This is a genomic window from Virgibacillus sp. (assembly GCF_013393565.1).
Taxonomy (GTDB): domain Bacteria; phylum Bacillota; class Bacilli; order Bacillales; family Amphibacillaceae; genus Virgibacillus; species Virgibacillus dokdonensis.
In genome coordinates this window covers 1-57,671 of record NZ_JABXHF010000008.1, presented here as the reverse complement: position 1 = coordinate 57,671, position 57,671 = coordinate 1, and the positions used below count along the sequence as shown (strand labels likewise).

General features: G+C 35.6%; 50 protein-coding genes and 1 riboswitch (1 of these 51 running past the window's edge). Of the genes, 8 read left to right on the top strand and 42 right to left on the bottom strand.

Annotated features, from left to right (window positions below; translation table 11 throughout):
- On the top strand, positions 1 to 650 hold the 3' portion of the coding sequence (locus HLX49_RS03145; protein ID WP_296360787.1) for an ABC transporter ATP-binding protein. 286 nt of this gene lie to the left of the window's left edge; 650 of the gene's 936 nt are visible here — the last part of the coding sequence; its start codon lies off the left edge, out of view; its stop codon occupies positions 648 to 650.
- Positions 643 to 1,425, top strand: coding sequence for an ABC transporter permease (locus HLX49_RS03140; RefSeq protein ID WP_296360786.1), 783 nt, complete (start codon positions 643 to 645; stop codon positions 1,423 to 1,425). Before HLX49_RS03145 ends, HLX49_RS03140 begins: the two co-directional genes overlap by 8 nt.
- Positions 1,426 to 1,884: 459 nt before the next feature.
- On the opposite strand, the gene HLX49_RS03135 is transcribed toward HLX49_RS03140, so the two are convergent.
- The 9 genes from HLX49_RS03135 to HLX49_RS03095 all read right to left on the bottom strand — a co-directional run bounded on the left by HLX49_RS03135 (position 1,885) and on the right by HLX49_RS03095 (position 16,292).
- Positions 1,885 to 2,604: a class C sortase gene (locus tag HLX49_RS03135; RefSeq protein WP_296360785.1), complete on the bottom strand. Its 720-nt coding sequence runs from the start codon at positions 2,602 to 2,604 to the stop codon at positions 1,885 to 1,887.
- Positions 2,601 to 3,443: a class C sortase gene (locus tag HLX49_RS03130; RefSeq protein ID WP_296360784.1), complete on the bottom strand. Its 843-nt coding sequence runs from the start codon at positions 3,441 to 3,443 to the stop codon at positions 2,601 to 2,603. The genes HLX49_RS03135 and HLX49_RS03130 overlap by 4 nt, the downstream gene beginning before the upstream one ends.
- 176 nt (positions 3,444 to 3,619) lie before the next feature.
- Positions 3,620 to 5,476: a SpaH/EbpB family LPXTG-anchored major pilin gene (locus HLX49_RS03125; protein WP_077705850.1), complete on the bottom strand. Its 1,857-nt coding sequence runs from the start codon at positions 5,474 to 5,476 to the stop codon at positions 3,620 to 3,622.
- 84 nt (positions 5,477 to 5,560) lie between these two features.
- Positions 5,561 to 8,272 carry a SpaA isopeptide-forming pilin-related protein gene (locus tag HLX49_RS03120; RefSeq protein WP_296360783.1) on the bottom strand — a complete coding sequence of 904 codons (2,712 nt, stop codon included), beginning with the start codon at positions 8,270 to 8,272 and terminating at the stop codon, positions 5,561 to 5,563.
- 322 nt (positions 8,273 to 8,594) lie between these two features.
- Entirely contained in the window at positions 8,595 to 9,854 is a 1,260-nt protein-coding gene (locus HLX49_RS03115; protein ID WP_296360782.1) for an MFS transporter, read from the bottom strand.
- A gap of 205 nt (positions 9,855 to 10,059) precedes the next feature.
- Entirely contained in the window at positions 10,060 to 10,947 is an 888-nt protein-coding gene (locus HLX49_RS03110; protein WP_164085279.1) for an LpxL/LpxP family acyltransferase, read from the bottom strand.
- A gap of 337 nt (positions 10,948 to 11,284) precedes the next feature.
- Complete coding sequence (locus HLX49_RS03105) at positions 11,285 to 12,373, bottom strand: ThiF family adenylyltransferase (protein ID WP_101932488.1); 1,089 nt, start codon at positions 12,371 to 12,373, stop codon at positions 11,285 to 11,287.
- A gap of 548 nt (positions 12,374 to 12,921) precedes the next feature.
- On the bottom strand, positions 12,922 to 14,055 hold the full coding sequence (locus HLX49_RS03100; RefSeq protein ID WP_164085280.1) for a response regulator: 1,134 nt from the start codon (positions 14,053 to 14,055) through the stop codon (positions 12,922 to 12,924).
- Positions 14,056 to 14,939: 884 nt separating this feature from the next.
- Positions 14,940 to 16,292 carry an acetaldehyde dehydrogenase (acetylating) gene (locus HLX49_RS03095; RefSeq protein WP_296360781.1) on the bottom strand — a complete coding sequence of 451 codons (1,353 nt, stop codon included), beginning with the start codon at positions 16,290 to 16,292 and terminating at the stop codon, positions 14,940 to 14,942.
- A 300-nt stretch (positions 16,293 to 16,592) separates the two neighbouring features.
- On the opposite strand from HLX49_RS03095, the gene HLX49_RS03090 reads away from it, so the two are divergent.
- The gene (locus HLX49_RS03090) at positions 16,593 to 17,375 is read left to right on the top strand and encodes a helix-turn-helix domain-containing protein (RefSeq protein ID WP_077705870.1); all 783 of its coding nucleotides are present in this window, start codon (positions 16,593 to 16,595) and stop codon (positions 17,373 to 17,375) included.
- 667 nt (positions 17,376 to 18,042) lie between these two features.
- On the opposite strand, the gene HLX49_RS03085 is transcribed toward HLX49_RS03090, so the two are convergent.
- The 4 genes from HLX49_RS03085 to panD form a co-directional block, all read right to left on the bottom strand.
- Positions 18,043 to 18,552 (bottom strand): hypothetical protein, encoded by a 510-nt coding sequence (locus tag HLX49_RS03085; RefSeq protein ID WP_296360780.1) that lies wholly within the window; start codon positions 18,550 to 18,552, stop codon positions 18,043 to 18,045.
- Positions 18,553 to 19,239: 687 nt separating this feature from the next.
- Entirely contained in the window at positions 19,240 to 19,854 is a 615-nt protein-coding gene (locus HLX49_RS03080; RefSeq protein WP_077705875.1) for a PH domain-containing protein, read from the bottom strand.
- 166 nt (positions 19,855 to 20,020) lie between these two features.
- Positions 20,021 to 21,235 (bottom strand): threonine synthase, encoded by a 1,215-nt coding sequence (locus HLX49_RS03075; RefSeq protein ID WP_077705878.1) that lies wholly within the window; start codon positions 21,233 to 21,235, stop codon positions 20,021 to 20,023.
- A gap of 151 nt (positions 21,236 to 21,386) precedes the next feature.
- Positions 21,387 to 21,779, bottom strand: coding sequence for an aspartate 1-decarboxylase (panD, locus tag HLX49_RS03070; protein ID WP_077705881.1), 393 nt, complete (start codon positions 21,777 to 21,779; stop codon positions 21,387 to 21,389).
- A gap of 503 nt (positions 21,780 to 22,282) precedes the next feature.
- On the opposite strand from panD, the gene HLX49_RS03065 reads away from it, so the two are divergent.
- On the top strand, positions 22,283 to 22,798 hold the full coding sequence (locus HLX49_RS03065; protein WP_296360779.1) for a gamma carbonic anhydrase family protein: 516 nt from the start codon (positions 22,283 to 22,285) through the stop codon (positions 22,796 to 22,798).
- A 72-nt stretch (positions 22,799 to 22,870) separates the two neighbouring features.
- Here the strand turns inward: HLX49_RS03065 and HLX49_RS03060 are convergent, their stop codons facing one another.
- From HLX49_RS03060 to HLX49_RS02990, 15 genes are all read right to left on the bottom strand, one after another.
- Positions 22,871 to 23,824 carry an NAD(P)H-dependent flavin oxidoreductase gene (locus HLX49_RS03060; protein WP_296360778.1) on the bottom strand — a complete coding sequence of 318 codons (954 nt, stop codon included), beginning with the start codon at positions 23,822 to 23,824 and terminating at the stop codon, positions 22,871 to 22,873.
- A gap of 1 nt (position 23,825) precedes the next feature.
- Positions 23,826 to 24,707 (bottom strand): phenylacetic acid degradation operon negative regulatory protein PaaX, encoded by an 882-nt coding sequence (gene paaX / locus HLX49_RS03055; RefSeq protein ID WP_296360777.1) that lies wholly within the window; start codon positions 24,705 to 24,707, stop codon positions 23,826 to 23,828.
- 68 nt (positions 24,708 to 24,775) lie between these two features.
- Positions 24,776 to 25,552, bottom strand: a complete 777-nt coding sequence (locus HLX49_RS03050) for an enoyl-CoA hydratase-related protein (protein WP_296360776.1) — start codon at positions 25,550 to 25,552, stop codon at positions 24,776 to 24,778.
- Positions 25,553 to 25,568: 16 nt separating this feature from the next.
- The gene (locus tag HLX49_RS03045) at positions 25,569 to 26,765 is read right to left on the bottom strand and encodes a thiolase family protein (protein ID WP_101932494.1); all 1,197 of its coding nucleotides are present in this window, start codon (positions 26,763 to 26,765) and stop codon (positions 25,569 to 25,571) included.
- On the bottom strand, positions 26,762 to 27,625 hold the full coding sequence (locus HLX49_RS03040) for a 3-hydroxyacyl-CoA dehydrogenase (RefSeq protein ID WP_296360775.1): 864 nt from the start codon (positions 27,623 to 27,625) through the stop codon (positions 26,762 to 26,764). The genes HLX49_RS03045 and HLX49_RS03040 overlap by 4 nt, the downstream gene beginning before the upstream one ends.
- A complete protein-coding gene (locus HLX49_RS03035; protein ID WP_296360774.1) occupies positions 27,540 to 27,971 on the bottom strand; it encodes a class II aldolase/adducin family protein in 432 nt (143 codons plus the stop codon). Before HLX49_RS03035 ends, HLX49_RS03040 begins: the two co-directional genes overlap by 86 nt.
- Positions 27,972 to 28,201: 230 nt before the next feature.
- A complete protein-coding gene (locus HLX49_RS03030) occupies positions 28,202 to 28,849 on the bottom strand; it encodes a class II aldolase/adducin family protein (RefSeq protein ID WP_077705928.1) in 648 nt (215 codons plus the stop codon).
- A gap of 104 nt (positions 28,850 to 28,953) precedes the next feature.
- Positions 28,954 to 30,300: a PTS galactitol transporter subunit IIC gene (locus HLX49_RS03025; protein ID WP_077705930.1), complete on the bottom strand. Its 1,347-nt coding sequence runs from the start codon at positions 30,298 to 30,300 to the stop codon at positions 28,954 to 28,956.
- A 79-nt stretch (positions 30,301 to 30,379) separates the two neighbouring features.
- Entirely contained in the window at positions 30,380 to 30,655 is a 276-nt protein-coding gene (locus tag HLX49_RS03020; RefSeq protein ID WP_077705933.1) for a PTS sugar transporter subunit IIB, read from the bottom strand.
- Positions 30,652 to 31,128: a PTS sugar transporter subunit IIA gene (locus HLX49_RS03015; RefSeq protein ID WP_077705936.1), complete on the bottom strand. Its 477-nt coding sequence runs from the start codon at positions 31,126 to 31,128 to the stop codon at positions 30,652 to 30,654. Before HLX49_RS03015 ends, HLX49_RS03020 begins: the two co-directional genes overlap by 4 nt.
- Entirely contained in the window at positions 31,091 to 33,145 is a 2,055-nt protein-coding gene (locus HLX49_RS03010) for a BglG family transcription antiterminator (protein ID WP_296360773.1), read from the bottom strand. The genes HLX49_RS03015 and HLX49_RS03010 overlap by 38 nt, the downstream gene beginning before the upstream one ends.
- A gap of 298 nt (positions 33,146 to 33,443) precedes the next feature.
- Positions 33,444 to 33,701, bottom strand: a complete 258-nt coding sequence (locus HLX49_RS03005; RefSeq protein ID WP_296360772.1) for a GNAT family N-acetyltransferase — start codon at positions 33,699 to 33,701, stop codon at positions 33,444 to 33,446.
- 33 nt (positions 33,702 to 33,734) lie between these two features.
- A complete protein-coding gene (locus HLX49_RS03000; RefSeq protein ID WP_296360771.1) occupies positions 33,735 to 33,890 on the bottom strand; it encodes a hypothetical protein in 156 nt (51 codons plus the stop codon).
- A 32-nt stretch (positions 33,891 to 33,922) separates the two neighbouring features.
- Positions 33,923 to 34,567 (bottom strand): HAD family hydrolase, encoded by a 645-nt coding sequence (locus HLX49_RS02995; protein ID WP_296360770.1) that lies wholly within the window; start codon positions 34,565 to 34,567, stop codon positions 33,923 to 33,925.
- A 34-nt stretch (positions 34,568 to 34,601) separates the two neighbouring features.
- On the bottom strand, positions 34,602 to 35,171 hold the full coding sequence (locus HLX49_RS02990; protein ID WP_296360769.1) for a DUF6434 domain-containing protein: 570 nt from the start codon (positions 35,169 to 35,171) through the stop codon (positions 34,602 to 34,604).
- A 342-nt stretch (positions 35,172 to 35,513) separates the two neighbouring features.
- A riboswitch (TPP riboswitch) is annotated at positions 35,514 to 35,608 on the top strand.
- A gap of 129 nt (positions 35,609 to 35,737) precedes the next feature.
- Between HLX49_RS02990 and tenA the strand changes: the two genes are divergently transcribed.
- Positions 35,738 to 36,430 (top strand): thiaminase II, encoded by a 693-nt coding sequence (tenA, locus tag HLX49_RS02985; protein ID WP_296360768.1) that lies wholly within the window; start codon positions 35,738 to 35,740, stop codon positions 36,428 to 36,430.
- A 450-nt stretch (positions 36,431 to 36,880) separates the two neighbouring features.
- Positions 36,881 to 37,540, top strand: coding sequence for a hypothetical protein (locus tag HLX49_RS02980; RefSeq protein WP_141130747.1), 660 nt, complete (start codon positions 36,881 to 36,883; stop codon positions 37,538 to 37,540).
- A 299-nt stretch (positions 37,541 to 37,839) separates the two neighbouring features.
- Here the strand turns inward: HLX49_RS02980 and HLX49_RS02975 are convergent, their stop codons facing one another.
- From HLX49_RS02975 to HLX49_RS02945, 7 genes are all read right to left on the bottom strand, one after another.
- The gene (locus tag HLX49_RS02975; RefSeq protein WP_077705953.1) at positions 37,840 to 38,394 is read right to left on the bottom strand and encodes a cysteine hydrolase family protein; all 555 of its coding nucleotides are present in this window, start codon (positions 38,392 to 38,394) and stop codon (positions 37,840 to 37,842) included.
- Positions 38,395 to 38,849: 455 nt separating this feature from the next.
- On the bottom strand, positions 38,850 to 39,332 hold the full coding sequence (locus tag HLX49_RS02970; RefSeq protein ID WP_077705955.1) for a hypothetical protein: 483 nt from the start codon (positions 39,330 to 39,332) through the stop codon (positions 38,850 to 38,852).
- Positions 39,333 to 39,738: 406 nt separating this feature from the next.
- Complete coding sequence (gene fba / locus HLX49_RS02965; RefSeq protein WP_077705958.1) at positions 39,739 to 40,608, bottom strand: class II fructose-1,6-bisphosphate aldolase; 870 nt, start codon at positions 40,606 to 40,608, stop codon at positions 39,739 to 39,741.
- Positions 40,609 to 40,662: 54 nt separating this feature from the next.
- A complete protein-coding gene (iolD, locus tag HLX49_RS02960) occupies positions 40,663 to 42,579 on the bottom strand; it encodes a 3D-(3,5/4)-trihydroxycyclohexane-1,2-dione acylhydrolase (decyclizing) (RefSeq protein WP_077705961.1) in 1,917 nt (638 codons plus the stop codon).
- An 18-nt stretch (positions 42,580 to 42,597) separates the two neighbouring features.
- A complete protein-coding gene (gene iolC / locus HLX49_RS02955) occupies positions 42,598 to 43,575 on the bottom strand; it encodes a 5-dehydro-2-deoxygluconokinase (RefSeq protein ID WP_101932506.1) in 978 nt (325 codons plus the stop codon).
- A gap of 255 nt (positions 43,576 to 43,830) precedes the next feature.
- Positions 43,831 to 44,646, bottom strand: a complete 816-nt coding sequence (gene iolB, locus HLX49_RS02950; RefSeq protein ID WP_101932507.1) for a 5-deoxy-glucuronate isomerase — start codon at positions 44,644 to 44,646, stop codon at positions 43,831 to 43,833.
- A 12-nt stretch (positions 44,647 to 44,658) separates the two neighbouring features.
- Positions 44,659 to 46,122, bottom strand: a complete 1,464-nt coding sequence (locus tag HLX49_RS02945; protein ID WP_296360767.1) for a CoA-acylating methylmalonate-semialdehyde dehydrogenase — start codon at positions 46,120 to 46,122, stop codon at positions 44,659 to 44,661.
- Positions 46,123 to 46,333: 211 nt separating this feature from the next.
- Between HLX49_RS02945 and HLX49_RS02940 the strand changes: the two genes are divergently transcribed.
- On the top strand, positions 46,334 to 47,104 hold the full coding sequence (locus HLX49_RS02940; RefSeq protein ID WP_296360766.1) for a DeoR/GlpR family DNA-binding transcription regulator: 771 nt from the start codon (positions 46,334 to 46,336) through the stop codon (positions 47,102 to 47,104).
- A gap of 488 nt (positions 47,105 to 47,592) precedes the next feature.
- On the opposite strand, the gene HLX49_RS02935 is transcribed toward HLX49_RS02940, so the two are convergent.
- From HLX49_RS02935 to metG, 7 genes are all read right to left on the bottom strand, one after another.
- Complete coding sequence (locus HLX49_RS02935) at positions 47,593 to 47,982, bottom strand: tautomerase family protein (protein WP_077705974.1); 390 nt, start codon at positions 47,980 to 47,982, stop codon at positions 47,593 to 47,595.
- 86 nt (positions 47,983 to 48,068) lie between these two features.
- Positions 48,069 to 49,121 carry an inositol 2-dehydrogenase gene (iolG, locus tag HLX49_RS02930; RefSeq protein ID WP_237342781.1) on the bottom strand — a complete coding sequence of 351 codons (1,053 nt, stop codon included), beginning with the start codon at positions 49,119 to 49,121 and terminating at the stop codon, positions 48,069 to 48,071.
- A gap of 15 nt (positions 49,122 to 49,136) precedes the next feature.
- The gene (locus HLX49_RS02925; RefSeq protein ID WP_077705977.1) at positions 49,137 to 50,732 is read right to left on the bottom strand and encodes a solute:sodium symporter family transporter; all 1,596 of its coding nucleotides are present in this window, start codon (positions 50,730 to 50,732) and stop codon (positions 49,137 to 49,139) included.
- A 35-nt stretch (positions 50,733 to 50,767) separates the two neighbouring features.
- Positions 50,768 to 51,793, bottom strand: coding sequence for an inositol 2-dehydrogenase (gene iolG, locus HLX49_RS02920; RefSeq protein ID WP_077705980.1), 1,026 nt, complete (start codon positions 51,791 to 51,793; stop codon positions 50,768 to 50,770).
- A 75-nt stretch (positions 51,794 to 51,868) separates the two neighbouring features.
- Positions 51,869 to 52,777 carry a myo-inosose-2 dehydratase gene (gene iolE / locus HLX49_RS02915; protein WP_483372442.1) on the bottom strand — a complete coding sequence of 303 codons (909 nt, stop codon included), beginning with the start codon at positions 52,775 to 52,777 and terminating at the stop codon, positions 51,869 to 51,871.
- 853 nt (positions 52,778 to 53,630) lie between these two features.
- Positions 53,631 to 54,866 carry an MFS transporter gene (locus HLX49_RS02910; RefSeq protein ID WP_296360765.1) on the bottom strand — a complete coding sequence of 412 codons (1,236 nt, stop codon included), beginning with the start codon at positions 54,864 to 54,866 and terminating at the stop codon, positions 53,631 to 53,633.
- A gap of 123 nt (positions 54,867 to 54,989) precedes the next feature.
- Entirely contained in the window at positions 54,990 to 56,630 is a 1,641-nt protein-coding gene (gene metG / locus HLX49_RS02905; RefSeq protein ID WP_296360764.1) for a methionine--tRNA ligase, read from the bottom strand.
- A gap of 178 nt (positions 56,631 to 56,808) precedes the next feature.
- On the opposite strand from metG, the gene HLX49_RS02900 reads away from it, so the two are divergent.
- A partial coding sequence (locus tag HLX49_RS02900; RefSeq protein WP_296360763.1) for an IS30 family transposase occupies positions 56,809 to 57,671 on the top strand: 863 nt, incomplete at its 3' end.

Sequence of the window (57,671 nt, the reverse complement as noted above, 5' to 3'; positions counted from 1 at the left end):
AAAACCTTGACGTTATCTGCAAACTAAGAGGGATTAGAGACAAAAGTTGTGTCGATTGGATCATTAAAAACTTAAAATTAGAAGCCTACACTGCTAAAAAAACAAAACAACTATCTATGGGAAATAACCAAAGACTTGGAATAGCAAAAGCGCTACTTCACCATCCTCCTATTTTAATATTAGATGAGCCGACGAACGGATTAGACCCTGCTGGCATCGTTGAAGTTCGTCAACTTCTGAAGGAATTAGCCCAAAACAGAGGCGTAACCATTCTCATATCTAGCCATAAGTTGGATGAAATTTCAAAAATAGCTACAAATATAGCCATTATACATCAAGGGATGCTAATCAAAAAAATATCTGGTGAACAACTGGAAAAACAGTTGCACAAAACTTTGCTACTAGATGGAAAAAATAGGTTAGCAATCAAACACACTCTATTGACAGCAGGTTATAAGGTTTCTACGGATAATGAAGAAAACTCACCACTTCAAATGAAGGAAGCAAATGCAGTACATGACCCTGGGCAAATTGCTACATTACTTGTAAATGCTGGGCACCCACCAACATTACTACAAGTAGTAGAAGAGGATTTAGAAATGTATTTTCTAAGAACCATTCAAGAATTTGGAGGCGATCAACATGAATAAACTTTTCGTCAGCATTTCCGTTGAATTTAAAAAGTTATTTCACTCAAAAATCCCTTTAATAACTTTGCTTACATTTATGCTCATACCTTTTATTGGTGGTTTTTTCATGTTCGTGTTAAAGCATCCGGATTTTGCTGAAAGCCTTGGTTTTATTTCTACCAAAGCACAAATAATGGGGTCAGCGGATTGGTCCTCTTATCTTAGCTTACTTGCACAAGCAATTTCCATTGGCGGATTAATTATTTTTGGTTTTATTATAAGTTGGATCTTTGGCAGAGAATACTCCGATCGAACGATAAAAGATTTATTAGCACTACCACTATCTAGAAGTACCATTGTATTGGCAAAGTTTTTAACAGCCTTTATTTGGTGTCTTATCTTATCTTTATTTGTTTTATTGGTTGGACTACTTGTAGGAATGATGCTTGATTTACCGCAAGGATCAAAGGAAATAGTAACTCAAGGCATCATCGTCTTTGGTCTTTGTGCCACATTGACCGTACTTCTTTCTACACCAGTCGCTTTTGTTGCAAGTATTGGTCGCGGATACTTATCCCCCCTTGGATTTATGATTTTCACACTCATCTTAGCACAAATAGTTGCAGTAGCAGGATACGGTGCGTATTTCCCTTGGTCTATCCCAGCCCTTGCTAGTGGAGCAGCTGGCAACAAAGCATATATCGTTGAAGAAATCAGTTTAATTATTTTACTTTTCACTAGTGCGTTTGGATTGCTAAGTACGATGCTTTGGTGGCGATTAGCAGATCAATGCTGATAAAAACGCTTCTTTGACAACTGGGCTTATGTAAATACGTAGAAAAACTTAACTTATCGCTAAATCTTATGAGATAAAGAAATCACGGTAAGGAGACGAACAGTGATGATTTATCTTAGGAAAATGAAGTTAAGTCACCTAAGGGGTGGGTGGGGAGCAGACATGGCTATTAAATTAATTCCTTATCCCAAGGACCTTATTTTATACTTTGTATAAGATAAACTCTATTTACACTTATTTAACCATTGATTTTAGACATTTTTTAAGAATCTAAAAGTTATAAAGAAAAAGTTTTTTATGATAGTTAGTGGTCTAAATGGGAACCATTGTAATTTCTTGTTTCTAAACAGTCGCTCAAAACCAATTTAAGGTACTGTTTTATCTCTTATTTAAAGTTTTCAATTACGTTAACTCTCTAATAGGAAATCTTACAGTACCAAATATTAACGTTAAAAAACCTTATTGCTTAGATTCTGATTTTTTCTTTTTTTCGTCCTCTTTCACTCTTTCCGCCTGTATTAATAACCTTTCTCTGTCTGTTGGATACGGGTGACAGGTGAATAAAGTAGCTAAATCCCGATTTTTTTGAATTTCAAGTGGGTCCGTTTCATCAGGAGCAACCACTTGTTGACTGTACACACGATAAGTTAACGTATCGGTCATAGTATGGATATAGAAAATGTCACCATCGTTTAATTCATCGACATTACGAAACATGGCTTTCGTTCCCATACCTCGGTGCCCCGCTAAGACGGTATGATTGCTCTCACCACCAACTGGCAATGATGAGCCTTCAATTTGCCCAATCCCTTTATCAAGGGTTTCTTCTGTAGCTCCTAAAAAAATTGGAATCATCTCTCCAAGTTTTGGAATTTCGATAGCCGCAAACACTTCATCGTCGTCTATTCCAAGACAATTTTTAAATTCAGCCAGCTTTTCTTCATTATCAAGAAATGGATCACGAAAACCTGAACTATCATAAAAGATTTCTTTATTACATGCAGAAGCTTTTTCCATAAGCTTGTTTATTTCCTCTTCGGGTTTTTCTTCTAAGTCAGCCTGAAATTGATCAACTTGTTGTTTTTGTAAGTAACTGTTGACGAGTTTGGCTGCATGCGGATATAAAAAAATCAGAATACCTGCTACAAATAATAAGATGATTGCTTTTTTTCCCTTCATGAGCTTTCCACCTTATTCTTTTTTTTACGACGTTTCAACCACCAAACAAGAATTAAAATTACTAATAGGCCTGCACCACCTGCAATATACCAATAGTTAAACGTATCGGTTACTTCTTCTGTTTCTTTCGCCTTTGATTCATCATAGGGTACTCGCTTTCCTTTCACTAGCATCCGGTGAGTATTCAACATATAAGGTTCACATGTTAATAATGTCATGTATTCTTCATTATCTTCTGTCTGTAGCCACTGCGTTTCATGTGGAAGAACAATTTCTACATCATACACTTCATAAGCATATTTTTCGTTCAACACATTAACATAGAATTGATCTCCGTTGCCAAGCTCATCTAAATTACGAAATAATTTCGCACTAGGCAGACCTCGATGAGCGGTGAGTACGCTGTGAGTCCCTTTTTCTCCTGTAGGTAAGGAAGAATTCTCCATATGCCCCACACCACGTGATAATACATCTTCCCCAGTGCCATGATAAATAGGCAGGTTTGAACCTATTTTAGGAATCTCGATACTTCCAATTGCTGGGTCAATATTTAGTGCATCGTAATAACTTTTATTTCCAGCTGCCTTATTTCCCTCCGCCCCTTCTTCTGAGAAAGGATCAACAAAATCGACTTCGGAATTCTCCAATTTTTTATTATGTTCAGCTGCTTTCTTTTTTTCTTGTTTAATTTCCTCTTCATCCATGTTTTCAACTGTCTCAGCATATTCTTTTACTACAGATTGATGTACTTGTGTCGATAAAATGTTACTTATTATAGGATAGGAAAAGACACCCAATCCAACTAAAAATATGATAATAATTATTACTCGCTTCATCATTTTCCCTTCCTATCGTAAATAAATTTTATACTATTGAATGTATTTCACTACAATGGAAATTATGTTTAGCTTATAGATCAAAAAAAATTAAAAAAAATGATTATTCCTTAGAAAAATATGTAACATGGAAAATAGGAGAAAGAATAATTCTCTCTCCTATTCAACCATTCTTCTAACTAAGCAATAGCTTCTAGCTTTCTACGACGGAAATATAGTGCAAGCGCCATTCCCATTAACGTTAAACCAATAAGTGTGAAAATAATCGTTCCAATACCACCTGTTGTTGGTAGTTCCCAAAGTGACTTCGAGTTTTCAACTTCATAACTCAACTCTTTATTATTTTCTACTTTTACTTCTACAGGTTTTGATAGTAAACGATATGGCTTTTCTTCACCATTTTCTGTAGTATACGTGGGTGCTTTTGTTTCATGAAGCTGATACGTTCCTGGTGTGAGACCAGTAATAGAGAATGTACCATCTTCTCCAGTTACTAAGTTTTCTAATTTGCCATTGAATGCTTCTCCGTTTACTTTAACGACTTCTCCAGCATTAGATGTGTCAATGACATTACCATCCATATCTGTTAATTTAAACTCTGCACCTTTTAGTTTTACATTGTTATCAGAAGCATCCACTTTAATAACGTCTATACCACCTTCTGTAGGTACTACTACTGGTGGTTCTTCTGGATTTGGTGGTTCTATTGGTTCTCCTGGTTCATTTGGTTCATCTGGATCTTCTGGATCGTATGGCTCGTATGGGTCAGGATTGTCTGGATCAGCTGGTCTTGTGTAAGATCCTTTATTGTTATTGAAATGAAGATCAGCCGTATTTTCAATGCCGATTTCGCCTTCTTTTAATTCGGCATCCGGTTTAATTTTTGCTGTAAACGTAATTTTAACGTCCTCACCAGGGGTTAATTGACTCGGATCTTTAATTTCCCAAATTAATGTTTGGCCTTTTTGCTTAAAATCAACATTGGATTTATTTGTACCTTCAATCTTCCATCCACCATCAATACTACCTTCAGAAACAAACTCTAGACGTTCATCTAAAGTATCTGTCACACCAAGTGCTTTATATTTGTTAATATCTTTTGGTGTTTTAATTGTAAGGTTGTACTTATATTCTTTATTACGATCAAAATCCAATTTCTTTTCGCCATTAGCATCCTTGTCAATTTCAGGAGTATTATAGTTTGTTACTACTCCATTTTCATCGACAATTCCATCGACTGTCGTCCACTCTACTACTATATCTTGTAAATTTTCTCCAGCTTTTTTAACTTCAAATGGAATTCTGGTTGTATTTAATGCATATCCTTCTGGAGCTTTCGTCTCTTGGAAATAATACTTTCCTTGTGCTAAACCATCCACTTTAATTTTTCCAGCTTCATTTGTTGTTAGTTCCCCAATCTCATTTCCTTCTTTATCTACAGCAAGGGTACCGTCTTCGTTATATAAGATAAAACTTACACCTGGTAGTGGATTTCCATCTTCATCCTTTTTCACTATTTCCACAGCAGAACGAACGGTTTCATTTTTTGGATATACATGGACATCGTAATTTAATGTAGTGCGATCTTTGTTCGTCATTGGGATATCAACAAAAAATGGATCTGGATTTAAAATAACATTTGCAGGTCCATCTGTTTCAGTAACTTCATAACGACCTAGCTCTAATTCATCTGCTTTGGTGAAAACGACTATTCCATCTTCGCCAGTTTGTTTTTCAATCGTTTTTCCATCAGCTACCTCTGTCCACTTATCTGTTTCCGAATTATATTGATGTGTTTGTTTTAACGTAAATGTTACCCCTTCAACTGGATCTCCTTCTGCATTTTGGCCAGGTAAACCTGTTCCATCTTCACCAGGTGCTGTTCCAGGTTCTTGTTCGAACTTATGAATTGTTAATGACGGATTGTCCTCATCCCCTTTTATTTCCTTGGCAAATGCTGCCTGTGGAAGTAACAAGGATACAATTAAAGTAAAGATTAATGCGATGTTTATTTTCTTTTTTTTCGTTACGTTCATTTAACTTCTCCTCTCATTAATCACACATGAATAATCTTATTTTGATGTTTATAAACATATATAGCTTTAAAATACATCATTACCTTAAAGCGTATTTTCCGTAGATGTTATTTGTTCTTTGGATGTTTGATCTCTTCTTTTTTTTCGTATAAACAGGAGAATGGCTACTAACATTAGCCCAACACCCGATCCATAAAATAGTAACGTTCCAATCCCACCAGTGTCTGGCAAAATCCAACCGTTTTTACTATTTTCTACTTCAATCTCTTCATGAAGGTTTTCGGCAGAAATTTCTACATGGATAGGATTATTTAGCAAACGGTAACCTTCTGGAGCCTTTGTTTCTGTTAGTTCATACTCCCCCCACGACAATTCTTTAAATTCTGCTATACCCGCTTCATTCGTTTCTTGAGATTCTACTATTTCTCCATTAGCATTTTTTAATTCAAAAGTCGCTCCTTGTAAAGTTTCACCGTTTTCATCCACTTTTTGAACCGTTAATGTTCCGAGTTCTTGCTTGTATATATAACGGACAGTCTGCGGATCTTTTTGGAACTTTCCAGTTGCCGGAGCACCTTCCTCGTCTACTTTTACAAATGTATATCCTGAAATATCCTTTTGCTTCGTCGTGTATGTGTCACCAAGTTTACCAGTGAAAATTTCATTGGAGGCTATCTTATTGCCTTCTTCATCCACATATTCTGCAGTGACATCACCAGCAATCAGATCCGTTTCTTTCACGTAACCAAACCAAACCTTTTCTATTGGATTATCTGCTTTTAAACTTACACGTGTTGGGTTTTCACCTACATGCAATGTATAATCAGTCACATCATTTGCTGTTACTTGATACGTTTCATTAAACTTTAATTCTTGCTGATCATTTTCTTGATGGGCTTCTTCATAAAATTGCTCTGCTAAGGATGGATCAGAAACGACATTACCATTCTGGTCAATCGGATCTCCGTCCACATTTACACGATAACCCTTTTTAATAATTTTTCCTTTATCAATTCCTGCTTCTGGAATTGGAAATGGTTTTGTTTGCGGGTCGCCATTTGGATCCGTATAATTTAGCGGTGTATCTTTGTTCGTTGGATATCGTTCATTTCCTTTTGGGTTTTTATCCCAATCAATAGTCACCTTGTACTTTAACGTGTACGTTTCATTCTCCTTAATATCACCTATATCCCAAGTAAACGTTTCTTTTGCTTCATTCCAATTTACTTCTCCATGACTTGCTGAAAAGTTTTTGCCACTGTAACTGCCATCTTTTACGAGGTTGAACATATCTCCCATTGGGTCAGTTACAACACTATTACTTGCTGCATAGTGCGACAAATCTGCACTAATTTCAGTAAAAATCTGTTGTAATTCATCTTCCGTTCCTTCATAGTAACCTCTGTTTTGGCTATTTTTTAATACATATATTGCTTCTTCGTAATCGCCCACATCTATGCCGATGGAATATATATCGTTGCCAGAAGTCATAATCTGAACTGCTTCAGAAAGAGTTGCAATTCCATTTGTTCTGACTCTGAACCCGTCAAGCCAATATGATTCCCATCCTAAGTAGTAAGATGCTCCAGAACCAATTATTTCATTATAATTAAAATCAGAGAGCATAAAGTTATATCTATTATTCGGCCATGTATACCCCTCTGCCTTCCCCGCTCTAAAACTAAATGTCGGTTCACCATCACTTAAAAGGACAATCGTTTTTCTGTCTGCATTACTTCTATTCAGTAATTGTTTTGCTTTATGGAGACCTGCCTGGATATTCGTTGCTCCATCTGGTCCTCCAGTTACACGGATTCGTTCAATCGCCCTTTTCAATACTTGTTTTTCGCTATGGCCTTTAAAATCCACATGTCTGTCTGCTTCTGTACCAAACGGCACTAACGCTATTCTAGTCGTTGCATCTTCTGTTAAAAGATTTTCAACAAACTGTTGTGCAGCCTGTTTAGCTTTATGAACACGACTCCCATACATCGTATTAGAACGATCAAATAATAAAACAACATCTGATTTTTGTTTTAAATTTTTTCCTTGAGCCGTTAATTCTATCTCCCATTCTCCATACTCATCAGTTGATTTTGCCTCTTTTAATAACTTTAATGAGCCTGGATTTGGCCAGTTTGTATTTATTTTTGCCATATATTTTGCAGGTGTAGTATACGATGGATACTGCTGTTGCTGCCCCTGTTGTTTTATAGAATCTTTATTTTCAGCTTCTGGTTTTACTGCTTCTTTTTTATTTTTTTCTTTTTCTTCATTCTTTTCTTTTTCTACTTTATTTTGCGAGGTTTCTTTGTTCTCTTTTTTCTCAGGTTTCGAACTATCCGGTACTTCCTTTACTTGAAATGAATAATCCTCTTCGAATACTACATTTCCATCTAACTTTCCAGTAATAGCTAAAGCGTTATGAGATTGTTCCAGATTACTTAAAACAAACGCTATTTGTTGCTCGGGTACACCTTTTTCCCCTTTAAGCGTTAACACGTGTTTTTTAGCATTGTAATCTAAAGTAGCTCCTTGTTGTATAGAACTCGTCTTTTCCTCATCATACGTAGCCCCTTTTGGCAGTTTGATTTCAAGCATACTAAATGTGGAAAATTCCGCCTGAACTTGCACAACTACACTCTCTGTAGTTGCCTCCTGATTTGTAAGAATATCTAAGTACGGATCTTTATCGTCTACCTCACCTCCAACTATTGTAGATGTAAACCCTTGTAGCACGAGTACCATAACAATAAAAAACAAAACTACTTTTTTACGAAGAGTTTTTAGTATCAATCTGTTCCCTTCCCTCCTTTCCATTCCTGAAATATTCTAAAGACTCGTTCTAAACAAATATTAAACATTTCGAAATATTAAATCCTCTACACTTTCATCTCCATTTAAAAAATAAGCGTTAAAAAGCCCTACCTAATGATAGGTAAGGCTTTTTAACGCTTATGATTAATCCTTAATTTGAAAAATATGTTTCCGTATTGTAAAAAAAACTTAACTTATCGCCAAATCTTTATAACGAAAACCGTAGTTTTGCTTATACTATAAACCCCAAAATTTTATGCTTTCCTATAATGTAAAGAAAAAAATGTTTTTCAGGTAAAAGTTAATTAATTGATCTTTTAAGGCCATATGTTTCTGGGGTAATATCATTAACTTTTGGGATTCGACGTAATTCTGATAAGATCAACCACACAAATGAAATGGAGAGCATACCGATACCTCCGATAGCAAATATAATTTGCCCACCGAAAACGGATCCTAGTGTACCACCAATTAAAAAACCTAGAGGCATCGTTATAGAAGACAAGCTTGTAATAACTGAAAAAACCCTTGCTAGTAGTGAACTTGGAATAATACGTTGCCCTGTTGCTGATAGTAGTACTTGTGTAGCACCAAGTGGTATCAGTGATATTCCATACACAATGACAGCGGGTATATCCCATGGAAGAAATGCAGAACTTATCCAAAGTAAGGCACTAAACAAATAAGTTACAATCATCGTCTTGCCTAGTGGAAAAGCACCGACAACGGAGCTTAATAGTGCTCCAATTAAGAATCCAGCAGAAAATGCACCCATAAGAAATCCATAGGTAGTAGATCCTCCACGAAAATCTGCGTAGACAGGCATTACCGCCAAAGCGATACCGAAAGAAAAGTTAGCAATAATGGTAGCAATAAAAAACTTACTTATAATGGATTGAAAAACATACTGGAATCCTTCCTTTAGGTCTTTTCCATACTTTTGAAACGCCTCCGTCAGTTTTTGTTTTTCTTGTTTTTCTTTTTCATACGTTTTTAAGACCGGCAATGTCCAAAATAAAAGCAGCGCCACCATAAAAACAATAGCATCTAACAAATAAATGCTAACAGCACCAACTATACTTATAAGTACTCCAGCAATGCCATTAAATGTCATATCAATACCCTGATTAGCAAAAGAAAAAAGAGAATTACCTTTCACCAACTCATTCTGCTTCAATAACTTTGGCAATGCAACCATTTGAGCTGGATACGAGAATTGTTGAATGCAAGATATAACTGGCATAATGATAAGTACCATCCAGACATTTAAATCTCCGGTGTAGTGAGCGATTGGTATAATAAGCACAAGTATAATTTGACATACTTGTGTGATTATTAAAGTTTTTCGCAAAGACCAGCGATCGATAAATGGTCCAGCCAGAAATTGAAAAACATCCGGAATTCTTGTCAAAAACCCAGCTAATCCAGTATAAAACGCTGAATGACTTAACTCATACACCAACCACATTGCTGCAATAGCATACATACTATCACCAATATTTGAAACGATCTTCCCTAAGAAAAGCTTGGTAAACGATTTGTTTTTTAAAAGTATCCACATCGAAAAAACCCATTTCTACTAATAAAATGAACCTTCGATCAGTGGTATTTCCCCCCCACTAACTGAAGTAAAACCATTACTAAAATTATAGTCTCCCTTAAAAAGAAATAATATTTTTTAAGGACGATGAATTACTCCCCACTACCCATGTTTTTTATAGATAGAATATTTCATAGAGAATATCTTTTTATAAATCCAAGGTTGTCTACTCTATTAAATGATCCCAAAGCCATTGCTCAGGATTTTTAGCGATCCATTCTTCTCCTTGTGCAAATAAGTGTTGTAGAAAGGTGGACTGAGATAATGCGTTGGGATCAAGACTATCTCCAACCATGAAACGAACTTTGTTTTCCTCTTCATTCCAAATAGAACCCAGAGGATATACTTTTGCTGACAGACGCTTGGCAAGCACATAAACACCAATTGGTGCTTTAAATGTCCCACCTAAGAAGGGCACTTCCTCTTCTTCTTGATTAATACCATATGAAAACTCTGGGAAAATAATACCCGTTGCTCCCCTCATAATAGCTTTAGTAAATTTTAAAGGGCTTGTATGTGAAGGTACAGGAACCATATCTATGGAATCACTGTATGATGCTTCAAGATATGTAGACATCCATTGCTGAATGATATCTATTTCATCACTATTTACGAGTATTGTTGTTTTATCGAAATAACGTGTAACTAACGGCATGGACATCGTATGCATACCCATATGAAATGGAGCAATGATAATACGATTTTTAGAATGAGCGGGTTCTATCGATTTTAATAATCGATCACTCTCCGGTTCAATGATCTGATCATATTGTTTGTTGTATAGGGACAAGGACAAGTAGGTCCAAGCAGATTTTCTTTTTTCTGCAAATAAACTATAAGCATGACTAATTTCCTGAGCGCTTTGGTTCAAAGCGGGAAATGACTTGATCACAGGTACATATTTCAATGGATTTAGTGTATTCGAATTCATGTCTGTTTCAACAATGGTTTTCAAAAAAAGATCTGCTAATTGTTGCTCTTCTTTTTTTTGAAAGGGGATATTCTTTAAAATAGAGTGAAATTGCAACAAATTATTAAAGTTTAAGATTGACATGTTATGACCTCCTTCTTTTTTTAAGAGATAAGAAAGTATAAAAGATGCTATGGGATAACCAAATAACCCAATGAGCCACGTCCAGCTCCATCGCCCTGCAACTAGGCAACTTCACGAATCGCCCTACGCTAAGTCATCATCGGTTCGTGCTAAATAGGAAGGAAGACTAAAAACGGGCTTGCCTTAGTGCGTCGACATACCTCTGTTTTAGTGGCATGATTCCTAAAACTTTAGTTGATTCGTTCCACTCGCTACGTTGCTAAACGGGCGCCCTGAGCCTTTGTTCACTAAAAGAAATTACATACACTTTACTATACACAGTCAAGCATACTTAAACTTATTTCATAAAACTAGGATAGGACTTTGGTATATTCGCACACCAATCACAATTTTCATTACGTGAACCTGGTCTCCATTTGAATTTTCCAGTTTCTAAATCAAAATCACCCATTCCATTCACAAGTAAAGGCCTTGTTAAATTAGTAATAACAGCTACTGTATCCGAGATGATAAAACTTACAAGAATTTGTATCAGCGGATTAAAAGAACCAGAAATGCCACGGATATGTTGATAAACACTATGCATATCTTTTCTCTCCACCAGCGAATCGTAACATTTCCAACATCCAGTTACTCCCGGAATTACAGTTGTACCTGTACTAGTAGAATGACCATGATAGCCACCTCCAACAATATGCGCAATATTGTTCTTTGTAAGATGGGGCGTGATCCAATCAGCTAATGTATCTACAGAAGGCTCATCCGCACATAATATAACAACCGAGCATGTTTTAAGTTTTTCTAAAATGTTTGCAGAAATATCTTGGGTGATAGGGTCATGCACAGTTTCTATTAACGTTCCATATCGATGATGTAATATATTTTTTAAAACGTTTACTTTCAATTCACCAACAGTGTTTTTAGGATACAATGATTGATGAGTTAAATTGTGAGTGCTTACATTATCATGATCAATTAGAATTAGGGAGGGAATTCCCATTGCCGCTAACTCATGAGCAACTCTGCTTCCAACGCCTCCCACACCAATGATTCCTACTCGGCTTGAACACCATGCTCGTTCACTGTCTAATAGCTGATCAAGCGAGGATGTTTGTGCAGCAAGATAACTCCACAATCTACTTTCTCCTGTTAAATTCCAAGGTTGATTACCAGTTAACAAGATTTTATCATTTACTAGAGTTTGTAATGTTTCTACTAGCATTTCTTTTGTAATTTCATTTTGTTCTCCCCAAACGAGAAGTTCTTCAAAATTTCGCGGCTGTTGTAAATAGGTTAAAAAATTTATAAATACACTCATACTTTCATATACAATGGTTTCTGAACGGTTTAACAATGTACAGATAATTTGTCCCTGTTCCGTTTCTTCTACCTGAACATCAGGCTGTTTTAACCAATATGTCGACACTACAATCCCCCCGTAAAAAGAAGCCAATTCATTTGTAGAATTGGCTTCTTCACTTTAACTAGCATTTTTTTGTCCCAGAAGTATAGCGATCCACGCACTTAATCATTTCTACCACCACCTTGTTATTATTCATAGAAATTATAATATATTAGAAAAAAATAGTCAAATTTGATTTTTTTGTTAATTTATCTTTAATTTTTAGATTTTTAACTTTACAATTATGAAAAAGATATTGTTTCAAATTGCTATACCGTTTAGCTGAATAACCACTTATTTACACCTATTAAACATTTTTCATATAGTAAAGACGGGTCCATAAGATAGTTTTAACCACCAATAAAACGATTCTTCACAGATTACATATCATTTTATTTTATGTTATACTCCTTTGCATTTTCTAAACATTTATTTAAAATGCCGTAGAACAGCTTGACTATCGACAAGTTTTTATGGCGGTGGCTATTATTTTGTTTATACTATAAAACCTGAAAACAGTGTAAAAAAATAGAGAATTTGTGCTTCCTTTTCATACTATTCCCCTCTGAACATTAATGAGAAAATACTTTTCTGCCTGACTTCCATGAGTTGTACCATCCAACAATATCATTGTTTGGGAGCACTCCTACTTCAGTTTTTAAGTAGCTTTTCAAATATTCATACTGTTGATGCACATGCGCAGGATTGTTTTCAAGTGCATAAATTTTCATTAAAGCAAAATGAGCACTTTCTGTTTCTGGGATAATTTTACATATATAACTATACCATAGTTTTGCTTCAGCCATATTTTGATTCTTTTGATAAAATGCCGCAATCTCCAAAGCTTTCGTCAACCAAATCTGCTCCCAATAATATCGTTCTGACTCTGCCCACCAAAAGTCATATCCCTGTAGATATGCACCTCTGTATAAGAACAATACTTGAATATAATTATTAACGGATGTTTCATTCAAAGGTGGTAGCGTTTTAATTTGTTCTTTCCATTCTTCAAAATCTAAAATAATATTCTCTGTTTCTAAAACGTAGCCATCAGAAACATTTTGTAATCTCAAATGTCTATGATACTTTCTCAGTGTTTTTCTTACGTAATAAATTGTTGTATACAACAATGAATTGGCTCTTTCTAATGCTAGGTCAGGCCAAAGTAGCTCAATTAAAAATGATTTTCTGACCATTTTCCCTCTATGATGTAATAAATATAAAAATAATTCCGCTGCTTTTTTCGTTCTCCAGGCAACAAATTCACGTTTCCCTTTAACCGATTCAACCGAGAATTGACCGAGCACATTTACATAAAGTGGTGAATTTTTTTCAATTGTAGATGACTGTAAATTATTATCTATTCGTTCAACTGTTTTTTTCAAACGTTCAGGTGGAATTGGCTTAACTAGATAATCGATTGCATTAAGCTCAAATGCCTTTACAGCATATTTATCATAAGCAGTCACAAAAACAATAAGTAAGTTTGGCTTATCTTTTAAAACTTTTTCAGCCAAACGAATACCATTCATTTCCGGCAACCCTATATCTAAAAATATTACGTCCACGTCCTCTTTAAGAATAGTTTTATGTGCATGGATAGGATTAGTTATTTTACCAATAACATACATTTTACTAATCTTTTTGAGCTGTTGTTCCAAATAGTCTAAAGCCGATTGTTCATCATCCACAATAATAGCCTTCATAATAATTCCTCCATCCATTCAAATTATTTTCACCATTTCCATACTTTATCAACGATTTCTAAACAAAAACTAAAATGTAAGCGTTCAACCAGTTATATAGTCCTAGTTAAATAGCATTATTTACTAATTATATATACAAAAAATAGTTAATAAGGACCATATCGGTTTTAACAGCAAAACTTGTTCTAACAGCATTAAACTTTTTAAAAACATCCTGAACGAAGTAAGCAACTGTTGAAAAACATTTATAAAACTTGTCAACACTGAAGTAGTGGATGCGTTTTAAAAACTTCACTTGATAAATTACCTGTCATGAAAATAATATGCGAGAATGGATAAAGAATATTATAATTTTTTAGATTTAAATTTGGTGAGATGAGATAGATTTTTAAAAAAATGAAGAATCCTGAGGGTAGAAATATATATAAAGGTTTTGTACAATTTTTAAATAATGATAGAATTTTACTAGCAACATATATAAGGCGAATATGCCGTATGAAACTGAAGCTTTATTATGGATACAGTTTCTAAAAACAACCTCGCTCATCTGTTAATTTGGATGAATTGCCAAGGATGTCCACTAGAGGTTTTTCTTTTTATTACATTATTTTGAGCTTTCGACGTCATTATCTTTCCTCCTAGGCACATTTATAATCCTTTACCCTAATAGGTGTTTATGGAAACTTTTAGTAAACTTAAATAAACGAAACATACAGTAAGAGTTTTCATCTAACTCCTACTGTATGTTTCGTTAAACCCATTGAGCAACATTCGTACCATGAATATTACCATTTATATAGGCTTGTTTATGCTTTCTTATAGTAGAAACAAAAAAACATCCAAACTTCGCTTATTACAAGTCTGGATGCTTTTCTACCATTTTATTATTTATTATACGCAACTCGATTAATATTCATTAACTGACGAACACTTACGTTATCCGTAATACTGCTTCCACCAATTGCACCACAGCCCAGTGTTAGGGAAGGAGCTAGATTTGTAGAAAAACCAATTCCCCCAAATGTTCCCGGTGTATTAATCAAAATACGAGAGGCTTTCATACGTAAACCAAAATCTTCTACTAACTCATCATTTGTTGTGTGCAACATAGCTGTATGTCCTGCACCTTCATTTTCTAAAATGGTATTACATGTTGTAACACCTTCATCCCAATCATTTACCGTGTACATTGCTAGAATTGGGGTTAACTTTTCACGTGAGTACGGATTATCAGGTCCTATTGTCGTTTCCTCTGAAATAAGCACACTTGTATCTGCAGGAATGATAATCCCACATAGATTAGCAACTTCTGTAACGGCTTTACCTACAATTTGTGGGTTCATGGTGCCATTTTCTCGCATGATAAAGTGAGATACTTTTTCTGATTCTTCCTGGTTCATAAAATAAGCTTTACGCTTTTTCAATTCCTTTACAACTTCTTCTTTTATACCTTTCTCAACAATAATGGATTGTTCTGAAGCGCAAATCGTACCATTATCAAATGTCTTACTCGTAATAATCCGATCGATTGCTTCTTCGATATGAGCTGATTTTTCAATGAAAGCTGGACCGTTACCAGGCCCCACCCCAATTGCTGGGTTACCTGAAGAATAAGCAGCTTTTACCATTGGTCCACCACCAGTTGCCAAAATTAATGCTGTATCATCGTGTTGCATTAATGCTTGTGTTCCTTCTAAGCTTGGCGACTCAATTACTTGAACTAAACCTTTTGGTGCTCCAGCGTTCACTGCTGCTTCTTCCACAACGCGTGCAGCTTCAACAATACAGTTGACAGCTTTTGGATGTGGTGATAATACAATGGCATTTCTTGTTTTTAATGCCACTAGTGTTTTAAAAATAACCGTAGATGTTGGATTGGTAACCGGTACAAGTGCTGCAATTACTCCCATTGGCACGCCTATTTCAATCACTTTATTCATTTCATCTCGATCAATAACGCCTACGGTTGGTTCATCTTTAATGCTCTCGTATACTTGCTCACTAGCGAATAAGTTTTTCGTCGTTTTATCTTTCACATTACCGAATCCTGTTTCAGTATGTGCTTTATATGCTAAGTCCTCTGCAGCCTCTGTTAGTCGGACAGATATAGCCTTTACTATTTCATTGACTTGTTCTTGGGTGAAACTGGCATATATATGCTGGGCGTGTTTCGCTTTTTGAATTAGCGTCTCTACCTCATATGTTTGTACAGTTTCTTGCACTAAATTTATTGCCATGTTTGACATCCCCTTTTCAATTAATTTCTATACCTCTATGATAAAGCGTTTACAAAAAAACTGTTAGGACTATTTATATTTATTTTTGGACAATTTTGATATTAGTTCATTAATTCACAAATAGATGCATGTATAAACCTAAAATCACCTCCATTATCATGTTATACTTATAATAGAAGAGATATTTCATATTTACACCCCTTCACATTGTTCCCAAAAACATGTATTCTGTATGAATTAGCATGTAGAAGTAGAGTGTTTTGTTCTAAAGATCAGGAGAACCTATAGAGAGGTGATAGCATGTGTCGTGTATTATTAGCTAGTCCCGAACACGCAGACCGTAAATTTCTAAAACAAATTTTTGCAGAACATTTTTTTAATGTCCTATTTCTTGACGATGCCTTATCTGCTGAAAAAGCATATGAACGTTCATTAGAACAACGACCTGATATGCTTATATTAGATGTCAGTGGATCGAGTGAAGAAATTTTTCAATATAAGATAAATATCGTTAAACGCCACCCAAACGTGAAAGTTATTTTAATAGACAATGAGGAAAACTTTAAACATATTCAAACAGCAATTCGTTGTGGAGCAGTTGACTACTTGGTGAAGCCATTAAAAGTCGAAGAATGTAAATCTGCCATTCATCGGGCAATTTTGGCACTAAATCAAGTATCTTTATTAGACTATGAACGTAAATCTGTTACCGATACCATTAAAGAAAGCGCCGCTCAAATGATGCAATACGTCCATGAACATTATTATGAAGAGATTAACTTGGATTCATTAGCAGCATTCATGCATTTAAATAAAAGTTATGTAAGCCGTTTTTTCAAAGAAACCGTCGGCATGTCTTTCGTAAGTTATTTACGACATTATCGGTTAGAACAAGCAAAAAAATTATTGCGCACATCCGATTTAACAGTCACAGAAGTTGCCGAACAAGTTGGCTATCTTGACTTAACCTATTTCAGTAGGATTTTTAAAAAAGAAAACAACCATACACCCAATGAATATAAGCAAATTTTTCAAGGAGAACATGTGCCAGCTGATATTGCTTTTGCAGAGGGACATCATTGAATGATGGATGCCAGTTACACAGAAGAGACACAGCTATAGGACGTGTCTCTTGCTTTATTTAAATAGCCAACCATCCTCGTGTAAAAGGATAAATAAATCTGCATCCAGAAAAGTTCGACCAATACGCTAAGTAATGATTTCTAGTTGATGATCAATTCGATGATATAGCACTTTAAAAGCTAACTTCAAGGAGAAGTATGAAGCATTTTCTAAAGTCTATGAAAAGCTTAAAAGAAGAAAACAGTATCCATTGCTATAATAATATTATAGTTGGGTGAGTGGCCAAAAACCTCCGAGATAGAGAGGAGGCTCGTGATTACTGCAGATATAGCAAATGTTATTATAGATTTTGCATCATTAGCCTTAACATTTCTAATGGTTGTAATTATGATCATGCAAAAAGAGTAATCACCCCTAGCTATCCGGCTGAGTGGGTGATTACCCTTTAAATTCACTATTATAAAACGCTGAACGCTCTTCAAAGCGGACAACTATTTATTGACGTAGGGGTACAAGCACCTGCGACTTTCTTTATATACCCAAGTTATAATATAGTTATGCTTACTTATCAAAAACGGATAAAACACAGTATACTGTGCTTGAAGCATTGCCTTTTCAACAACATAGTCAACATTTAGTTCAGAAATAGCCCTTTCGCCACTCTGAACTATTTTTCTTCCATCACATCCGCCGTATCTTCTTCGTCAGCAAATAGATCAATTATTTTCCCAAAAACGTATAGTAGAAAAACAAATACCAAGCCTATGATTGTAGCTCCAATAAAATTCGTATCTAGTCGTTCAGAATAGAGGTTAAACGCATTCATATACACACTAAAAACCGTTAAGAAAATAATCCATTCCTTCAAACTGCTAGGGCCAATGTCATCCAAAGAACGAAACTTTTTATCTTTTCGATCAATGAATATCGCAGTTTCAATGATTGCTACCATGAATAAGCTTAACAGTGTGAAGCCTGTAAAAAACCAGAAGTTCCCCCAGAAGTCTTCATAAAAATGAAAATCAATGAACGGTATTACTTGAGCAAGGTAAATGACAGCAAAGGAAATAACAAATGGTATGGCTATAAACAAAGTTGCTAAAATAATCACCATGACTAGTAATAGCATATTCGCCAAAATCAACCCGATATCTACTTTCTTTTTATTGTTTCCCATATTCATGCCCCTTTCATGAGAAAACTTTGAATATCGTAAAGTCTTTTTGGCGATAGCTTACGTAGTTTTGCTTCCACTATAGGAAAGTTAAGATATATCACAAAGCCCCTTGTTAGCTTAAAAATAACGGCGAAATCTTTTCTGCATTTGAACTTATATACTGATACGTATTTACTAACTACTTTGTTTCGTGAAGTTTCATGTTCTCTTATATTCTTCCGCCGTTTAACTGGTTTGGACGCACTGACTTTATTCCAATTAAAAAACAGTTCTGTACAATGAGAAGAAACTTCTTCAACCTATCTCTGTATTAGGAAAACTTTGCTTGTCTCCAAGTTTTATAGTGAATGCTGTAGTTTTTCTTATACTATAAACCTATAAACTTCTATACTTTCCTAAAGTATAAAAAAGCTTCTCCTTTGCTTAGAATACCAATTTTATAAAAGGTGGTGGGGCTACTTGCGACAATCCATTAAGAATCAACCAGATAAAATAAAGATATTGAGGTTGTAGCAACGATTATTAATGGTGAAAAAGTTTTTGATATCACTTTATCCTAGAAGTGAATTTTCCATCAGTGTGAGTTCTCTTTGATCCACACGGATAATTAAACAAAGAAGCCACCATCGTAGGCAGGCTTCTATGATGCTACTTCTAAACGAAATCTACATTTCATATAAAACAAAGCTAATTCTGAATGTACGTATCAAATACTTCGCCAAAATCCTTTTGCGTATTTTCATCATATGTTGATGTATACCATTCAAATGCAAATTTAGTAGCTTCTTCAAATTCTTTGGATATCATTCCCTCTTGAAAACGGTTATCGTTAAATAAAGATTGAGAGACTTGTAAACTATCTTTAGCAAATTTTTTCTTCCGCTCATTCGAATCTTGTATTTGCGAAATGGTTACCAATGATTTGTATAAATCTGCAATTGCTTCGCCTTCTTTTTTACTAATATCAACAGAAATTGGCATCTTGCCAATGGAGAATTTAATTTCTAAATCCAAATCCACAGTACCTGCTGTTTCTACAGATACATCGCTAATGGGATGTTGATAGTAATCATAACGATAAATGTTACGTTTACTACTTGATGCTTTTTCGCCATCAAGGTGAATTAACGCAAAGTTTGTAAAGCAATACTCATCTGATTTTGACTTAATGAGAAAGTGAATCTTCTCTCCTTTCTCATGTAAAATATAGTCATCTGACTCTGTCTTATCAAAATCCTCTGGAGAAATGATTTTTCCGATATCGCTTAAACCTAAAGCATCGCTTGCAATTTTCTTAAACATCGTTGTTGGCCTCCTCAAAATTTGTCAAAGCACTATCTCTTTCATCATAACTTATCCACACAGAAACAGAAACCTTTTTGGCAATATAGGAACGCATAAAATTATTATGGCTAAACAAAACAACGGCTTTCTAAGGGAGTTTGTCAAAATCTACTTCTATAGAACACTAAGATGCCACAAAGTAAGCTTTCAACCAGTCTGTATACGTTTTAATATTAGGAATATTAATTTGTTCCCACGGCAAATACTTCATGGCATGGGAAGTATTAAATAACACAACCTCATCATTGGAAGTAACCCATCCTCTCTCAACTAAACGTTGAAAGCCAGCCCATGTTGCTGCTCCTTCAGGCGATGAGGATATACCTTGCTTTCCAAATGATTGCTGAGACTGCTTAATTTCCTCTTGAGTTACTGCTATAGCTTTTCCACTTGACTCAGAAAGAATGGAAACAATTAATTCACCGTCAGGAGGGCTTGGGACGCGCATACCAGTAGGTGCCGAATCAACGTTTTCCGCTTGCGCTTTAAACTTCCTACCACTTTCACATGTATCAACAATTGGTTGGCACCCAGCTTCTTGTACGCTTACCATTCGAGGTAAATCTCCTTCAACAAGCCCTAATCGCTTTAATTGTTTAAATGCTCTCCACATACCTATTATTCCTGATCCTCCTCCTGTAGGATAAATAATAATGTCTGGCAATTTCCAGTTTAACTGTTCCGCTAATTCTAACCCCATTGTTTTCTTTCCCTCAGCTCTTCCTGGCTCTTTAAGTGTACCAACATTATGCCAACATTGATCAGCTTGTCCAACTGAAATAATCTTCCCTGCATCGTGAATCAACCCATCTACTAGAAAAGTGTTAGCGCCATATTGAACACATTCATCTACAATTAAACCTGGACAGTCGCTTGGTACAAATACATGTGATTCCATACCGGCATAACTAGCATATGCTGCTAGCGCAGAAGCAGCGTTACCATTTGAATTAACAGCAACTTTCTTAATTCCATATTCCTTTGCAATAGACAAAGCTGCGGAGAAACCTCTTGCTTTAAAACTCCCAGTTGGGTTCTGTTCTTCTCTTTTTACCCATAATCTTTTTGCAGGGAATTTTTTCTCAGCCTCTTTCATTCGTACAAGTGGTGTCCATCCTTCCCCTAAAGAAACAATATGCTTTTCGTCTTCTAACGGCAATAACTCCTTGTATCTCCACATCGTAGCAGATCTTTCTTTTAAGCTATCCTTTGTTAAAGTATGACCAACATGTTCCATATCATAATCTACTAAAAGTGTTCCTTCACATGTACATTTCGTTTCTTTAAGACTAAAAGCAGAAGTTTTCCCGCAATTACTACAGCTAAACCAAAACTTCATATTATTGTTCCTCCTCATTTTTATAAGGATCTTTTTGATTCGCTAATGCTATATTTCTAGTAATTGTTTTGTTTTTTAGTAGTGATTGTTACTCCTTTTTCTCAATAGCGAAACCAAATAGTAAACTAAGACAATTTTCTGTCATATAACTTTATACGCTTTGATTTTGTGGCCAATACAAATCATGCTCTTCCACTTCGGTTATTTTATTTTTCTCATCAACAAATACTACTTTTGGGTTTAATGATTTGATTTCTTCGTCAGTCATTAACCCTAAGCTTAATATGATAACAATATCACCAGGTGAAAATAAGTGAGCTGGAGGACCATTTAAACAAATCCTACCTGATAATTCTGGAGCTGGTATAGCATAAGTTTTCCATCTAGTTGCATTTCGCAAGCTTGTGACTTGAACCATTTCATACGGTTTAATATTTGCTTCTTTCATTAGTTTAGAATCGATTGTAATACTACCCACATAATCCAATTCAGCTTCTGTAACAGTTGCTCGATGAATCTTCCCTTTGCACATCATGCGATACATGATTATTCCCTCCTTTTCTTCATGGTACAATACTGTTTTTTATAAATCTATAAAGTCATAACGTCCGAACCAGTTGATAATACTAGTAATAGTAGTATTATTTTAATTAATATTGCATATAATGGAAGCTTGATGGTATGCCAAGTTTTCATTATAGTAAAGCGTAAAATATTTTCTTTTAGTGCGTCTTCAAAAAGAAAAAACAGGCTTGGTTGATGTAACGGCGTGAGAGCAACTAGAATCACGATAGTACTAAGTGAAAAGCTTAACTGCTTTATAATTTTCTGCGTTGAAAGCACTTAGTCTTTTAAAAAATGGACAGAAATGTTAAAATAAAAAAATAAATCGCATAATTTCTGTTTGCTCCATACTTCCACATAAAAATACTTATTCTCAAACTCTCCTTAGACTTAGGATATATAATTACAAGAGATAGCATTTTGTTGGATTAAAACCCTAGCAGTTCTTATTTTTATTACTAAATCTTCCAAAGAGGTGATATAATGATTATTCCATACAACCAACACCATCCCTTTGTTCATGATAGCGTTTTCGTAGCACCAGGTGCATACTTAATTGGCGATGTAACTATTGGGGAAGAATCTACTATTTGGTTTAATACCGTCTTAAGAGGGGATGAGGATGCCATTACAATAGGGGAAAAGTGCAGTATTCAAGACAATTCTACTATCCATTTGTTTAAAAATTGTCCTGTGGTTGTAGAAGATGAGGTTACAGTGGGACATAATGTTATTTTACATGGTTGTAAAATAGGTAAAAGATCCATTATTGGAATGGGATCTACCATTCTAGATCATGTAGAAATTGGCGAAGAATGCATCATAGGAGCAAACACCCTTATACCACAAGGTAAAAAAATACCTTCACGTTCCCTGGTAGTCGGATCTCCGGGTAAAATCGTTCGCGAAATAACTGCAAAGGATCTTGAGCTTATTCAATTATCCATTGATACATATGTACAAAAAGGGAAAGATTTCAAACAAATACTGAAAAAATAAACCATTGCTGTTGGGAGGTATCCCCTCCCAATACATTATGCGTCAACTTAACACTATACCACCGGTTAACTCCTACAAAAGTTTTTCCATACTAAGCTTTAATATCTGTTTGGCATCTCTTACCATCGTTTCTACTAATTCCTCTACAGTTGGACAATCATCAATCAAGCCGGCTATTTGTCCACCATTAATAAAACCATTATCCAAATCGCCTACTATCGCCCCTAATTTATGGTGATCTTCGGTTGTTTTCTCTATAAACAAATTAGGGTTCTCATGATTCATTTCGAGTTCTGCCAACTTATGAACATAGTTTGTTTTCATTAATCTACGAATATGATGATATCTTCTTCCAACAATAATTGTTGATTCATCCGTAGCATGAATAATTTTCTGTTTATAATTATCATGATAAGGTGATTCCTTCGTAGCAATAAAACGCGTTCCCATTTGTACACCTAGCGCCCCTAACGATAAAGCCGCCGCCAAACCTTTACCATTAGCAATTCCTCCCGCTGCGACAACGGGTACACTTGCTTTTTCAACAACTTGGGGAATAAGTGTCATTGTAGTACTTTCATTTAGTGCATTAATCCCAGCAGCCTCATATCCTTCACAAACAATAATATCCACCCCAGCAGCTTCAGCTTTTTTGGCTTGGCTTACGGTGGAAGAGACACAGATAACCGTTATATCATGCTCTTTGAACAATGAAACAAATGGTGCTGGGTTGCCTGCAGATAAAGAAACGACAGGAACCTTTAAGTCAATTAATTCCTGAATTAATTGTTCTGTATGCGGATGAACAGATATAGGAACATTTACACAATAAGGCTTTGATGTTCTTTTCATCATTTCTTTTATTTTTGTTAAAACCTCTTCAACTGGCATATTCCCTGCCCCTATTGTCCCTAAGCCACCAACATTCGAAACCGCTGCTGCAAGCCCAGGATCACTTATATTTCCCATCCCTCCCTGTAAAATAGGATAAGTAATATTTAGTCGTTCCGTTAACAAATTGCCCAATTTACTCCTCCTTCGCAATGGTTTGTTTTTGCCTTGGACAGTTATCATATCCTGCTAAATAAATCGCTCTGAAAAAAGCATTCGCTTTTTTTGCAAGAATTTGATAATACTCATTAAATAACTTCGCCGCACGTTCACCTAACCATTTCTCTGGCAATAATTCTTTTGGAATACCTGGATCGACAAACAACGATTTCCGATAGTAATGAACAAGTAAAGTTCGTTCTACAAAACAGTCTTGATCACTCATGTCCCCACGTTCTATCTTCATGGCATTGGCAATCATTTTTTCCTCATACGCATGAATAAACTTTTCGTATAGCATATTTATATGATCTATATCCCAACAGCTGCGTATGATTTGTTTATTCGCTTGGAAACCTTTATTTTTAGCTTCAAAAAAATAAACATCTTCTTTAATATCATATTTATCAATAATGTCATAAATTTGCTCTTTTAACGGATTCGGTGTAATCCAAACGCCATTGGAAAGTAAGCCAAAACCGCTCCAAATCAGTTCTTTACGCAATTCATCGCGAATATGCCTTCTTTCTTCAGGAATGGTGTACAGTAGCGTCCGCCATTTTCCATCCCACTCCGCAGGCTCCATTCTATAAATACGACCGGCCGCTTCTTCCATTCTTTTTTTTCCACGCTCGGTCAATGAATAATAACTTTTGTTTGCTTCCTTACGACTGACAACCCATCCCTGCTTACTCATTCTAGAAACAGCTGATCTTATAGACTGTTCATTATGGTCAAATGGCTCCAATAATTTAATTAAACTACCAACCCATATTTCATTACCGTAGTATCGAATATAGTCTCCAAATAACGTAAAAATCATTGAACGTGTGTTTGGTTTGCTTTGCACGATTATCATCCTTTGCTAGTATGAAACTGTATTATCTTCTAAATAGATTATGGAAGGAACACGTTCAATGCCTCTATTCATTCACCGATAAATTTAGGGGATCTTTTTTCATAAAATGCGGTCAGCGCTTCGACCCGATCTTTCGTTGGAATCGTTAAGTGATATGCACTTTCCTCTATTTTTATCCCTGTTTTTAAATCCGTGTCCATCCCTTGTTGAATAGCAAACTTTGCTTGCCGAATGGCGATTTGCGGCATACGCACGATAGACTTAACAAATAATTCACAGCTTTCAAAAAGTTCTTCTTGTTCCACTACTTGATGAACAAGACCATACTCCAAAGCTTCGTTAGCATAAATCTGTTTTGCCGTTAAAATAAATTCCATTGCTTTTGCTTGCCCTATTAATCTAGGAAGTCGTTGCGTACCACCAGCACCAGGTATAATCCCCATACTTGTTTCTGTTAACCCCATTGTCGCATAAGAAACAGCTATGCGAAAGTCACATGCAAGCGCAAGCTCCAACCCACCTCCCAAAGCATATCCATTTATTAACGCAATGGTCGGTTGAGGAAGATTGGCAACTTGTTCAAACACAGAGCTAATTTTTTTAACGTTACGAATAACTTCCTTGTTTCCTAATTGTCTACGTTCTTTTAAATCTGCTCCTGCACTAAAGGCCTTCTCACCACTACCTGTAATGACTACCGCCCAAATATCGTGATTCATCGACAAATCTTCTATAACACGCTCTAACTCTAGTAATGTAGAATAATTAAAGCAATTTAACACTTCAGGTCGATTTATCGTGACATAGGCAATTCGTTCTTTTGTCTTTAATAAAACGTTACTCATTTTTTCTCCCCCTAACTTACCATTTTTCAATAACTGTCGCAATTCCTTGCCCCACACCAATACACATTGTAGCAAGCGCATATTTACTATTACGACGGTTCATTTCATGTAATAAAGTCGTAAGAATTCTTGCTCCACTAGCTCCTAATGGGTGACCAAATGCAATTGAGCCTCCGTTAACATTAACTATTTCCGGATTTAATTCAAGTTGTTTCATACATGCAATCGACTGGGATGCAAACGCTTCATTCAATTCAACTAAATCTACGTTTTCTATTTGTAGATTAGCTCGTTGCAATGCTTTTTTGGATGCTTCAATAGGGCCAATACCCATGATAGAAGGCTCTACTCCCGATGTTCCACTCGCTATGTAGCGTGCCATAGGCTTCACACCTAATTGCTCCGCTTTTTCTTTGCTCATTAATAACAACGCCGATGCCCCGTCATTTATTCCAGATGCATTACCTGCTGTAACCGTCCCTCCACCAAATAATGGTTGTAAGCTAGCTAGTTTTTCTCGAGTTGTTGCGGGGCGTGGATGTTCATCTTTATCGACAACCTTTTCTTCTCCTTTAAACATATATTTTACTGAAATAAGTTCATCATAAAACTTATTCGCTTCTATTGCTGCTTTAGCTTTCATCTGACTAGCATAAGCAAAATCATCTTGTTCTTCTCTTGTTATCTGAAATTGTTTTGCCACATTCTCTGCCGTTTGTGGCATGGAATCAGCACCATACATTGCTTCTAGCCTTGGATTAGTGAAACGCCAGCCAATCGTAGTATCTAGTAAAATCTTATTTCCCCGTTGAAAAGCGAATTCTGATTTAGGTAAAACATACGGTGCTCTTGTCATGCTCTCTGTTCCACCAGCAATATAAATATCCCCATCTCCAACCATTATTGCGCGTGCCGCCATATGAACAGCATCCATTCCTGAACCACAAAGGCGATTTACGGTTGTACCAGTTACACGAACAGGGAGCCCAGCAAGTAGGAGAGCCATACGAGCAACGTTTCTATTTTCTTCCCCAGCACCATTTGCATTACCTAAAATCACTTCGTTAATGGCATCTATGGGTAACTTTGGCTGTCTATCAATGATCGCTTGAATGACAACCGACGCTAAATCATCTGGACGTACATATTTTAATGAACCGTTGTATCTTCCTATTGGCGTCCTTACTGCATCAACGATAACAACTTCTTTCACTTCTCACTCCCTCCTTCATACACATAGACACCTTTTCCTGTTTTTTTTCCTAATCGCCCTGCTTTTACATACTGTTCTAAAAGCGGTGCAGGACGGTATTTATCCCCTAACTTCTGATGTAAATACCGAAGATTATGAAGTCTTGTATCTAAACCAACTAAATCTCCTAATTCAAATGGTCCCATTGGATAATTCAATCCGAGTTTAATCGCTTTATCAATTTCTTCCGGGGTACCAAGTCCTTCCTGGAGCATATAAAATGCCTCATTGCCTACTAAGCAACTAATACGACTTGTAACAAACCCAGGGAATTCTTGAATTGTCACCGTTTCTTTACCCAGTTTTTCAGCAACGTTTTCTGCTATTTTTACTGCTTCATCACTTGTTTCCAAACCACGAACAATTTCAACTAATGGCATTTTATGAACTGGATTAAAAAAATGCATAGCAATAACGAAATCGGGTTTGGTTGTGTATGAAGCTATCTCCGTTGGACTCATGGTCGACGTATTTGTAGCAAATAAACAATTTCTTGGTGCATGGCGATCAAGTATGGAAAAGATATCTTTTTTAATCTCTATTCTTTCCGGAACAGCCTCAATGATAATGATGGCATCTTTCACCGCTATTTCTAAATCTGTTTCATAACGAATGCTATCCTTTCCTGCTATCGCCTTTGCCTCTGTTATCTTTCCATTAGCTATTCCCTTTTCATACAATACATCTATCTCTTGTTTCGCTTTGACAAGGACTTCTTCTTTTACATCCACAAGCTTAACAAAATAACCACTTAATGAAGCAACATAAGCAATTCCCCTTCCCATTACCCCTGCGCCTACAACCACAAAATATCCACGCATCGAAATCTTCTCCTTTTCTGCTATTTGAAATAAAAAGCGAACTTTTCAGAGCATGTGTATGAACCATTGCAGTTACATCGCATCTATTTTTATAAACAATGGAATGCATTTGAAATTCACTCGAAGGCTTTAACTCACCTTCCACCACATTACCATACAAATCCATAATAATAATATCTTGCTCCCTCAATTGATGATAATCGATTCCACTTGGTGTAATCCCCATTAGCCCAGCTTCTTTATCAAAGATACTAATATTCCCACCAGTTCCAACCGTTAAGCCAGCATCAATCAATTTCTTTCCATATGCAACAATTTGTTTTCGTTCTTCTTTTAAATATTTCATTAGTAACCCTCCACATATATGTTATTTTACCTAGTTATTCTTTTTCATACCTTTGTTGAAGTAACCCTTTAAATGAGCTTGCTTTATTAGGGTATCTTCTTCTGTGTAAATATTGAGCTATCATTGCTAAAATCACAGCTAAGATAGTAGGAACTATCCATTTCGTAAACACGGAAATAATTAAACATAACGCCGAAAGAAAAATGCATATGTTTAGCAAAAGCTCTTGCTTATTCATCTAAGTTATAGTTCAAAGATTTATTTTTAATCGTACAAATACCTAACTTATCAAATAATAACGCTTTTTCAGCAATGTATGCATTGTATTCCAAACGTCCAAGATTATCATAAGCTTTTATTAAATTAGTATCCGTAATTAACACGCCATGCTTATTCAATAACATAACGTTTGTTATTGAATCTAAAGCTTTATTCTCCATATGATGTTTAACTGTATCCGCTAAATCTTTTGAAGTCGCAGGAGCAAAATCTAAACATGGTATATCGCCAAACTTTTGCGTTGATTCTGTTAAATTAGGCATATCCATTCCCATTGTCGCAAACACCATTGATTTAAGTGCGTGTGCATGAAGTACACAGCCAATCTGTTGATTGTGTTTATAACATGCCATATGCATATTAATTTCTCTTGTAATTTTCCCGTCACCTTCGACAATATTTTCATCCATATCTACCACTAAAACTTGGTATGGGGAAATATTACAATGGTATTCTTGAGACATATGGGTTGGTGTCATAATAATATGTTGATTATTCACCCTAACGCTAACATTGCCACCAGCTGTATTTGTCTCATAGCGAGAGAACATGTTTCTCACAATTTTAGCCAACTGTTCTCTTTCTCTTTGATACAACAATCTTATCGCCACCTTATAATTGAGTGATTTTTACTTGTTGCTCTCATTTCATTGCCGCCTTCACATCAAACGTCGAATCCTATATAAATATAATTTAGTACTTTCTATCCTTGTGCCTTTAATTCTTCTGTTCTCTTCAACATTTCTTTTCGATACAGGATAAAACCTAATACCCATACAGCAGCTAAAGCCAGTCCAATTATGCTAAAACTACCAAGCTCCGTTAAAATATACCGAAATACTGGGTACTCCACTGTACTCCAAGTAATTTGCTGACCCGCTTCTAATTCAACGGCTTTGGTTGAATGGGCTAAATCTGTCATAATATCAGCAAAATAGGTAGCAGCATACAGAAATATTGGTGTAGTAATTGTACAGATTACTAACATCCGTAATAAGTTTCCACCTGTTACAATTAATGCGGGTACCGCTAATCCAATGTTTAAGATTCCCGCGAAAGGTAGAACTGCATTTGCTGGTAATATAAGAGCAAAGAATAACGTAATTGGAACTAAAATAGTCATTACTACCCATGCCTCACTAGATCCAGCTAGTATTGGCCAATCAAGCCCAATAAAAATTTCTCTACCTTTAAAGCGTTTCTTCATATAATCATTAATTGCTTCTGACAATGGAGATAACGCTTGCATAAATAGTTTAGCTACCATCGGGAATAATGTTAGCGCAGCAGCTGCTTGCATAGACAAAATGAGTGAGTCAGCGATGGAATAACCAGCAGCCAATCCTAAAAGCAACCCAATAATAAAACCCATTACATGATTTTCCGCAAAAATACCAATTTTGTCTCTTAAAGCATTGGCATCCATCTCTTTATTAAACACTTTAAATTTCCGTAACATCCAATCAATTGGCATTAGTAATGTACCGATTAAAAAAAAGTTATGAGAACTTGTAACTCCCGGAATATTAGTCAATGTCTCAATTTGTTTTTGGTTCAAATCAGCAAATACCAATTCAAAAATGATTACTATAGCTGAACCAATAAGAGCGACATACATACTTCCTGTTACACCGTATATAAGTACAGCTGTAAAAATCTTCCCCCATACGTTCCATAAGTCAACATTCAACGTTTTTGTCTTATTTATCAGTAGCATCACTCCATTAATAACAAGCTGAATAGGGAATAGAAGAAATGCATATGGCCAAGCCCAAGACAATGAAGCGGCGGTCGTCCATCCCCCATCAACAGCAGTTAATTCAATGCCTGTTCTCTCTGCTAAAGCTTGCGCAGCTGGTGTTAAAGCATCAAGCATGAAGCCAATTACAAGATTCATTCCTAAAAAAGCTACACCTAAAGTAATGGCTGCACTTAAAGCATTTTTAAATTTCATTTTTACAAAAATACCAATTAATAACATAACTGCCGGAACAAATACAGAAGCACCTAAATCTAAAATATATGAAAATATTGTGTTTAGCAGTTCCACCATTTAACCTCCTCGTATAGATAAAAGTTACTATAATTCGACCAGACTATTTCGTCTCTTCGATAAATTAAAACGCTATTTACTTTAATGCATCTAGCAATTTTTGTGTTTCTTCTTCCATTCCCATACCGGTTAAAAAGGCTATTCCATTTAGAGTTGGAATATCATATTCTTCTGTATTTTTTGTAATTGAAATATACACATCGCTGGTCTTTATATACTGATCTAACGACTTAATATCAACTGCTTCTACACTTGCTCGAACACCTTTTTCTTCCAAAATTGACTTTACTTTTGATGCTACCGTCTGACTAGTCGCTACCCCTGAACCACAAGCTACAATTACTTTTTTCATTTTTCATCTCTCCTAAAATTGTTTTTTAAAAATGCAAGCATCTCTTTCTCATTTGAAATAGATTGAAATGTATGAACAAATTGCTCATCCTTGAACTTATCAATAATCACTGAAAGTAGACCGACTTGTTTTGCTGGGTCCTTTATACCAAGCATAAATATGATATTTACTTCAAGCCACGTGTCCGTAGTTGCCATTTGCAAAAATTTCATTGGCTTGTTAGCCTTTACAACATATATAAATGGCTTTGTAATATGCTTTGTATCCGTATGTGGTATAGCTAACAATGCTTTTCCTGTAGACAATCCTGTTGGAAATTCTTTTTCTCTTTCGATGATTGCTTGATTAAAAGTATCCTCTACATAACCGTTTTTTATTAAATCATGACTAAGCGCTACAAACATATCATCCGACGAATGAAATTCAGTATTTAGTTTAATTAGTTCTTTCTGAAATAAAGTTTCGAAACCCATCTTCTGCTCCTCCTAGATTGTTAAGAATACTCTGGATGGTAAATATATTATCTTCCTTCATCATTTCACACATGACGTTTTTATCCATAAATAAATTGTTTAATCGAATTAAAGTTGGTACGTGATCATTATCAACAGAAGGAGCTAACGCTACAACTATCTTTACTTCTTCACCAGTAGGGGTAAATACTGGTTTTTTTAGAATATTAATTTGGAAGTCCTTTTTTTTCACCCCATATTCTGTTGCTGCATGAGGCAAATAAACATTCGCAGCAATTAACATCTGCTCATAATTATGGCAGAAAATCGTTTTAGTTTTATTGATATATTTTTCTGTAATACTATTTCTTCTTAAAAGAGGTAACATGGAACGATCAACAATTTCCTCCCAATTCACATCCTCTTTCATAATGCTTATATGGTCGATAGAAAATTTAAAGTGCTCCAATGAATTGTTCAAATAATCACAAGTTGTTTGATTTACTAAGACGGAACCAATTTTCTTAGAAACAACATCCAAATATTGTGTTGGAACGTAAGGTTGAATTAACTTTACCAGTGAATGCACGAATCTATTACTATCACTTTTCATCTCATTTCGCACCTTACTTCTTAATTCCATCCTACTTTGGCTATCTAAAATTGGTGGAACAATAAAAGTGGTTCGATGATCATTAATTGGAATCGTTGTAAAAATGAAATCAACCTCGTATCCACCTTTTTTAAACTGTCTAACTGCATAAGCACCAATAAAGTCTATTCCTGGAAACATGGATTGTAATGTCACTAATAATAGTTTAGATATGGATGTTCCGCTTGGACATAGCACTACAGCTTTAAAAATGGTTTCTGTCTCTTCTGTTTCATAGATCCAACTTAAGACAATCATGCATAGGTAAACAATTTCTTCTGTAGACATCTCCCTATGAATAATATCTTCAAAAGGTTTAACAGATTTTTTTACTATACGATAGATTTCTTGATATTGAGCTAAAAATTCTTTTGTTAGTGGGTTATTAATTTGAAAACCAAGCAAACTTCGGTAAATAGCAGGTCTCATATGAAGAAGTACTTTATGCTTTAATTCTTTTCTACGATACATATTAATAGCCAAATTCACTTCAATATTGTCAATAAAATGATCCGTTGCTTGAGATACCTCGTCCCCATCTGTAATAAATAGCGCTGACTCTACCATATTGGATGCTAATATTTGTAAGGATAAGTAAAGCAAATCGCTTTGTGTTAAATCATTATAATCCCAAAACATCTGCTGTATTTCAGGAAACTCTACAGTGTTTTTAATATCATAGCTCTCTATTTTAAAGGACCAATTACGATTGAATTTGCTCGCCCTTTTTAAAACAAAGTGAATAATATATGGAAGTTCATCTAATTGTTCATCGGTTAATGTTATACCGATTCTACTCTCTACTCGCTCCAGTCTTTTTTGCAACCGAAATATTTCTGAACTATCTACAAAATTCTTTTCTTCCAACAGTATTCGCCCTGCCGAGGACCGAAGCACGTTTTTCACTGCTGTTACTAATACATTTCTTATTGTAAACTCTGAACCTTTCATAAAATAACCTAACTTGCGAGAATAGTCCACTTCAATTCCTTTTAAACGTAAATTTTCTTTCAGTGGTTTCATATCATTTAATATCGTATTTTTACTCACTAAGCATATGTCTGCTAATTCCAGTAAGGATAAATATTTTTTATCCACTGCTAATGCAATAAGAATCAAATGGTAGCGAATTTCAAATTCATGTTGACTAAATAATTTTTCTCTATCTAGAAAAAATTTCTTATAGCAGATCATCTTACCAACTTCAGACATATAGACTACTTCATCACTTGAAATAATGACATCTTTTTTGAAAGATTGATTCATATCTTTCATTATGTTCATAACTTCATGCTTCGTAAATTGGAACTCGGTTATTAATTCATTGCATCCCACACTTTCTTTCAGTATTAGGTATTTAATAAATCTTCTTTTAACGCCTTCCATCCTTTCACCTCCTTTCCTCTAACAAAAGCGTACCATAAGAAATAAGTCTATTTTCGACAATCTATCACAAAACAATTAAAGCGCTTTCGCTTCTTTTGTGATGAACCTCGTTTTCTTTTCGTTATATTTCCATTCATATAGTCACTGAAATACAAAAACAGTCTAAATATATTCTTAGAAAAACTTGGCTTATCGCCAAGCCTTATGGCGAAAGGCGTAGTTTTTCTTATACTATGAACCTTTACACTTTTATACTTTCCTATAGGGAAATTAAAACAGCGTCAACAAGGCAATCTTACTAAGCCTCGTTAACGCTGTTTCTCTTCAATATCCATTTTATCCTATCATCTACTTCTTTTGTTTTGCGCATCCCTACTTTTTCCAGCACGCTTATGGATGGCAAATTTGTAACCAAGCATTCTGCATGAATTTGCTCTACAGAAGCGAAAGCAAAGGCCCAATCTATAAGCGCTCCAACAGTTTCTGTCGCATATCCTTGATTACGAGCATGATCCATGATTCCATACCCAATTTCTACCGATCTTAAATCCAGCATTACCAATCAAAAGTGTATTCTCTTTATTACAAATCAACCACGGTCCCCAGCCAATTGACTTTGATCTTCTTGCAACTTTTCTATGTGTTGATAGATATGGTTACCAACACTTTGCTCTCGTTCTAAAACCATTTTTACGTTTTCCTCTGTACAAGGAACTAATAAAAGTCGTTTCGTTTCAATTTTCATGATTCCCTCCAATAACAACAAAAGGAGCTAAATTACGAATATACAAGTTGCATGACTTCATCTATTAGATGATCAGGTTTTTCTTCCGTCAATTGTTCTCTTTTATGACTCCCCCAAGTCACTCCACATGATGAAATAGCAGCAGCTTTAGCCATTTGTAAGTCATATATAGCATCTCCTACCATAACCGTCTCTTCCTTTTTTAAATGATACTGTTCAACGATGTTTAAAATACCGTCAGGATGCGGTTTATAATGAGATACTTTGTCCGATCCTATAATATCATGAAAATAAGTATCTATGTTTAAACTTTGTAGATTCCGTTTTAGTACATCTGTCTTTTTACTTGATAAAACAAATAACAATTTTTCCTCTAAAACCATTTTATGTAACACTTCTGGTATATTCTTAAAAACGGTTAGTAAATCGCTTTCTAACTGTTTATACTGTTCACGGAAAGTTTGCAATAAAAGCTTATACTCATCTTTCAATAACTCTCGATCTGCCATTTTTTTAAAAGATGTTTCAATTGGGATTCCCATATAGTGTTCGATAGTATTCGCAGACGGTATATGTAGTCGTAACGCTTTAAAAGCATTCTGTGTTGCTAATACACTGCATTGCTTTGAATCTGCCAAGGTTCCATCAAAATCAAATATAATATTTTTATAGTTCAATTTATATACCCCTCTCTTCATCCATAAACCTCAGTTATTTGTTTGCCGTATATTTGTTACTCCCTGGACGTTGCTTTATGTTGTTCCAAGCTTTAATTGCATCTTCCCTACTTTTTCCTTTATTAGCCGGATCTGCAAAAAAGTCACGAATAAATTGATTATATTCAAATTGTGGAGCAATCGTTTTCTTGTATGACGGATCTTTCTTTCGCTCTCCCTCCTCATACCACGCTTGAACAACATCATGATACGTGTTACCGACATTTTCTTTAAAATAGTTTTGAATATACGTAGAGAAGTGAAAATTCGGGATAATTGTTTTAAAAAAAGCCCGCACATGCTGACTACAACGATGATTTTCCGTAATTACAGTATCTAAGCTTAATTCGTCTTTTGTTTTTGCTTTTTTAGTACCGCTTCTTTTTCGGATTGGCTTTTTTACCTCACCTGTACGCAAGAAAGTTTCAATGCGGTCTGTAAGTTCTAATTTCGATCCCGAAGTACGAATGCCATTTTGCTTACAAAATAATTGTAACTCTTCTTTTAACCAATAGTAGTCTTTGAAAGTTTGTACATGAATATCTTTCGTTAATGCTGGTCTCAATTTTCCACCTCCTAACGATTACATCTATTATAGAACATTCGTTGCTTTATATCCACCCGCTATAACAAATACAATTAGTATTAGAACAAAGGCTCGGGGCGCCCGTTTAGCAACGTAGCGAGTGGAGCGAATCAACTGAAGTTTTAGGAATCACGGTGAGGCACGAACCCATGATGACTTATCGTAGGGCGGATTCATGAAGTCGCCTAGTTGCTGGGCGATGGAGCGGGACGTGGCTCATTCGGTTATTTGGTTATCCCATAGCATCAAATTTTTATACTTTCTTATCTCTTGAAAAATAAAGTTGACTTTGTATGACACTATGATATGCTTCAAGTATAGTATTTCTACTAGGGGAGCCCCACTGGCGGCTGAGACAACGACCCTTAGAACCTGATCTGGTTTGTACCAGCGGAGGGAAGTGGAAAACTACTTAACAGCGTTATCTGTTTCATGTTTATATGTATGGACAAAAAGTCCTTTTACACAGATAGGTTGCGTGTATTAAGTATATCCCTTTCTTCCTCGAGCAATGAAAACATGTATGTATGAGGAGGAATTTTTTTATGTCATTTACAGACACATTACGAGAAGTAACCGCAAAGAGTTGGGAGCAAAGTGTAAAACATCCATTTGTAAAAGGGATTGCCAAAGGTGATTTATCCCTAGACATTTTCAAGTATTATATTTTACAAGACATTTATTACTTGAAGCACTATGGAAAAGTCCATGCCTTGGCAGCTACATTAGCTGAAGATTTTCAAGTAACAGCTATGCTAGCTGACAAAGCAAAAGGAACTGCACAAGCAGAGCTAACCGTTCATAAACAGCATGCAGAAATCTTAAACATCACAGATACAGATTGGGATAATTTCAAACCAGCCCCAACTGCTTACGCCTATACATCACACTTATATCGCGCTGCAGCATCTGGAAGCCTAGGTCAAGCTATTGCAGCCATGTTGCCTTGTTATTGGTTATACGCAGATATCGGAAAAACGTACGAAAATGCAAAACCAACCGAAAAAATCTATCAAAATTGGATTGCTACCTATGCAAGTGATTGGTTTCAAGATTCAACCAATGAACAGATTCATTTGCTTAATCAAATTGCATCCGAATCTACGGAGAAGCAAAAAGAAAAGATGAAAGAGCAATTTATCATTGCTAAAGAATACGAGCTTGCCTTCTGGGAGATGTCCTATATAAAGGAAAATTGGTTCTCTGACAGACATTGGCATGAGCTTTCGATGGCTTAAATAAATACAAAATCAGTGAGAGAAACCTATCTTTCACTGATTTTTTAATGTATAGAATTATTCCTCTTCTCCAGAAAATCTGTAAGTTCCAGGTTAATGATTATTTTTTATCATCATGAACATATAGAAAAATTGAACTACAATGGACACAACGAAATTTTTTCTGCATAATAACGATATATCCTAATTTTCAACTTACTACAACATGGATATAGAACAGATAATAATTGTTTATAGCTAGGAATGAATTCACTCTATATCCAGTCAAAACTATATTCTAGCCGAAAATAATTATCTAACATTTATTAATTTTGAAGGAGCGTTAATATGAACACTCTCCCCCTTTTATTAAGAAAACTTGTTACTTCTTACATACTAACTATCTTTATTGCTATCTACTTTGCAATCTTTTATCTATTCCCAATAGAATCAGCTTCCTATTATTTAGAAGTGGACTTTTTAGGGTGGACTTTCATTTATAGCATTTATATTTTTCCTGTACTGCTTTTATATGGAAGTCCTATTTCAATTATAGTAGAGCTCATTCATAAAAAAGGCATCTTTAAAAATAGATGGCTTTACATTCTATTACATAGTTTATTTGGAGGATTTTTCGGTATTATTGTGGTGACTCTTGACTCTTTTCTTTTTAATTGGTTATTCATTTTATTTGGCGCATTTTTGGCATTATTATACGCTGTGATTGATCGCATTCTCTATATAAAAATAAAAAGCAAAAAAGCAATTTGGATTAGTCTATCGTTTCCAGTTATTATATTAGCATTCATGTGGGGTGGTTTTCAATTTGCATCAGAGCCTCTCCCTCCATTTACTGCAGAAGATGCTATAAAATTTGCCTCAGAAGGAGATGAAATGCTAGCAAAATTCCCACAAAAAGAAGGTATTTCTAAAGTGAAAATTGACGGATACCATATAATTCAAGAAACAAAAGCTGAAATTATTGATGATGATACTTATATCCTATATTTTTTTGAAACATGGAGTAAAAATAGTGAAAGCGATTCATTTTCTGTTTCCTATAAGATAGACCGTAATTCTTCAACTTTGCACAACTCAGATTGGAACTATAGCCGTCCATTTGAATATTAAGTCTATCTAGTTTGGTAAATTTAAAGCGTTGGAAAACAGATTTTTTCTAAGAGGACAATAGATAAAGTGAACCTCAATGAGTGGTTTTCTCATCCCCCACTGATGTTAGTACCGCAAGGGTATCACCTAAAGGCAACTGAACGAATCGGGGATTTGGGTGCTGTTATCTCCCACTTAGACTTGATCAACTCACATCTCCAATTTTTGAAGTGGGAGGCTTACAGCACCTTATACTTTTTCTAAATTATTTGAGATAAACGAAAGGATTGCATAATTGCACCTTGTAATGAAATACTTTTTTATAAACTGTTAATTAGTTGCTCCGTTGTCCGTATCGTGGCAAATTCACCATGCAATGTAGCCAGAGATACATTATGTATAGTTTCTGCATCATAATATCTATTATTTTGATCTTTCAATCCAAATGCTGCAGTAGCATCTGAAATCAGATATGTATCAAACCCTAAATTACCACTCATTCTTGCAGTCGTTGATACACAATGCGGTGTAGTCAATCCCGTAATTACAACGGTTGATACTTCATTTGCTTTTAATTGTTCTTCTAAGTTAGTACCAATAAAACTACTGTTTACTTTTTTTGTAATGATAACTTCCCCCTCGATTGGTTCAACTATTTCTTTGATAGCAAAGCCTTTATTCGCCATATGAAATACGGAATGAGGATTATCAGACGTGTGTTGTATGTGAATTACTATCCACTTCTTTTCTCTCCATAATTGTAGTATTTTTCTCATATTATCTTCTGCATCTTGATTATTTCTCTCGCCCCATTTTTTATCATCAAAAGCCTTTTGTACATCGACCAAAAGTAAAGCTTTTTTCTTTTCACACATAAATTTCTCTCCTCCTAATGTTTTATCTACCATTTTTATTCTTATTTTAAATAAAAATTTTACATATTTTACAAAAAAAGATAATTAAAACGACTAGGTAGTGTAGCTACTTTTGAATATCTTCTTGTACATCATTAGGACAATTAAACTGTCGGTTGGGTTTCTATTATTCATTGTACTTCCCCTTCCTTATCTACTTTTAGCCTAATATAATTATTTCAAAATTGCTATCTTTTTTGTAAAAATCTAGGCAGAGTACCTTTATTGCCATAGATGGATCCCTTTATGGTTTAATTTGCAATATCCCCCACCGGCATTCTCCTAACTTATACTTATTGAATACAATAATAAAAACACCCAACAGTTAGTTTAATATCACGCTAACTTCAGGGTGTCCTCATCTATATTGTTACTTTATCATGTAAGAATTCAAGCAAAAGTAAAATGAAATGAACCTATGCACATTCCTTTAAAATACAAATTCCATATTGCTTTAGTTCCTTATGGATCACAGGACTATCAGCTATACCTTGACAATAACTGTATTCTAAGAAAACGGCATACATACTGTTCCATGCAGCCTCTAATTCGGTAAGTAAATCCTTTTGTTCCGTAGTAGTTAACGCTGCTTGTAATTGCTTGAAAATGTCATCAGCATGATCTTCTTCTTTTTTTAAATTTGAGTTTGTTAAAGCATTACGGTAGGCAACTTGGTGAATGCGCTCAACAAAAACGATGTTATTAAATGCCTTTCGTAATATATGCTGCTTAGCATCTTCTGTTTCTTTTTCGTCCGTAAACATATATCCTTCTTGTTCATCACACAGCATTTCTTCTGTTTGCTTCACGTGAAAGAAATTATACATGTCGTTCCATTCATTTACCGAATTAAAACAACCCGATGTTTCTTGAAAAACAGTCAAAGTGCTCGCTTTCATATTGCATCCCTCCATCAAAGTTAAGTTACCTTATTCCTGGCACATGCCTTCTACCGTCATAGATTTTGCATAATTCCAAAAATTATTCATTTGAAAAGTAATTTAGAGAATTATACAATATTTCACCTCACTATAATTAAATTTTCAAAATTAATCTGTACAATTATACTAACATATGTTCGTTTTTTTTGCACAGTTAAACCTCTTAAGATATGAAAGCTTTTTTACCTATACCCACCTTCGTTCATAGGTGGATTTGTTCATCCTTTCATCAACAATTTCTTGATTAACGCCATAAAATAACCGCAGAAAGTCACAAAAGCAAATTCGACTTCCTACGGTTACTATGATGTTTCAAGTTTAGTTAACTATAAGTTAAACACAAAACAAGCATCAACGATTACTTCTATTCTACTTTTTTCATTGCTTTATTACTTGAACCAAATTCTTGGATTTTTTCATGTACTGTTTCCTTCATTGCCTGTTTACTTAACTCCAATAATTTCTTTGGCTCATATACTTCTGGATTTTCTACTAAACTTTGTTGTAGTGCTTCTCTCCAAGCTATATTCATTTCAGTATTAATATTAATCTTAGCATGCCCCAAGCGTATTGATTTTTGCAGTTGGTCTAACGGTATTCCACTTGCTCCATGTAAGACAAGTGGGATTTCAACTTCTTTAGATATTTCAGCCATCTGCTTAAATCCTAGCTTTGGTTCACCAACATACTTCCCATGTACAGAACCTAGTGCAGCGGCAAGCGCATCGACTCTTGTTTTCTCCACAAGCTCTACACATTCTCGTAAATTGGCATAACAAATATTGCCTATTAGACCATCTTCATAACCACCAACCGTACCAATTTCTGCTTCAACGGATACACCATTTACATGTGCATAGTCTACTACTTGCTTCGTATTTTTAATATTCTCAGCAACTGGAAAATGGCTACCATCGTACATCACAGAGCTATATCCAGCGTCAATCGCTTCAAAACATCTTTCTACACTTTGCCCATGATCCAAATGTAATACAACCGGAACAGTAATTTGTTGAACTTCCATTAGATTACGAACCATATCAGAAATTAGTTTGAAACCACCAAGATAATCCACCAATCTATCCGAAGAAGCAATAATAACAGGAGCCTTTGCCTCTTGAGCTGCTTCTAATATAGCTTGTGGCCAAATAAGACCATTTATGTTAAAATGTCCTACAGCATATCCTGCTTGTTTAGCTTGAGGAAGTATATCATTTAATGTTACTAATGCCATGTTCATTTCTCCTATTTAATTTTACAAAGCTTTCTCTTTTACTTTATTTATTCCTTAATACCCTTTCGCCTGCTTCATTGCTTCTTGCTTATTTTGAAATGCCTTATTTATACTTTCCTTTTTAGAAACTTCAGATAAACCGACATTCCACCAACTTCCCTCATAGCCATCTGACATTGTTTTTGGAAGAACTTTAATTTCAATTAATGTAGAATTTGGTTGTTTTTTCGCATCTTCAATAGCTAGTCTCAATTCATCAAGATTACTTATTTTATAGGTCTTAGCGCCGTAACCCTCTGCTACTTTTGCATAGTCTATGTTTAAAATTGTACCAGCTGCTGTTCTAAATTCTGTTCCTTGGTTTGCGCACCCGTTACCCATTTGTAGATTATTAATACAACCAAATCCAGAGTTATCAAATAGAATAATATTAATTTTTTTATTGTATTGAATAGCTGTAACAAGTTCCGAATGTAGCATTAAGAAACTCCCATCACCAACAAAGGCATACACTTCTTTATCTGGTTCGGCTAGACGTGCTCCTAATGCACCAGCAATTTCATACCCCATACAAGAGTAACCATATTCCAAGTGATACGTATTAGGAACGACCGGATTCCATAATCTTTGCATATCTCCTGGTAATGAACCAGCCGCCGAAACAACAATGGCGTCTTCATTAAGCGATTCATTTAATGCAACAAATACTTCTGTTTGCGTTAGTTCTGTCTGTAAAACATTTGCGTATTCGTTTAACTTTTCTTGTGAAAAATGTCCGTCTATTTCAGGAACAAAATCTTTCCGTTTAAATTGAACATTTGCTAAACGCTTTCTTTCATCTAGCCATTCCCTTTTTAATTTTTCTAATTGCGTACCATAATTTGCCTTATATCCTTCTAATAGTGGCGCTAACTCCTTTAGTGTCGCTTTGGCATCACCGACAACTTGAAATGCGTCTAACTTATATGCTTGCATACGACTTATATTAATGTTAAGGAATTGACTTTTTTCCAAATTAAACAACGTTTTAGAAGAAGTGGTGAAATCGGTATATCTTGTACCAATACCAATAATTAGATCTGCCTCTTTAACTACCTTATTTGCAGCAGATGTACCTAAAATTCCTAGTCCACCTAAATTATTTTTGAATTGCCACTCTACAGTCGATTTCCCAGCATGTGTTTCTACTAATGGAATATCATGTCGTTCTGAGATGTGGATTAATTCCTCTCTTGCTTCTGAGTACTTACAACCACCACCAACAACAATTACTGGTTGATGACTGTTTTTAATTCTTTCTACACTTCCTTCCATTTCACGCTTTGTAGGTACTGTACGGTTGATATAATGTACGCGTTTTTGAAAGAATTCAATTGGATAATCGTACGCTTCCCCTTCTACATCTTGAGGTAAGCAAATCGTAGCTGGCCCCATCGTAGCTGGATTGGTCATTACTTCAAACGCTCTGATCAAAGCAGACATTAGCTGTTCTGGTCTTTGAACGCGATCCCAATAACGCGAAACGGCTTTAAATGCGTCATTTGTTGAAATAGCAATGCTTGACTCTTGCTCTATTTGTTGTAATACTGGATCTGGCTGTCTTGTAGCAAATGTATCTGCTGGTAAGAATAAAACAGGAATCTGATTAGCCAAAGCTGTGCCGGCAGCTGTTATCATATTCGCTGATCCTGGTCCAGCTGAACTAGATAAAGCATAGATCTTTTTACGTAGGGATTGTTTAGAAAAAGCAATTGCTGCATGAGCCATCCCCTGTTCGTTTTTTCCCATAAAGGTTTTTAAGTGGCCTGCGTCTTCTTCTAAAGCTTCCCCAATTCCAAGAACATTGCCATGGCCATATATATGAAAGATACCTTCAACAAAAGGATGTTCTTTGCCATCAACAGATAAATACTGCTGGTTTAAAAACTTTATTAACGCCTGGGCAGTTGTTAAACGAATGGTTGCTACCATAAAATCTCCCCTCCATATCTATTGGGACTGATCGTTGATTAAATCCTCAATCTCTGAAACGGTTGGCATCGCTTCAGAAGAACTATGCTTACTAACAACAATCGCTGCTGCTGCACTAGCATATTTTAAAGCGGTTTCTACATCTTTCTCATTAAATAACGCATAAAGAAATGCAGAAGCATAAGCATCTCCAGCACCAAATGTCTTTAAAACTTTGGTCTTGTAAGCGTTCGCTTTATATTCTTTTCCCTCTTTACTATATGCAAAAGATCCTTCGACACCGTGTTTAATGACAATTAATTCAGGCTCATATTTAAATAATTCCTTTACAGTATCTTGATTATCTCCTGCTTCTTTTCCCTCTAACATATCAAATTCATCACGGGTACCGATGACAATATTCGATTTTTGTGCTACTAATGTGTAATAAGTGGATACTTCTTCCTCTGATTTCCATGTGTATGGACGGTAGTCGATTTCAAAGATAACTTTTACATTGTTTGCTTTTGCGTATTCAACAGCAGTTAATACAGCCTCTCGAGAAGGACTTTGTGCAAGAGCTGTTCCAGATACTAAAAGAACTTCAGACTCACGGATATATCTTTCTTCCACCTCTTGTGGTGTTAAATAAAGATCTGCTACATTATCTCTATACATTAAGATAGAACATTCACTAGGACTCTTAATTTCTGTAAAGGCTAACCCCGACTTCCTTCCTTCTTGATCCGACACCATTTGCGATGTATCTACACCTTTTCCAGCCATATAAGTCGTTATAAATCTTCCGTGCTGATCATCGGATACTTTTCCAATAAACCCAACATTTAGCCCTAAATTTGACGTCCCAATAGCAATATTTGCTGGAGAACCACCGACATACTTTTGAAAAGTCATAGTTTCTTCCATTGGCCGATTATATTCAACAGCATTTAAATCAATACACGCTCTACCAATAGCGATTATATCCATTTTTTTATTTCTTTTTTTTAACCTCATGCTCTTATCCTCCAATTTCCAATTAGAAAGTTTGTTCACCTAGTCACTACAGATAACTGTTTCCCATATGAAGAGTATATGTGTAATAAAATGAAGCTTTATCTTTCATGATTTACTGCTGTGCTAGAGGCGCTGTGATCTCCCACTTAGATTTGTTCAGCAAGCATCTCCAATTATTGAGATAATAATGTTACAGCGCCGTCCAGATATATTATCAATTCATCTACACCTATTTCTTAGGGGGATGAATGCGTTTTACTTCCTCTTTAAAATCCACTCATGATCTAAATCGTTATGAAACTTCCAAATCTTTTTAGGACCAGCCATGACATTTAAATAATAGGAAGTGTAACCATCTGGCACTCCAACAGGGTGATAGCCTTTGGGAACGGAAACTACATCCCCATGCTCTACACTCATCGTTTCATCTAAAGAACGATCATCTGTATACACACGCTGGAACACAAAGCCTTGTTCAGGGTCTATTTCATGATAATACGTTTCCTCTAAAAATGATTCTTCTGGCAAATTATCCTGATCATGCTTGTGAGGAGGGTAACTTGAAAAATTACCCTCATCCGTATATACCTCTACAACTAGTAAACTACTAGATACAGCTGAACTATCTGGTAATATATTGTGTACCATTCTTTTATTCTGATATTTCCCTCGATGCTCTACAGAGTTATCAGCTGCCCGTATCACTTGAGCTTGCCGTTTTTCTGTTGCAGGTGCATAGCATAATGCTATCTTACAAGCACTTTTTGCAGCTATTTTAAATGTAGAATCCTTTGAAACATAAACACTATCTGTCGGTTTCTTTTCAAATACGGAATCGCGTGTTCCTAATTCTTCAAACAGTTGATCTCCTGTTTTTACAGAAGCCTTTCCTGTTAAAACAACAATACATACTTCTTTATCAGTCAATTCTTCAGCATAGGTCGCTTGTTCATCCAACTGAATGAGTTTAAATGCGACGTATTTTAAATCGGAATTTCTTTCATGAACATCTTGCAAAATAGTAACTCCAGAAACGTTATGATCGTTCGGTTTGTATTGCAACTTACTCATAACCATGCTCCTTTATTTAAAATCTTTTGTTGCATATCTAGCGGTAACCACTTTCTTATGTGTGTAGAATTCAACACCGTCTTTTCCATTGGCGTGCAATGTTCCATAAAAAGATGATTTCCACCCTGAAAACGGGAAGAATGCCATTGGTGCTGGAACACCTAAGTTAACTCCGAGCATACCCGCATCTATATTTTCACGGAAATAACGGATTGCATTTGCACTATTCGTGAACAAGCATGCACCATTAGCGAATACAGATTTATTGGCCAATTCTACTCCTGCTGCCAGATTCTTCACTTTCACAACACAAAGAACAGGCGCAAATAATTCCTCTTTCCAAATGGTCATTTCTGGAGTGACATCTGTAAATATAGTTGGACCGACAAAATATCCTTCACTTGGAATTCCTTCACGACCATCCAATACTAATGTAGCACCTTCGTCTACACCTTTTTGAATATAATCAAATGTTTTTTGCTGATGTTCTTTACGAATAACTGGCCCTAAAAACACCTCTTCATCTAATCCATTTCCCATTTTTAATTGTTTAGCTTCAGATGCCAGCTGTTCCATGAATGCATCATAAATACCTTCTTCTACTGCCACAACGGATGCAGCCATACATCTTTCACCAGCAGAACCATAAGCAGCAGCGATTACATTCCGAATCGTTTCATCTAAGTCTGCGTCATTTAAAACAATGGTATGGTTTTTAGCACCAGTTAAAGCTTGCACGCGCTTAAGATTTTCAGAACCTTTTTGGTAAACATACTTTCCAACAGGTTCTGACCCTACAAAAGATACTGCTTGTATTTCTGGATGTTCGAGTATTCCATTCACTACATCATGTGCACCATTTACAATTTGAAACACACCATCTGGAAGACCAGCTTCTTTAAACAATTCAGCTAATTTTTCTGTTAAAAGTGGCGTACGTTCGGATGGTTTCAAAATAAATGTGTTTCCACATGCAATGGCCATTGGGAACATCCAACAAGGCACCATCATTGGAAAATTGAAAGGTGAGATTCCGCCAACTACACCAATAGGGTAACGATAATTGGTCGCTTCTACATCGGTAGCAATGGATGATAATGAATCTCCCATTGTTAAAGAAGGTGCTCCAGCAGCAAATTCTACATTTTCAATTCCACGTTGCACTTCCCCTAGAGCTTCACTGTATGCCTTTCCATTTTCAATCGTTATTAAACGAGCAAGATCCTCCTTGTTTTCCATGAGTAACTGTTGGAACTTAAATAAGATACGTGCTCTTTTTGGTACAGCAGTGTTACTCCATAATTGAAAAGCTTCACTGGCTATTTCTACGGCTTCATCTAATTCTTTTTTTGTGGAAATAGGAACTCTTGCAACGACTTCCTCTGTTGCTGGATTTAAAACATCTTCAAAAGTTTTCGTTTCACTTCCAACCCATTTTCCATTCACAAAGTTTTTCAAAGTTCTAATTTCACCCATTATGAACACCTCTTTTTGAGTTTTATTGTTATCTTTTGATTAACATTTAGTTATATGTTGATTACAATTCAATATTATATTAAACTTATATTAAAGTCAAGGTTTGATCATTTATTATCATCACTTTATTATTAAAACATGGTTAACTGTTGATTAACTACTATGAAAATGGTATCTTGAAATACAATAATATGACTAAGGAGCGCTTAAAATGAAATTAAAAAGAATACAGGAAATTGAAGCTTACGTTCACGAAAACGGTAGTGCAAGCATTGATGAACTTTGTGATAAGTTTAATGTGTCTAAAAACACTATTCGTCGTGATATAAACAAAATTGTAGAAAATGGGACAATAAAAAAAGTCTATGGTGGAGTTGCTTCTGTTTCTAATCAGCTTAAACCCTACGAGCATCGCCACTCCAGCCATTCAGAAGAGAAAATAGCCATTGGTAAAGCCGCAGCGACGGAAATTGAGGATAACGATCTTGTTTTTATTGATTCCGGTACAACAACTAGTTGTATAGGCGATTTTTTTGATCCGGAAAAAAGAGTAACCATCATTACCAATAACTTAAATATTATTAATAAAGCCGCTGAGTTAAGTAATTATCAGCTCATATTAATAGGTATGACATATAAACGTGCTACCAGATCTTTTGTCAATGTAGAGTCTTGGGAATACTTTAAACGCATCAATATTACCAAAAGCTTTATGGCAGCAACAGGACTTTCAATTGAACGCGGTGTTACGAATTCAGATTTACTAGAATATGATATTAAAAGCCGCATTGTCGAAAAGACGGATCGAAACATTCTGCTAGTCGATCATTCAAAATTCGATAAAGCCGCTTTAGTCACCTATTCAAATGTTGAAAAGTTTCATCAAATCATTACTTCAGATTCTATTCCAGAAAACTATAAAGTCTATTGTAAGGAGAAAGGTATTAAAATTAATTATGTCAATCAAAATAAAAGTCATTAAACTTCTAAAATCCCTTGCTCATCCACCTTCATTTGCTAGGGGCTAATGTTATACATTCTGCCCTTTTCTTTCCCCTTACCCACGCTTCTTAAAATACGGCATTGTGTTGCTACTTTTTCAATTTTTACATGCTATTAGCTATATTTTCTCATTATCTCCATTCCATTTTTATATTACCAAAGTCTTTATAACCTAGAACGCCATCTCTTTCTCATACTATAACCCTAAAAATTTTATACTTTCCTATCGTGCAAAATAAAAAAACATAACAGGATAAAGTGATTCTCAATCGGCGGGGTCTCACCCCACCGATTATCAGTAACCCAAGGATATCATCGCCTCTTAAGAAGGAAGTGACTTAGATGTTTTATGTACCACTTAGACTTGTACAGATTCGCATCTCCAATTCTTTGAGCGAGAGTGTTACAGCACCTTCTACCCGGGATAAATAGCACTTTATCTATTCTGTTACGTTTTTTGTATTAAATCTATAACTCACCATTTAAAAATTGTGCCTCACCAAATCCAAAGCTCCAATCGCTTGCACTGTTCGTCACAATTGAAACCATTACATCCTTCGAGTCCATACCGCAAATCTCATTCAATTCCTTGACAAGGAGGTTATAGAATAATTTCTTTTGCTTATCCGTTCGAGGTGTACTTCTTACAGAAATAGCCACAACTTCATCGCTTCTTTTAAATCCTAAGCCTGTATCTTCTATGATTAGTTCATGTTTGGGATGCTGATGAACTATTTGATATCTATCACCCTCAGGAACTTCAAATGCTTTAACAACAGCACGGTGAGATGCATCTAATAATAACTTGATTTCTTCTTCCGTCCTACCTTCTATCAAATCAAACGTAAGTAACGGCATATACCTTCCCCCCTATTGTTAATACCTTATTTTTATACGACATCTATAAGATTTAATTTTCTCCATTATCCACAAACAGAAAAAAATTATTGATATTTTTCTACTTTTATTGGAAGTCCAGTTAATAACGATTCTTTTGCCGCAGAAGCAATTCGCTGTGCCATGATGCCATCAACGAAGCCACAAGGAACTTCCTCATCGTTATTAATTGCTTCAAAAAACTGTTCTACCTCTTCAATAAAAGCATCATTATATCTTTCTAAAAAGAAGTGTAGCGGGTTACTACTTTTTACACCCTCTTTTAATAGAACCTCAACACTAGATTCTTTTTCATTATTTACTTTTGCTGATCCTTTTGACCCAAATGCCTCTAATTGCTGATCATATCCATATACAGCTTGTCGACTATTGTCAATAACACCTACTAAACCGTTTTCAAATTTTAAAGTAATTAATGCTGTGTCAATATCTTCATACTGCTTAATCTCTGGATTTATGAGCGCTCCACCTACCACATATACTTCTTCAACCTCAGAACCCGATATGAAACGGGCCATATCAAAATCATGAATACTCATATCCATAAATATACCACCAGAGTGAGATACATATTCCAAAGAGGGTGGTTCGGGATCTCGAGATTGAATCTTTAAAATATGCAAATCACCAATAGCTTTATTTTTTACCAACTCTTTCGTTTTTGCAAAGTTACGATCAAATCTTCTATTAAAGCCCAATTGAAACTTCACACCAGCTTGTTTTACTACCTTATGAGCTTTACACGTATTTTCATCCGAAAAGCATATCGGCTTTTCGCAAAAGATGTGCTTTCCTGCTTTTGCTGCTTCTGTGATAATTTGAACATGCAAACTGGTAGGAGCACATATAAAAACCACATTAATTTCTGGATCGCTTATAATATTTTTATAGTCTTTGGTTAAATTTTCCACTCCAGACTCAGAAAACCAATCTTTCATATGATCAGCCTGGGGATCTGATACTGTTTTCAGACGTACATTAGGCATATTTCTCATATTATTAATATGCAATCTCCCAATTCTTCCTGCTCCAATTACTCCTACTACATTCACTTTTTCTTTTTCCATGATTTGATATCCTCTCTCTTTTAGATATTTCATCGTTGTTATTTTCCTTTAATTAGCTAACACAACAGGCGAGAAAACAGTATACATAATTACCACTAATAACAAAGCTATGGCACTCACCCATTTCACATGTTTCCAAGGAGTCATATCAACCTTATTAAGATTTGCTTGGAATTGAAAAGGTTCTTTTAATGGATTTATTCTTGTTGACATCCATAAAACGAAACAATCTAATATAAATAAAACACTAAATATATAAAGATAGTTTATCTCAGCGAGCAACCCTTGAGCTGCAATATAAACAACAAGGTGGAAGGAGAAAGTAATTTTGGCCCCTTGCGCAGTAACTCGCTTGTTCCAAAAACCAAATAGAATAATAACTAGTAACGGCAAACTATATAACCCGTTAAACTCCTGTATAACGTTATATAAGCCAGTTGGTGCAAAAGCAATTAATGGCGCAATGATTATTGATATAAACCCAACAATGACGGTTACAATTTTCCCCATCCTAGCGACTTGTCTATCTGTTGCATCTTTATTAAAAATTGGCTTGTAAAAATCCAAAGAAAACAAAGTGGCCGTTGAGTTTAATGAACCAACAAATGAGCTTAATATTGCACCAAATATAACAGCCGCAAAGATGCCATATGCCCATTCAGGTAACACTGCCGAAACTAAACTCGGATAAGCGTCATCTTGATTAGCAATGCCTCCATCAAACATATTAAAAGCAACAATACCCGGTAATACTAGAAATAAGGCTCCAAAAACTTTAAAGAAAGCTACATAAAGCGCACCTTTTTGTCCTTCTTTCAAACTTTTTCCACCTAGCGCTTTTTGCACAATCATTTGATTACAACACCAAAAATATAAATTATTGAACAACATCCCTAACATTAAGGTAGGCCACGGGACATAATCAGAATCTATAGCGCCCCAAGCATTTAACTTTTCCGCTGTATTTTCACGAATAAAATGAACCCCGTCCATAGCGCTTCCATTTCCAAGTGTCACTATTCCCAAGATTAATATCAGTATACCTCCTGTAAGTAGACCAAATCCATAAATAGTATCACTAAAAGCACTTAATGAAAGCCCTCCCATTAAGAGGTATAAAACTCCTACAGCGCCAATAAAAGCTGCACAAATAGCAACTGCTATTAGTGGATCTACACCTAGAATTTCATCTATGTTAAACAACTTATTAAAAACCAAAGCTCCAGAATAAAGTACTACAGGCAAAAATGAAGTCAAGTACGTAAACATAAACAGTATGGAGATAAGCCTTTTTGTAAACGTATCATAGCGAATTTCAATAAAGTCAGAAATCGTATTTACGCCATACTTCATGTACCTCGGAAGAAAAACTAAAGCTAATAAAACAATCGCAATTGCAGAGGTGACCTCCCAAGCCATGACTTCCATACCAGCTGCATAACTTTGACCATTCTGTCCAACTAGTTGTTCTGTTGATAAGTTCGTCATAATGATTGTCCCTGCTATAGACAACCCCGTTAGACTATGACCTCCCATAAAAAATCCTTCTGCAGTAGAAATATCAATATTTCTACTTTTCCGCCATGCATAAAGCCATACTAGAGCTATAATGACAACAAATGTCACTAGGGCAAACGCATTCAATGTATCCCCCTCGTTTCTAACTTCTTTTAATGAAATTATTTAGATATTTCGATCATTTTTCCAGCGTCAACCGATTCTTGACAAGCATTCGCAATTACTGTACTTTCCAAACCATCGTATACAGTTATACCTGGTTGTTTCCCATCCTGAATACACAAAATAAATTCTTTCATCTCTCGGAAAAAGGCCTCTTTAAAACGTTCTGAAAAATGTTGCGAAGTAGGCCTTACCACTCCTTGATTATTAAAAATGGAAACTTGATTCTTTTCAGGTTCCTGCGCAATGCGCAGCATTCCTTTTGACCCTATTAGTTCCGTTTCCACATGATAACCGTGCGCCGCATTTCTACCGGCAACTAAAAGAGCCATTGTATCATCCTCTAATTGCATCATAGCGGCTCCAGTTTCTAAATCACCTAAATCATCTAATTCAGGATAAGTAGTATTCTTTCCAATTGCCCACACGCGTTTCACTTCTTTTCCAGAGAACCATCTGACTAAATCGATATCATGGATAGCCATGTCAGCGAATAGCCCACCACTTTTACTGTTTGTTGCAAATTTCACAAAATTTTCTAATTCAGAAGCTGGATCAATGCCATAACAGCGAATTAAAGTTAAATCACCAATTTCACCATTGTCTACCTTTTGTTTTGCGTATTGATAAGACTTATCATAACGTCTCATAAAGCCTAAGTGGAATATTTGTTTCGGATAACCTTCTACTACTTCAATCGTTTTTTCTATATCTTCTACTTCTACACCGATTGGCTTTTCACAAAATACATGCAGCCCTTTTTTCATAGCTAAACGGATATGTTCACCATGAAGCCCCGATGGAGAAGCAATCACTACTGCATCAATTTCAGCATCCAAGAGCATATTTTCAAAACTTGTATACGTTTTCTCCACACCTAGCTTTGTTTTTGCCATTTGGAGTTCTTCATCCACAAAACTACAAACAGCTACCAATACAGCTTCTGGAATTCTCTCCACAATATTTTCAGCATGAGTAAAACCCATTCTTCCTAAACCAACAATTCCCAAATTTATTTTCTTCAATTAGCTCCCAGCCCCTCCTGTGTCATAAATATTCGACTTATTTTAGATAGAATGATGAGATGACGCCAGAGAAAATTACTGTATAGATGCCAATGATTTATTTAAAGGCAATAATGTCTCATCAATGTACTTTTTTCCTTTTAAGGCATATTCTAAAGGATGCGCTTTATTAGGATCTTGTTCTGCTTCTATAATAATCCACCCTTCATATCCAGATGCAAGCAATTTTTTATAAACTGGGACAAAATCAATATTCCCATCACCAGGAACCGTGAACATTCCAGCTAAAAATGATTGTAAAAATGATTTCCCCTCTTTGTTACATTCCTCTTTTTCATCTTTACGAACATCTTTAAAATGAACATGTTTTATTCTATCTATATGCTTATTTAGTAGATGCATATATTCATCATCAGACACATAGATATGCCCTGTGTCATAAAGCAAATTCACATAATTTTGGTCTGTATTGTACATTAAACGATCGACCTCTTCTAGGGTTTGAATACCCGTTCCCATATGATGATGATAGACAAGTTTCAACTCATATTCATGCGCTACCTTACCAAGAAGATCTAATCCGCTACATAAACGGTCCCATTCTCCATCTGAAAAAAACGGTTTTTCGGCAAATACATTCTTATCAGTTCCCTGAATGCTATACGTTTGTTCAGATACTACAGCGACATCTGCATTTACCGCATTTAAATATTCACAATGCTTACGAAATGCTTTTTCCGCCTCTTCGATACCATCTCGAATAATATAACTACTAAACCACTTACCAGCAATTCTTAATTTGCGAAGTTCCAATTCCTTATTTAATACTTCTGCTTCCGGAAAGAAGCCTCCCACTTCTGTTCCTGCATAATCAGCAACAGCAATGTCACTTAAAACATGTGATAGCGTGTTTTCTGCTCCAATTTCAGGAATGTCATCATTTCTCCAACCAATCGGTGCGATTCCCCATGCAATATTCGTCATTAAAATTACACCCTTCCATATTTTATTAATAAAGTTAACCAATAACTTGTTAATTATATCCTAATAAAAGTAAAAACAACAACTTAATATCATATCTTGGTTAAGTATTGGTTATGTTTGATTACATTATATATTTAAAAGCGTTTACAGTCAATAATTTCTTTGTGACATATTAATGTATAACAAGGTGTATTAAAATTTCTGTATAATTTGGTTGTTTTTTGGTATTATTTTGATTAAGTACAACTATAATGTAGACATAGGTGATCATCATTATAAAACCCATTGATTCACTCCACATTAGAAAAACTTGGCTTGTCGCCAAGTCTTATGGCGAATGGCGTAGTTTTTCTTATACCATAAACCTATAGACTTTTATACTTTCCTATAGTGGAACAAAGGCACAAGCCCCCGTTTAGCAACGTAGCGAGTGGAACGAAACCACTGAAGTTTTAGGAACCATGCCACTAAATCAGGGGTATGCCGACGCCCTAAGGCAAGCCCGTTTTTTAGTCGACCTCAATATTTAGCACGAACCGATGGTGACTTAGCTTAGGGCAATGAAGTGAAGTCGCCTAGTTGGTGGGCGCTGGAGCCGGACGGGGCTCATTCGGTTATTTGGTTACGCCATAGCATCAAATTTTATACTTTCTTATCTTTTAAAAAAAGCTTGGCTTATCGCCAAGCTTTTTTATATATAGAGGCTAAAAATGAAAATGTAACGTCTGCTAAATCTTAGAAAACTTGTTGAAAGCCGCTTATTAGGCTTTTTTTTACCTCAAATTTGATAATTTTAATCCTAAAGTTACCTTACCTTTTCAAAAGAAATATTGGTGCCTTCTTCCTTAATTATTCACACTTCCATATCCAACGTCTCATCCATACGCACTCTAGCAACTACACCAGCTAAAAATGGCAATAAAGCTACCATTCCTATCGCCCAGCCGACCCCCATCACATCAGCTATGAGTCCAGCTAGTAACGCACCAAAAGCATAGCCGCTATCTCGCCAAAACCGATACACCCCCATTGAAGAAGCTCTCCAGTTAGGTGCAGCGACATCACCAATAGCAGCTTGCAACGTCGGATAAACCATTGCCGTTCCTAAACCTAATATTAAAGCTCCAGCGACCCATAGTGAAAAACTGCTAACTAGCAAAATAAACCACAGCGCAATAGCTTGTATCCACATGCCATAAGTAATTAATTTCTTTCTACCAATTTTATCACTTAATATTCCTGTAAATAATTGAAAAAACCCCCATGCAGCTGGGTATAATGCAACTATGGTTCCAGTTTGCGCTACCGATAATCCAACAGAAGTAAAATATAATGGGAACAACCCCCATGCCATTCCATCTTTGAGATTAGTAGATAGACCTGAAAAGCTAATAGCTGAAAGATTCTTGTCCTGCCATGTAGTTAATTGAAAGATTTTTCTCGATGATAAATCTCCTCCACTATTTGTCATAGCTGCGCTTTGCTTCATTTGTAACTCTATATGATGCCTTGTATCTCTCACAGTTAATGATAACAGTATCCCTACCACCGAAATTCCTATTCCGATATAAAATGGCTGGGGTCTCAAAGAATAAGTAGAAGCGACATAACCTGAAATAGCTGCCAATAAAGCTACTCCAGAATAACCAGCGAATTCATTTAACCCCACTGCTGTTCCTCTTTCATTCGACTTGGAAAGATCAATTTTCATATTAACCGTCATGGACCAAGCCAATCCTTGATTAATTCCCAGTAAGATATTGGCAAAAACGATAACCCACCATGCATGCGCAAAAATAATCAACATAGGAACAGATAAACCGACGATCCAACCAAGTAATAACACCTGCTTACGACCAAATCGATCTGCTATATGACCAGCAAAATAATTTACGATCGCCTTAGAAAAACCAAAGCTGATAATAAAAGACAACGCAGCACTTGTTGATGCCAGTCCGAATTGATCTTCGCCTATAATCGGCAAAACGGTTCTTTCTATCCCAACCATTGAACCAACAAACAAGTTCGTAATTACTAATAAGAAAAACTGAACATAATTCTCCTTCATTCCTAGCTTGAATTCACTCATTTTATTCACCTTTGCTTTCTAAAAATTCAGGTATTCGCCAATTCTTTTAGCGAAAGCCGTAGTTCTTCTTATACTAGACCTTTAGACTTTTGTACTTTCCTATCGTACAAGAAAGCAATCCCCTTATAAAGAGGATTGCTTTCTTAACTGTTCTATTTCTTTATCAATAACAATGACATCGATTCTTTCAAATAACGGTTCAGAAATGTTTATAGAAGATGAATCATTACTATCAATGGCTTTCCATTGTATTTCCTCTATGTTAAATGCTTGTTTCAATTTATCACTGGAAAATGGTAGAAACGGATGTAATAACTGAGCTAAATTGACAATAATATAGACACAACTTCTTAACGTATTTTGACAATCTTTAGGAGAAGTTTTTACTTGAAGCCATGGCTTTTGCTGATCAAAATATTTATTAACACCCCTAATAAACTCAAAAATTAACTCTAGCGCTTGTTTAAAATGAGTGTGTTCAATCATTGTACCCACTTGATGATAAAGCTCATCTACCTGATGCTTCATTTCTTTATTAATCTGTCCTTCAGGCACGACTCCATGAAAGAATTTTTCAATAAATTTCACACTCCTATTCACAAAGTTACCATAAGCTCCAAGCAGCTCGCTATTATGGCTATAGACAAATTCACGCCAGGAAAAATCAGCATCTCTATGTTCAGGAGCATTGATTGTTAAGAAATATCGTATGGAATCTGGGTCATATTTCTCCAACATGTGCGGGACCCAAACCGCCCAGTTTTTGCTAGTAGATAGCTTTTTCTTCTCGATCGTTACATACTCATTAGAAACCATATAAGTTGGAAGGGCCGGCTTATTTATACCTAATAATATACCTGGCCAAATAATTGCATGAAACGGGACATTATCCTTTCCATGAACATAATAAGAGATCGCGTCCTCCCCCCAAAAAGAAGTATGATCCTTATGATTATCCTCTGCCCATTTTTTACTAGCGGTATAATAACCAGCAACTGCTTCAAACCAAACGTAAATTTTTTTGTACTCATAACCTTCAACAGGTACAGGTACACCGACTGGTAGGTCTCTTGAAATTGCTCTATCATGTAAGCCTTCCTGTAAATATCTTTCTGCTATTTTAAGTGCATTTTCTCGCCAAGTCCCCGTTTCTTTCATATCTTTGAGGTAATGCTCCAATAACTGTTGAAAAGTACTCAATTTAAAATAAAAATGCTCTGTGTTTCTTGTTACAGGTGAACTGCCACATAGTTTACATTTTTTATTCACCAGTTCTAATGATTCAAGTATCTTGGAGCAATGCTCACATTGATCTCCACGTGCTTCTTTTCCACAATGTGGACAAATACCTTCTACGAAACGATCAGGTAAAAACTGTTCACAAGTACTACAATAAGCTTGTTCCACCTCTTTGCGGTAAATGTTACCCTTTTCCATTAAGGTGGTGAATATTTCTCCAACCGTGGTATGGTGATGTTGTGCATCTGTACGTGTATAGCAATCGTAAGTGAAGCCAAGCTGATCAAAACATTGTTTAAACTCTTTATGATACGTATTGGCTATTTGTTTTGGTTCCACTCCCTCTTGTTTGGCCCGTATTGTAATAGGTGTTCCATTACAATCACTTCCAGACACATATAGCACTTGATCACCCTTTGCCCTGTAATAACGCGCTAAAATATCTCCAGACAAAAGACTAGAGATATGCCCTAAGTGCAATGATCCATTTGCATATGGCCAAGCACCGCCAATTAGTATATTCATCTCTTTTTTCCTCCCTTTATATAATCAAAATACCTTCCAAATGCTCCTTTAAAAAATTTAGAAAACTTGAACGAAAGCTTTTGTTTCCTAGATTGTAAAATTAAGCGAGACACCAAAAAAGACATGTCATGATATACTCAACGAATAACCAACCAAAGTTAAGGAGAGTGTATCTGACATGTCCTACACCCATCTTACCAAAACAGAACTGGTATTCATAGAGGAATATCATGAATTCGGCCTTTCTGGTCGAAAAATTGCCAATAAATTAAAGCGTGGCCATGAAGCTGTTTATCGTGTTATTAGACAACTGAAAGAAGGACTTACTGCGATAGACGTTTATCTACAATATCAAGCGAATAAAGCGACATGTGGTCGTAAAAAGATTCAATTAACACCTAACGAAAAAGCCTATATTCATGAAAAAGTCCGCGATGGCTGGACGCCTGATGTAATAATCGGACGAAACGAAAAGACTATCTCCTGCAGCATGCGCACGCTTTATCGAAAGTTTTCATCAGGCGAATTTAACCAAAATGATTTACCTATGCAAGGCAAACGCAAACCAAATGGTCACCAGGAAAGAAGAGGAAAACAAAAATTTCGCCGCACCATCCTTGATCGTGATCACGATCACCCAAATTACAAGAAAGAATTTGGTCATCTAGAAGGAGATACCATTGTGGGACGTCATCACAAGAGCGCTGTCATCACGCTTGTTGAGCGTTTAACAAAATGCATCATCGCAATTAAACCAGCTGGTAGACAGGCAACCAATATTGAAACATCGCTCAATCAATGGTTTGAGCGATTACCAAAACACTTATTTAAGTCCATTATCTTTGACTGCGGGAAAGAGTTTTCCAATTGGAAATCCATCAGCAATGAACAAGATGTTGATATTTATTTTGCAGATCCTGGAACGCCATCCCAAAGGGGGCTAAATGAGCATTCCAACGGTCTTCTGAGAAAGAATGGGCTACCAAAAGAAATGGACTTTAATCCTGTGTCACAAGAGTATATTTCTGAGGTTGCACTCCG

Bases quoted from the DNA above. Each gene is read 5' to 3' on its own strand.
- metG (WP_296360764.1), bottom strand. From the start codon at position 56,630: ATGAATATACTAATTGGCGGTGCTTGGCCATATGCAAATGGATCATTG.
- HLX49_RS03140 (WP_296360786.1), top strand. From the start codon at position 643: ATGAATAAACTTTTCGTCAGCATTTCCGTTGAATTTAAAAAGTTATTT.
- HLX49_RS03040 (WP_296360775.1), bottom strand. From the start codon at position 27,625: ATGCGTGGATATTTTGTGGTTGTAGGCGCAGGGGTAATGGGAAGGGGA.
- HLX49_RS03050 (WP_296360776.1), bottom strand. From the start codon at position 25,552: ATGAGTAACGTTTTATTAAAGACAAAAGAACGAATTGCCTATGTCACG.
- HLX49_RS02945 (WP_296360767.1), bottom strand. From the start codon at position 46,122: ATGGGTGAAATTAGAACTTTGAAAAACTTTGTGAATGGAAAATGGGTT.
- HLX49_RS03015 (WP_077705936.1), bottom strand. From the start codon at position 31,128: ATGGGTTTCGAAACTTTATTTCAGAAAGAACTAATTAAACTAAATACT.
- HLX49_RS02910 (WP_296360765.1), bottom strand. From the start codon at position 54,866: ATGAGTGAATTCAAGCTAGGAATGAAGGAGAATTATGTTCAGTTTTTC.
- HLX49_RS03020 (WP_077705933.1), bottom strand. From the start codon at position 30,655: ATGAAAAAAGTAATTGTAGCTTGTGGTTCAGGGGTAGCGACTAGTCAG.
- HLX49_RS03000 (WP_296360771.1), bottom strand. From the start codon at position 33,890: ATGAAAATTGAAACGAAACGACTTTTATTAGTTCCTTGTACAGAGGAA.
- HLX49_RS03010 (WP_296360773.1), bottom strand. From the start codon at position 33,145: ATGGAAGGCGTTAAAAGAAGATTTATTAAATACCTAATACTGAAAGAA.
- iolC (WP_101932506.1), bottom strand. From the start codon at position 43,575: ATGAGGTTAAAAAAAAGAAATAAAAAAATGGATATAATCGCTATTGGT.
- HLX49_RS03135 (WP_296360785.1), bottom strand. From the start codon at position 2,604: ATGAAGGGAAAAAAAGCAATCATCTTATTATTTGTAGCAGGTATTCTG.
- fba (WP_077705958.1), bottom strand. From the start codon at position 40,608: ATGGCATTAGTAACATTAAATGATATACTTCCTCAAGCTAAACAAGCA.
- HLX49_RS03100 (WP_164085280.1), bottom strand. From the start codon at position 14,055: ATGAAGGCTATTATTGTGGATGATGAACAATCGGCTTTAGACTATTTG.
- iolB (WP_101932507.1), bottom strand. From the start codon at position 44,646: ATGAGTAAGTTGCAATACAAACCGAACGATCATAACGTTTCTGGAGTT.
- HLX49_RS03110 (WP_164085279.1), bottom strand. From the start codon at position 10,947: ATGTCAATCTTAAACTTTAATAATTTGTTGCAATTTCACTCTATTTTA.
- iolE (WP_483372442.1), bottom strand. From the start codon at position 52,777: ATGACGAATATTGCATGGGGAATCGCACCGATTGGTTGGAGAAATGAT.
- HLX49_RS03095 (WP_296360781.1), bottom strand. From the start codon at position 16,292: ATGGCAATAAATTTAGTGCAAGAAACTGTACAAACATATGAGGTAGAG.
- HLX49_RS02970 (WP_077705955.1), bottom strand. From the start codon at position 39,332: ATGAAAGCGAGCACTTTGACTGTTTTTCAAGAAACATCGGGTTGTTTT.
- HLX49_RS03090 (WP_077705870.1), top strand. From the start codon at position 16,593: ATGTGTCGTGTATTATTAGCTAGTCCCGAACACGCAGACCGTAAATTT.
- iolG (WP_237342781.1), bottom strand. From the start codon at position 49,121: ATGAAATATCTAAAAGAGAGAGGATATCAAATCATGGAAAAAGAAAAA.
- HLX49_RS03130 (WP_296360784.1), bottom strand. From the start codon at position 3,443: ATGATGAAGCGAGTAATAATTATTATCATATTTTTAGTTGGATTGGGT.
- paaX (WP_296360777.1), bottom strand. From the start codon at position 24,707: ATGATAATCGTGCAAAGCAAACCAAACACACGTTCAATGATTTTTACG.
- panD (WP_077705881.1), bottom strand. From the start codon at position 21,779: ATGTATCGCATGATGTGCAAAGGGAAGATTCATCGAGCAACTGTTACA.
- HLX49_RS03085 (WP_296360780.1), bottom strand. From the start codon at position 18,552: ATGGGAAACAATAAAAAGAAAGTAGATATCGGGTTGATTTTGGCGAAT.
- HLX49_RS03065 (WP_296360779.1), top strand. From the start codon at position 22,283: ATGATTATTCCATACAACCAACACCATCCCTTTGTTCATGATAGCGTT.
- HLX49_RS02935 (WP_077705974.1), bottom strand. From the start codon at position 47,982: ATGCCGTTACTTACGTTTGATTTGATAGAAGGTAGGACGGAAGAAGAA.
- HLX49_RS03080 (WP_077705875.1), bottom strand. From the start codon at position 19,854: ATGTTTAAGAAAATTGCAAGCGATGCTTTAGGTTTAAGCGATATCGGA.
- HLX49_RS03035 (WP_296360774.1), bottom strand. From the start codon at position 27,971: ATGAAATATTTAAAAGAAGAACGAAAACAAATTGTTGCATATGGAAAG.
- HLX49_RS02975 (WP_077705953.1), bottom strand. From the start codon at position 38,394: ATGTGTGAAAAGAAAAAAGCTTTACTTTTGGTCGATGTACAAAAGGCT.
- HLX49_RS03115 (WP_296360782.1), bottom strand. From the start codon at position 9,854: ATGTGGATACTTTTAAAAAACAAATCGTTTACCAAGCTTTTCTTAGGG.
- HLX49_RS03005 (WP_296360772.1), bottom strand. From the start codon at position 33,701: ATGCTGGATTTAAGATCGGTAGAAATTGGGTATGGAATCATGGATCAT.
- HLX49_RS03125 (WP_077705850.1), bottom strand. From the start codon at position 5,476: ATGAACGTAACGAAAAAAAAGAAAATAAACATCGCATTAATCTTTACT.
- iolD (WP_077705961.1), bottom strand. From the start codon at position 42,579: ATGGTAGCAACCATTCGTTTAACAACTGCCCAGGCGTTAATAAAGTTT.
- tenA (WP_296360768.1), top strand. From the start codon at position 35,738: ATGTCATTTACAGACACATTACGAGAAGTAACCGCAAAGAGTTGGGAG.
- HLX49_RS03075 (WP_077705878.1), bottom strand. From the start codon at position 21,235: ATGAAGTTTTGGTTTAGCTGTAGTAATTGCGGGAAAACTTCTGCTTTT.
- HLX49_RS02940 (WP_296360766.1), top strand. From the start codon at position 46,334: ATGAAATTAAAAAGAATACAGGAAATTGAAGCTTACGTTCACGAAAAC.